The organism is Streptomyces sp. NPDC088116, assembly GCF_044741745.1.
In the GTDB taxonomy this organism is placed as follows: Bacteria; Actinomycetota; Actinomycetes; order Streptomycetales; family Streptomycetaceae; genus Streptomyces.
This window is the reverse complement of sequence record NZ_JBIUTF010000007.1, coordinates 57,672-113,816: the sequence shown is the minus strand read 5'-3', so window position 1 is coordinate 113,816 and position 56,145 is coordinate 57,672. Positions and strand designations below refer to the sequence as shown.

Here is a 56,145-nt window from a genome sequence, read left to right as displayed (position 1 = left end):
CCCCGAGCCCGCGGAAGCTAGGAGTGCCCCAGGTCCTCCGACTCGTCCGCCGCCCCCGTCAGCACCGACCCGCTGTCCCGCGGCGGCCTCAGCGGGAACGCGTCCGTCGCCATCGAGTCGTGCACCGGCTGCGGCGGGCGCGGTGGCTTCGGCATGACCGCCGCCTCCGAGTGGCCACCGCAGCCGTACGCCAGCGAGACGACATGGCCGTCAGCCGGGGAGAACTCGTTCGCGCAGACGCCGAAGGCCTGCCGCAGCGAGCCCGCCAGGGGCAGCAGGAAGCCGCATGAGACGCAGGGGGCGGGCGCCGCCTGGGCCATCGGGGTCTTCGGGCCGAAGGACTCTTCCCAGCGGTCGGCCGCCGCGTGCAGGCCGTACCGCGACAGGACCCGCGCCCGGCGCATGCCGAGTTCTTCGGCGACCGACGTGATCGTGCCGCGTGCGACCGCGATGTCCGCCGAGCCTGAAACGGAGTCCGGCGACTCGTCGGCGACCACGTCCACCGGCGACTCCGCGAGAGCCGCCGCCGGGGCCGCGCCCGGCTCCTCGTCCGTCCCGGCCTCCGCCAGCGCCGAGTCCGGCGGCGGCTCGTCCTCGCCGGTGTAGCCCGGCTCCAGCCGCAGATCCTCCGCCTCGGTGGGCAGCAGGTCGCCGGGCCCCATGTCACCGGGCCGCAGCCGCTCGCTCCAGGGCACCCATTCGGGCGCCCGCAGCGCGTCCGGGCCGGGCAGCAGGACCGTCTCGTCCAGCGTGACGTTCTTCGCGCGGGAAGCCCGCGCCACCGTCACCGCCCAGCGCCAGCCCCGGTAGCCGGGCTCTTTGCACTCGAAGTAATGGGTGACGACCCGGTCCCCGTCAGCCACCGCCGAGACATGTTCCCCGACGATCCCGGGGGCGGCCGCCTCTTCGGCGGCCGACCTCGCGAGGTCTACCGCCTCGGCGCACAGGCGGTCAGGGATTCGGCTTCGCGTCGTCGCAGCACTCACAGGTCTCGCTTCTCTCCTACGCCGTCTCACGGGTGCGCCGGCCGATTCGCGATGTACGAGCCGAGGGCGGAGCGGACCTGAGGGCCGCATCGACGTCCACGCCCGATCTCTCCTCGGGCACACCCAACCGTTATCCATTCTGCGGGATCACGAAGAGGCGCGCGGCCGAGAACAACCGCCGGTGGCGCGCTACGCACGCTACCCTCTCTGCCGCCCCCCGCCCACCTGCACGTCGCCTTTCCCGTACTTCGGGCCACACCGCAACCAGGCCGTAACCCTGCGAGAAGCCCCTGTGGGGAGGGGCAAGGAGCCGGTACGGAGCGGTCAGGGCCCGGCGGTGAGGGGCCAAGGTCACATTCGGGCCTCCGGGAAGACTTCCGGGCGCGTCCGGAAATTCAGCGGCGCCGACGGGCCGGGCCCCGGCCATGCGCCCCGCTCCGGGTCCTTCGTCCGTGCACCGGCACGGCCCTGTCATACGACGGATCGGTTCGCGGCGCCGCTCCCTGGGGCACTATGACGAGGTGGCAGCCGTAAGGTCGTCCGACTCCGCCGGCCCGCTCCGCAGGACCGGGCGGGCCATCCGTCATGTGCTGAGCCTCCCGTTCACCGGCACCGCCAAGGGCATCCGCAAGGCCACCCACGCGCACGGCGCGGGCGAATCGGGTCTCGGCAAACTGATCGAGCTGCACGCCGTGAACGGCGCGGGCGATGTCATGATCACCGTCGCGCTCGCCTCGACCGTGTTCTTCTCCGTACCGACGGACGAGGCACGCGGTCGCGTCGCGCTCTACCTCGCCGTCACGATGGCCCCCTTCGCCCTGCTCGCGCCGGTCATCGGCCCGCTCCTCGACCGTCTGCCGCACGGCCGCCGCGCCGCCATGGCCGGTGCCATGCTGGTCCGCGCGGTGCTCGCCATCGCCATCTCGGGCGCGGTGTCCACCGGCGGCCTGGAGCTGTATCCGGCGGCGCTCGGCGTGCTCGTCTCGTCGAAGGCGTACGGCGTGGTCCGCAGCGCGGTCGTGCCGCGTCTGCTGCCGCCGCGCTTCTCTCTCGTACGGGCCAACTCCCGGGTCACGCTCGCCGGGCTGGTCGCCACGGGCGTCGCGGCCCCGATCGGCGCGGGGCTGCACCAGATCGGCCCGCAGTGGCCGCTGTACGGGGCGTGCGTGATCTTCCTCGCCGGTACGTTCCTGGCCTTCACGCTGCCGCACACGGTGGATTCGGCCAAGGGCGAGCGCAAGGCGCATCTGGTCACGCACGGGGAGCAGCGGCCCGGTCTGCGTACGGTCGGCCCGTCGGTCCTGCACGGCCTCCAGGCGAACGCGGCGCATCGCGCGCTCTCCGGCTTCCTGACCTTCTTCCTCGCCTTCCTGCTGCGCGAGCACCCGCTCGCCGGCCAGAACGCGGCCGTCTCCCTCGGCATCGTGGCCGTCGCGGCCGGTACGGGCAACGCGCTGGGCACCGCCGTCGGCGCCTGGCTCAAGGCCCGGGGCCCCGAACTGATCATCGTCAGCGTGCTGGCCATCGCGCTCGGCACCGCGATCTTCGCCGCGCTGTTCTTCGGCGGCGTGATGATGGCCGCGCTGTGCGCGGTCGCCGGACTCACCCAGGCGCTGTCGAAGCTGTCCCTGGACGCGGTGATCCAGCGGGACGTCCCGGAGCAGGTCAGGTCGTCGGCCTTCGCGCGCTCGGAGACGGTGCTCCAGATGTCGTGGGTGGTGGGCGGCGCGATCGGGATCGCGCTGCCGCTCAACGGCGTGCTGGGCATGTCCACCGCCGCGTGCCTCCTCGCGCTCGGCGGACTGCTGGCGGGACGAGGGCTGCTGGGCGCGGCCCGACGCGGCACGGCGCACGCCCGCGTGGCGTGAGGCACGTGAGGCAGTGGCGCACGCCCGCGTGGCGTGAGGCGATACGGAAGCGTGCCCGCGCAAGGCGCACCACAAGGCGCACCGCACACAAGGCGCACGAAGACCGCAGCCGTCCGCGACCTCCCGAACCGCCCCTCACCCGCCCCTCACCCGCCCCGCCCGGCAGCCGCGCCGACGGCTCGCCGTACCCCCTCGCGGCGTGAGTGCGGGCGACCGATAGCCTTCGCCCCATGACCGTTGCGTTCTTCTCTGGTAGGGCCCGTCGGGTCGGCGTCGTCCTCGGTGCCACGTCCGCCGGACTCCTCGTCCTCGCCGCTTGTGACAAGCCGACGCCGCTCGCGACCGTGACGGTCGGCGACGAGTCGGTGAACACGCAGGCCACCTGCTACAACGACGGTAAGGCGATCAAGGAAGCCGATTATCAGCCCTGCCTGAACAAGAAGGCGGAGAAGAAGATCGAGATCTCCATGGACGACAAGGTCCGCTTCGGCGTGGACCCGGAGATCGCCGAGAAGGGCTGGACCCTCTTCATCAACGGCCAGCAGGCCGAGCAGGAGCCGTACAAGAAGACGTACCGGACCATCCCGGGCAGCGCCTTCTTCACCAGCCAGACCGGCCAGAGCACGAACGACACCCAGGTCAGCATCGTCGAGGCCAACGGCAAGAAGCTCACCGGTATCTGGCACTTCGAGTTCAAGAAGTCCTCCTGAGCTTCGAGAAGTCTTCCTGACCCACGGGGAGACATCCTGAACCGCCCGCGAGGGTCCGCACCGGGCCTTCCCGCAGTGAACTGAACCAACCCGGCGTCAACCCGGACGAGGTCCGAACGGCCGGGTGCCCCTGGGAGGCTCTCCGCCATGCGTGTGCTCGTAGTGACAGCGGTGGCAGCGGAGGCGAAGGCCGTCACCGAAGGCATCACCCGGTACGCCGCCAGCGGTACCCGGGAGCTGACCGGCGGTTACGAGGTGTCGGGCTTCGCGCAGTTCGTGCCCCGGCCCGGTTCCGTGCAGATACCGGTACTGGACGTCCTGGCGGGCGGGGTCGGCCCGACGGCGGCGGCGGTCGCCACGGCCACCGCACTGGCGGCCTCTCCGTACGACCCTCCGTACCACCTGGTCGTCTCGGCCGGTATCGCCGGCGGCTTCGAGCCCCACGCCCCGCTCGGCTCGCTCGTCGTGTCGGACGCGATCATCGCCGCCGATCTGGGCGCCGAGACCCCCGACGGCCATCTGCCGGTCGAGGAACTGGGTTTCGGCCGCAGCGTCCACCATCCGCCGGCGGCGCTGACGGCCCGTATGGCGGAGGTCCTGAACGCCGACCCGCTCACCTCGGCGGTCCGCGCGCCCGTCCTCACCCTCTCCACCGCGACCGGCACCGCCGCCCGCGCCGCCGAGCTGGCCGCGCGCCATCCGCGCGCCGCCGCCGAGGCGATGGAGGGATTCGGCGTCGCGGAGGCGGCCGCCGCCCACTCCGTACCGTGCGTCGAGATCCGCGCGATCTCCAACGCCGTCGGCCCGCGTGACCGCGGCTCCTGGCAGATCGGCCGGGCACTGGACTCGCTGCGGTACGCGTTCACGCTGCTCACCCCAGTCTTCGAGGAGCCGTCATGACCCCGCAACCGCTTCAGATCGCCTTCTCGCCCTGCCCGAACGACACGTTCGTCTTCGACGCCTTGGTGCACGGCCGGGTACCGGGCGCGCCCGGTCTGGATGTCACCTTCGCGGACATCGACATCACCAACGGCATGGCGGAGCGCGGGGAGTTCGACGTACTGAAGGTCTCGTACGCCGTGCTGCCCTGGGTCCTGGACGAGTACACCCTGCTGCCGTGCGGGGGCGCGCTCGGCCGCAGCTGCGGCCCGCTCGTGCTGTCGAAGGAGCCGGGCACCGACCTGACGGGGAAGACCGTCGCCGTGCCGAGCGAGCGTTCCACGGCGTATCTGCTCTTCCGGCTGTGGGCGGCGGATGTCGTCCCCGGCGGGGTGGGCGAGGTCGTCGTGCTGCCCTTCCACGAGATCATGCCCGCGGTACGGGACGGCAAGGTGGACGCCGGACTCGTCATCCACGAGGCGCGCTTCACTTATCAGAATTATGGATTGCACTGCCTCGCCGACATGGGCGAGCACTGGGAGGCCACGACGGGCCTGCCGATCCCGCTGGGCGCGATCATCGCGAAGCGCTCGCTGGGCACCGAGAAGCTCCAGCTGCTGGCGGAGTCGATCCGCAGGTCGGTCCGGATGGCCTGGGACGACCCGGAGACGTCACGCCCGTACGTCCTGGCGCACTCGCAGGAGATGGACCCGGCGGTGGCGGACCAGCACATCGGCCTGTACGTCAACGAGTTCACGGCGGACCTGGGCGACGACGGCTACGCGGCGGTCCGCGGGCTCCTCACACGCGCGGCGGCCGAGGGGCTGGTACCGCCCCTCGGCCAGCACGCGCTGCGTTTCGTCTGAGCGGAGCGCCTGCTGTCTCACGTCCAGGCAGAGCGCCTGTCCCACGCCCAGGCAGAGCGCCTGTCACAAGTCCAGGCAGAGCACGTCACACGCCCAACGAGCGTGCCTCACACGTCCAGTTGGTCCGCGACGGCCCGCAACAGGCCCGCGATCTTCGCGCCGTGCACCTTGTCGGGGTACCGTCCGCGCTCCAGCATCGGGGTGATGTTCTCCAGCAGCGTCGTCAAGTCCTGGACGATCGAGGCCAGTTCGTCGGGCTTACGGCGCTGGGACGCCGCGACCGAGGGCGTCGGGTCGAGGACCGTCACCGAGAGCGCCTGGTCGCCGCGTTGACCCGCGACGACGCCGAACTCCACGCGCTGGCCTGGCTTGAGCGCGTCGACTCCGGACGGGAGGACCGACGAGTGCACGAAGACGTCGCCGCCGTCGTCACGGGAGAGAAAGCCGAAGCCCTTCTCGCTGTTGAACCACTTGACCTTGCCGGTAGGCACGTCTGTCCTCGTCCTCGTACTCGTTGGGGGCGCTGGCGCGCACAGAAAACGGCTCTGGATAGCACTACAGCGGGTCGATCGACCCGCCATCTCCAAGGCTAATGGTCCAGGGGCTGGTGACAAGACGTTGCCGTACGGTTCCTGTCTGCTGCTGTCCGCAGGGAACTACCCTGGTGGCGTGACTGCTACTCCTGCACCCCGTGCGACGGACCGAGCGAACGACCGAGTGACCGACCGGGCGGCGGACCGCGCGAACGGCCCCGCGAACGGCCGCGCGGCCGATGAGGGCGGGCCCGGCGACGGGCTGGTCCGGATCGGCGCGATCGTCTTCATCGTCGGCGCCGTGGCCACTCTGGTCACCGTCGCCCCGCTGTTCCTGGGTACGGAACCGTTCCCTCCGATCGCGTACGGCGTCTGCATGCTGATGGGGGTGGGGTTCCTGATCGCGGGCGCGGGCGTCCTGCGGTCGATCTCCGCGCAGCGCAGGCAGGCCAAGTCGGCGGCTGCGACGGCCTCGTAGGGCTGCCACGGCCGCTCAAGGGCGCCACGGACGCGCAGGCCGATGGCCCGTCAGGCCGATGGGCCCGTCACGCCGACGGACCCGTCGCCGACACGTCCCGCCCGGCCGCGGCATAGCTCTCCAGCCAGGCCGGGAACGCCGTCAGGTCCGGCAGGAGCACATCCGCGCCGGCCGCGCGCAGTTCCTCCTCGTCGCACGGCCCCGTCGGTACGGCGACGGAGAGCGCCCGAGCCGCGTGCGCCCCGCGCACATCGCCGACGTGGTCGCCCACGTACACCGCCGCGCCGTACTCGCGCAGCGCCACGCCCTTCGCCTCGGCCCACAGCGAGCCGACGACCACGTCCGGCTCCATACCGAGGTGGCTCAGGTGGAGCTTGGCGTTCGGCTCGTGCTTGGCGGTGACCACCAGCACGCGGCCACCGAGCCGCTGGACGGCGGCGACGGCCTCGCGGGCGCCGGGCAGAGCGCGCGTGGGCGTGATCGCGAATGTGGGATATATCTCCCGGTAGCGGTCGGCCATGTCCGCGATCCGGTCCTCGGGGAACCAGTGCACCAGCTCCTGTTCGAGCGGCGGACCCAGCCGGCCGATCGCGAGATCGGCATCGATGGGGACGCCGGTCTCGGCGGAGAGCGCCCGGTAGGCGGCGTGGATCCCGGGCCGGGAGTCGATCAGGGTCATGTCGAGGTCGAAGCCGACCGTGGGCGCGGAGCGATCCGTGGGAGAAACCATGGGGCCATTGTGGCTGGACCGTCGCGGCTGCTGATGTCCGGAACCAGGCGCTTAAACTTAGCCAATCCTAACCACCCATGATCTCCCGCCTGATTGGTGCCGATGCCAGCCGCCGCCCCCACGACCCGTAGCACGAGAAGCACCCGAGGCCCGGGAAGCACCGGGAGTACGAGGAGCCCCAAGGGCGTCCTGATCGCCCGCCGGGCCGGCTGGGTGGTGGCCGGTGTCGTCGCCGTACTGCTCGCGGTGCTGCTGAGCCTCGCGGTCGGGGCGCGCGCCGTCGCTCCCTCCGCCGTCGTGGACGCGCTGCTGCGCGGCGGGGGCGGCGACGACGCGGAGGTCATCCGCGACCTGCGGGTGCCGCGCACGCTGATCGGCCTGATGGTCGGGGCCGCGCTCGCCCTCGCGGGCACCGCGCTCCAGGGCATCACCCGCAATCCGATCGCCGACCCCGGCATCCTCGGCATCAGCCAGGGCGCCTCCGTCGGTGTCGTCCTGTCCATCGCCTTCGCCGGGGTGCACACCCTCACCGGGTACGTCTGGTACGCCTTCGCCGGCGCGGGTCTCGCCTCGGTCGCGGTGTACGCGATCGCCGCGCGCGGGCGCGGCGGCGCGACCCCCGTCAAACTCGCCCTCGGCGGCGCCGCGATCAACGCGCTGCTGGTGTCGGTGACGATGGCGGTACTGACGACGGACGCGGCGACCATGGACGAGTTCCGCTTCTGGCAGGTCGGTTCGATCGCGGGCCGGGATGCCCAAGTGGCCGGTCAGATCTGGCCGTTCCTGCTGGCGGGCACCGTGCTGGTGGTCTGTGTGGCCCGTGGTCTGGACGCGCTGGCGCTCGGCGAGGACGTGGCTAAGGGGCTGGGCCAGAACATCGCGGCCGTACGGATCCTGGGCGGCCTCGGCGCGACCGTACTGACCGGGGTGGGCGTCGCGGCGGCCGGTCCGATCGCCTTCGTCGGCCTGGCCGTTCCGCACATCGCCCGCGCGATCGTCGGCTCCGACCACCGCTGGGTGCTGCCGATGGCCGCGCTGATCGGGCCGGTCATGCTGCTCGTCTCCGATGTCGTCGGCCGGATCGTCTTCCCGCCGGGCGAGATCCCGGCGGGTGTGATGACGGCGCTGATCGGGGTGCCGTTCCTGGTCACCCTCGTACGCCGGAAGGCGGTGCCGGCATGACGACGGCCATCGAGTCTCCCGACGGCGCACGGCCCGCGGGCCGTGTACGCCCCGCGGGCTACACCCGCGTACGGATCGGCGGCGGCACGTTCCTGCTGCACCGGCGGGCGGCCGTCGTGGCGGCCGCGCTCACCGTCCTGATGGCCGCCGTGTGTGTCGCCTATCTGAGCGTGGGCGAGGGTTTCGTACCCCCGTCCGAGGTCGTGCGGGTGCTGAGCGGGCAGCCGTCGCCGGACGAACTCGTCGTCGGCACACTGCGGTTGCCGCGCATGGTGGTCGGGCTGCTGGTGGGCCTGGCGTTCGGGGTCGCGGGCGCGCTGATCCAGACGGTCGCCCGCAACCCGCTCGCCAGCCCGGACATCATCGGCATCAGCCAGGGCGCGGGCGCGCTCACGGTCGGTGCGATGACGTTCGGCGTCACCTCGTTCGCCGTCCTGCCGTACCTGTCCGTCGCCGGCGGTGTGCTGGCGGCGGCGCTGGTGTACGTCTTCGCCTGGCGCGGCGGGCTGCACGCCACCCGCTTCGTCCTCATCGGCATCGGGTTCGCGATCGCGCTGCGGTCCGTCACCACGCTGTTCCTGACGAAGGGCGACTATCTCGTCGCGCAGCAGGCACAGGTGTGGATGACGGGTTCGCTCAACGGCCGCGGCTGGGACGAGGCCGCGCCGCTCGGCTGGCTGCTGGTGGCGCTGCTGCCCGCGGCGCTGTGGGCGGCGTACGCGCAGCGGACGGTCTCGATGGACGACGACACGGCGACCGCGCTGGGGGTACGGCTCGGGCGCGTACGGCTCGGTCTGGTGCTGCTCGGCGTGGTGCTGGCCTCCGTCGCGACGGGCGCGGCCGGGCCGGTGGACTTCGTGGCGCTGCTGGCGCCGCAGATCGCGCGGCGGATGACCCGTACCGCGCAGATCCCGCTGCTGTGCTCGGCGTTGCTGGGCGCGGTGATCGTCGTGTCCGCCGACCTGCTGGCGCGCAGGCTGCTGTCGCCGACGGAGCTGCCGGTGGGAGTGCTGACGGCGGCGGTGGGCGCCCCGTATCTGATCTGGCTGATCGTCCGCGGCCGTACCGGCCGTCCGGGACGTACCGCAGGAGGCAACGCATGAGCAGGCTCACCGCGCGGGAACTGACGCTCGCGTACGACGACCACACGGTCGTCCACGAACTGGATCTGGCCGTCCCCGACGGGCGGGTGACCGTGATCGTCGGCCCGAACGCCTGCGGCAAGTCGACGACCCTGCGTGCGCTGGGGCGGCTGCTCAGGCCGAAGGGCGGGTCGGTGCTGCTGGACGGCACCGAGCTGGCGAAAATCCCGACGAAGCGGATCGCGCGGTCGATCGGCCTGCTGCCGCAGTCGCCGGCCGCCCCGGAGGCGATCACGGTCGCCGACCTCGTCTCGCGCGGCCGCCAGCCGCACCAGCGCTGGTGGCAGCAGTGGTCGGACGAGGACGAGCGCGCGGTGACGGACGCGATGACCCGTACGGACGTGACCGCGCTCGCCGACCGGCCGGTGGACGAACTGTCGGGCGGCCAGCGCCAGCGCGTCTGGATCGCGATGGCACTGGCGCAGGAGACCGACCTGCTGCTCCTGGACGAACCGACGACCTTCCTGGACATCGCCCACCAGGTGGAGGTCCTGGACCTGGTCCGCCGCCTCAACCACGAACAGGGCCGTACGGTCGTGATCGTCCTCCACGACCTGAACCAGGCGGCGCGCTACGCGGACCACCTGGTGGCGATGGAGTCGGGCCGCATCGTGGCGGAGGGACATCCGTCGGAGGTGGTGACGGCGGAGCTGGTACGTGAGGTGTTCGGCCTGGAGTCGGTGGTGGTCCCGGACCCGGTGACGGGCTCGCCACTGGTGGTGCCGGGGGCGCCGTACCGGCCGGGGCAGTCGGAGGCGGAGTCGGAGTCGGTGGCACCGGCGGCCGGGGCGTCGGTGCCGGGGGCGCCGTACCGGCCGGAGGCGGCGGCACCGGCGGCCGGGGCGTCGGAGGCGGGGTCCGTGGACCGGCGGGCCGAGCCGTAGCCGTGGACCGACGGGCCGAGCCGTAGCCAGGGCCCCAGCCTCAGCCCAGCCGCGCACCGGCCGACAGCCGTCTCTCGTACCGGAATTCCCGTGGCGCGGGCATTCCGGTACGAGAGACGGTCCAAGGCGCCGGCCCCGTCACCCCGCTCGCCTGCGGCGCGCTCGCCACACCAGGTAGAGCGCCGAGGTCACCGCCGCCGTGCGGAGCACCACCGGCCAGAGCCCCGACAGGGCGTCCGCCATGCCGTCCTTGGGGATGGCCTCGCCCCAGCGGCCGTCCAGACGGCCCCACAGCCAGACCAGGCCACCGGCGGCCGAGACCCCGGGCAGCCCGAAGACCGCCCATTTCGACTCGGCCGCGGAGAGGGTGCGGGAGGCGTACGCGAGGAGCCAGCCGCCGCCCAGGGCCAGCCAGGAGCCGATGACGGCCCCGACGACGAGCAGCGCGGCGGCCAGCAGCAGGAACGGATTGGCCGACCCGCCCGGCGCGGCCTTCTCCTTCGCCGCGCCGCGGCGCGCGAGAGCGCGGCGCCACAGGGCGCGTCGCTTCTCGCCGCCCGTCGGGGCCTCTTCTTCGGCGGCCTCGACCGCCTCCGGCTTCTTCTCGGCGCCCTCCGGGTCGTCCGGATCGTCCTCCGGCGGCGGTTTCAGTATCGCGGGGATCTCCACCCCGCCCACGAACCCCCGGGCGCCCGTCGCCGTATCGCCCGCCATGCCCAGCGGGCCCGGTTCGATCCGCCACCAGTCGGGCTGGCCGCCGGAGCCGGTGGACGGGCCCAGTTCGTCCATCCCGGCCAGGTGGGGCGGCGAGGCGGCGGGCAGGGCGGGGAACGACGGCGACGCGGAGGCCTGCTCCGGGATCAGAGACCCGCCGGACGCGCCCGATCTGTCGGACCTGCCGGACCCGCCTGACTTGCCGGACTTGCCCGGCCACCCCCGGGCGACCTTGGGTTCCCTGGCCGCCTTGGGTTCCCTGGCCGCCTTGGGCTGCTTGGGCTCCCTGGGGCCCTTCATCCACCGCGTCCGCTGTTCCGGTACCCCCGGCCCCGGGGGCTCCGGCGCCACGGGGGCCTGCGGTGACGCCGTACCCGTACCCGTACCCGTACCCGCGCCCGCATCCGTATCCCTGTCCGGGTGCGCGTCCGCGCTCATGCCGCCCGCGCTCGTGCCCGTATCCCCGTCGCCCGACGAAGCCGCCTGGACCACCGCGTCCGGCGACCCCAGCCGTCCCAGAATGCGGCGCACCGACGCCGGGTTGTCGCCGCCGGACTTCCCGCGCTGTCTGTCGATCTCGTTCCGCAGCGACGAGACCAGCCGCATCCGGTCCCCGGACGGCAGATGTTGCTGCTGGGCCACATCACCGACACGGCTCAGATAGTCGTAAACGAGCTGGTCGCTCTCGATCCCCACACGGTCCTCCGCACCCACGCGTACTACGGCACCCGCAGGCGATGGTGTCGGAGTCATCCCCCTACGTCCAGTACGAAGAGGCTGTCGGGAGAAGGCCGCCGCCGACCCCAGGGCCGAGGAGCGCGGGCAGAGCGCCCCTCAGGGGCTAACGTGGAACGGATGGGGACCCGCGAAGCCTGAGCAGGAGGCGCACGTGCCAGAAGGAACCGGCGGTACGCCACCGCGCACGCTCGCGGAGGCTCTGCGTACCCAGGGGGACGAGTCACTCGCCGCCCTGCTGCGCGCCCGCCCCGATCTGCTCAACCCCGTACCGGGTGACCTCTCCCAGCTCGCGACCCGCGCGGGCACCCGCGCGTCGGTCGTACGGGCGCTGGAGCGGCTCGACCGGTTCACGCTCCAGACGGCGGAGGCGCTGGCCGTCGCGCCGGAGCCCGCGCCGTACGACACGCTCCGCGCGCTGCTGACCGGCGACGAGGGCGACGCGCGGATCGAGGCGGCGCTGCCCGGCGCGGTCCGTACGCTCCGCGACCAGGCGCTGATCTGGGGCGGCGACGACCGGCTGAGGCTGGTCCGTACCGCCCGTGAACTCCTCGCCCCCTCCTCCACCCACCCCTCGCCGACCGGCCTCGGGCCGACCGTCGCCGAGGCCACCTCCGGCATGTCACCGGGCCGCCTCCAGGAGATCCTGACCGCGGCCTGGCTGCCCTCCACGCACGATCCGGTCTCCGCCGTCGCCTCGCTCACCGCGCTCTTCACCGACCGCACGCGCATGGCGGCCCTGCTCGACACCGCGCCGATGGACGCGCTGGCGGTCCTGGACCGGCTGGTGTGGGGGCCGCCGTACGGAGAGGTCACGTCCAGCCCGACGCCGCCCGTGCAGTGGCTGCGCGATCGGGGGCTGCTGCTGCCCGCGACGACCCGCACGGTCGTGCTGCCGCGCGAGGCCGCGCTGCATCTGCGCGCCGGGCGCGCGCACCGTACGCCGGAGCCCGTGGCCCCCGCCGTCACGCCCCGCGCGGACGGCGCGGGCTCCGGGGCCGGACCGGGGTTCGGTTCAGGGTCCGGGTCGGGGTCCGGCTCGGGGTCCGGCTCCGGGGCCGCGGGCCGTCCACAGGTTGTGGACAGCGCGGCCGCGGGCCAGGCGTACACCGCGCTCGCCACCATCGAGGAGCTGGCCAAGGACTGGAACGAGGGCGGCCCGAACGTCCTGCGCGCCGGCGGTCTGTCCGTACGCGACCTCAAGCGCACCGCCACCGCCCTGGAGGTCACCGAGCCGGTGGCCGCCTTCTGGGTCGAACTTGCCTACGCGGCAGGCCTGTTGGCGGCGGACGGCGAGACGGACGAGCGGTACGCGCCGACGCCCGCGTACGACGACTGGCAGGAACTCCCGCCCCCGGAGCGCTGGGCCCGCCTCGCCACGGCATGGCTGGCCGCCACGCGTACGGCGGGCCTGGTCGGCAGCCAGGACAGCAAGGGCCGGACGCTCGCCGTGCTCGGCCCCGACCTGGACCGCGGCCAGGCGCCCGAGGTGCGGCGGCGGATCCTCGACCTGCTCGCCACCCTCCCCGAGGGCACGGCCCCCGACCCCGAGTCGCTGCTGGCGCGGCTGCGCTGGGAACGCCCGCTGCGCGGCGCGTCGGCCGCCGGCCGGTCCGACGACCTGCGCGCGCGGCTGGCGGCCTGGACCCTGAACGAGGCGGAGATGCTGGGCATCACGGGCCGGGGCGCACTCGCGTCGCACGCCCGCGCACTGCTGGCACCGGCCTCCGGCGCGTTCGCATCGGACTCGGGCGCGCCCGAGTCCGACATGCACGCCGGTACGAGCTACCCCGCGCCGCCCGCCACCGCGGCCGAACTCGCCGCCGCGGGCCGGCGCGCCGCCCACGCGCTCGCGCCGTTCCTCCCCGAGCCCCTCGACCACGTCCTCCTCCAGGCCGACCTGACGGCCGTGGCGCCCGGTCCGCTGCTGCGGCACCTCGCCGAACTGCTGTCCATCGCCGCCGACGTCGAGTCGAAGGGCGGGGCGACGGTCTACCGCTTCACGCCCGCGTCGGTACGCCGTGCGCTGGACGCCGGGCAGTCGGCGTCCGACCTGCACGACTTCCTCAAGAACCACAGCCGTACGCCCGTCCCCCAGCCGCTCGCCTACCTCATCGACGACGTGGCCCGTAAGCACGGCCACCTCAGAGTCGGCTCCGCCTCGGCGTACGTACGCTGCGACGACGAGGCCGTACTGGACGAGATCCTCGCCGACAAGCGGTCCCAGGGCATGCGTATGCGCCGCCTCGCCCCGACCGTCCTGGCCGCGCACGCCGACCCGGCGGCGCTGCTGGAGGGCTTGCGCGGCATGGGGTTCGCGCCGGCGGCCGAGTCCGCCGAGGGCGACGTCCTGATCACCCGCGCCCACGCCCACCGCACACCGCCCAGGACCGCGCCGGCCCCTGTTCCGGACGGTCCGCCCGTGCCGGACGGGACGCTGCTCGGCGCCGCGGTACGGGCGATCCGGGCGGGAGACATGGCAGCCACGGCCGTCCGTAAACCGGTCCCGGAACCGTCCTCCCCCGCCTCCCGCTCGGCCGCGTCCCGCCGCGCCTCGGCGGCGGAGGCGGCCACGGCCGCGGCTTCCAGGGACGGCGCGCTGCCCCGTACGACCTCCGCCGAGACCCTCGCGACGGTCCAGGCCGCCGCGATGACCGGCTCCGCGGTCTGGATCGGCTACGTCAACGCCGACGGCGCGGCCAGCCAGCGCGTCATCGCACCGGTCCGGGTCGAGGGCGGCTTCGTCACGGCGTACGACCACACGGCGGACGAGGTCCGCACGTACCCCTTGCACCGCATCACGGGCGTGGCCGAACTGGCCGACGACCCGGCGTAGTGGGTTGCCGCCGGTGGAGGCCCCGCGACGGGAACTCGGATGCGGGTGCCGCACGGTCGGTCTAGGCTGCGCCCGCGGAGAGGGCGAGGCGCCGTACCGGCCGTCAACGGATCGGAGGCGCACAGGGATACCGCCGCGTTCCGCATCCGTTTCCTGCCGGGCCAGGAGCCGAAGTCCGGCCGGAACAGGGCGCAATTCGACCTGACGAGCGCCTCCCGGCAGGACCAGCGCCAGACGGTGTCCAGGGCGCTGGAACTCGGCGGGAAACACATCGACGTGGGCCAACTCCCGGAAGAGAGGCATGTGGTGCTGGCCGACCCCAACACATCTGACCACCAGTTCTGACCATATCCGCACGTCAACGCCAACGGAGGAGCCCCGCACGGCACTTGGCCGAACGGGGCTGTTTGCTGTCCGGTCATTCGCGGCGCGCGCTACGGGGTCAGGCCACGTTCAGCGCACGAACTTGACCGAGACGAACTGGTCGATGGTGCGGGAGTCACCCGGGTGCATCGTCACGGCACTGCCAGAACAGTTCCGGTGGGAGTACAGCACAGCGTCACGGTTGGTGTTGTTCTCCGTCAGCCCGCCCGCTCTCCCCACCGTGTAGCACTGCTGGTCCTGAGGGTTGTTCAAGAAGGCCTGATGGTTTCCGGGCTTCGTGTGATAGCTGAATGACCCTTGTGCCGCCTGAGCGTTGAGCGGGAACCCGACACCGAGCATCACCGCGGCACCCGCCGCAACCAGTGCCCTGCCGACGATCTTCATGCGTACCCCTTCCGTCACGGCCAACCGTTACGACCCGTGACTTTCCGTGTTCTCCGTGTTTGATGCGGGGGCATGGCGCCGATCACCCGGACGGAGCACGCAGAAGCCCCGCACGGCACTTGGCCGAACGGGGCGCCCATCGGGGTCCGGAACGAGGGTCCAGCCGATACCCCGTGTTCCTTGGGCGGGGCGGGCATGTAGCCGTACGGGGGCGACCGCCACCACGCCACCGAAGCGGCATCTTGCGGATTGCCGCCATGGCGCCGGTGACGCGGTCTTTGTGCTCTGCGACTCGACCTGAGCGGCGAACGCCGACATGAGCACAGCATCTTGCGATGACGCTTCGCCCACTTCGCGAGTTCGTGCATGTGCGCCATGGACCGGATAGCGCGGTCGGAACGCCACCAGACCAACGCGTCAAAGTCATCGGGGCGCGCGAGCCATCCGCTGAGCTGCGGACCGAAGGGGCCGAACGCGGACTCGGACGCGCTCACGTCCAGGTGGACGGCTTCGCGGAGTGCGTCACCCCCGGCGAATTCGACCCCGAGTGCTGCCGCCGCTGTGTCGTCGGCTTCGCGCTGCCGCTCGGGACTGGTGGTCTCGTCGGTGAGCACGGAGAGCCGCACGCACCGGCCACCCCGCAGGGTCTTGGTGCCCTGGTGTGGAGGTGTCAGACGATGACGGGGATGGTCTCGGACGGGTTGGTGGACCAGTTGGTGACGATGGGCTTGTCGACGGTGGCGGTGTCGGGGAGTTCGAGCTCGGCGGGGTTGGGGTCGTCCTCGGTGGTGGCGATGATGACGTTCCCGAACTCGGTGCCGCCATCGCTGTTGGTGGTCTTGGGGTTGATACCGGTGTATGCGACGGCGGAGCCGCTGAGCTTGATGGGGTCTTCGCCACCCTGTCCGACGGGGGAGGCGACGCCGTCGGCGCCGGAGCCGAAGGACACGCTCGGGGTGTTCACGTCCAGGTAGCAGGTGATACCGGACTTGGCCTTGGCGGTGACGCGGTAGTGGCCGCCGGCCTGGGACTCGTAGGTGACCGTGAAGTCCAGGTCGTTGGTGCCGCAGGACTGCCCGTAGCCGCTCTTCCCGCCGTCTTCGGAGCCGGCGGCCTTGCCGGTGGAGCTGCCGGCGTCGGAGCCGCTGGAACCGGAACCGCCGGTGGACGAGTTGCCGGCGGAGGAGCCTTCGCCGGAGGAACTGTCGCTGGAGGAGCCCTCGTTGGAGGAGCTGTCGCTGCCGGCGGAGGCGGCGGAGGTGGCCGCGGAGCTGCCGGTGGCCGCGGCGTCCTCGGGGCCGCAGGCGGTGGCGGTGGCGGCGAGGGCCGTCACGGCCGCGGCGGCCAGTACGAGACGGGCGGAACGGTTGGCGAGACGCGAGCGCATCATGATCTCCAGCGGCTGTCGGTTGCGGTGTTTCCTGCTGACACCGATGACACTAGGGCCGATTCGATCCTGAAATGATCCTATGAATGTCTTGGTTCTGTCTCAGCAATTTCGGTTCCAAAAGACGGCGTTGAATCGCACCAATCCCAGCTCAGGGGGCATGTCCGGGACCGGAACACACTCCCCGCGCCGCTGAACTGGTCGGTCTCTTGGAAGTGCTGCTGGACGACGAACCGGGCGCCGAAGACGGTGGCCGACGGCCCTCGCCCGGGGCCTCGCGGGTCACCGGCGGGAGGGGGCCGGGGGTGCAGGAGGTGCGTGTCCGGACACTGAAGCGTGATGTGTGGCGCACACCGGCCCGCACCCAGATACGAGACCCGCACGCGCCGTAAATCATGCCGTCCGGACATGCGCCTCCGGAGGCCCCGGCACCCGCACCCACCACACACCGCGCCGTCAGGGATTCAGCGACGCAGCCAAGCCGGCCGGTACTCCCCACCCAGCCGCGCAAAACGCCCGGCCGCCTTCGCCTTCGGCGTGGGCTTGGTCAACGACTTCGGCTTGGCCTTCGGCTTCGACTGCGGCTTCGACTGCGGCTTCGCCTTGGCCTTCGACGTCCGCTTCGGCTGCGCCCGGGACACCGGCTGCGCCTTCGCCTTCGGCTCCGGCGCGGCCCGTCCGGGCTCCGCGCCCGGCCCCCGCTCCGCCAGCGCGTGGAAGCGCCGCCCGATGATCCGCCCCAGCAGCACATACGCGATCAGCGCGCCGCTCGTGTTCAGGATCACGTCGTCCACATCGAAGGCACGCCCCTCGACCATCGCGCCCTGGGCCAGCTCCACCATCGCCATCACCAGCGCGGTCAGCAGCACGACCCGCACCATGCGCATCCTGCGCGGTACGAGCACGGGCAGGATCAGCCCGAACGGCGTTCCCATCAACACGTTGCCGCCGGCCTGCTTGCACGCGGCGAGGAAGCTGTAGTCCTCCGCGTACTGCCGCAGCGAACGCCCCGGCGTGAGGTTGGCCCCCGCGATCCCCGCGGAGGCCGGGGACGGTGTCAGGGTCAGTCCGGCCAGCACCGCCGAGAAGGCCGTCAGGGCGACGAAGGCCGCCGTCAATATGAGGATCCGCAGGACGGTCCGGCGCCATGGGACACCCGCCGGAGCCTGCTCGCGCCGCTCGGAACTTTGCGTTTCAGCCGTCATAGAACGCAGGTGCCCCGACCCCGCCCGGATACGCCGCAGAAGACGAACACGGGGCGACTTCGCCGTCGCGAGCCGGGACACGGCCTCGTACGGCGGACCGGAGCGGCCCCGCACAACGGACCGCACAACGGGCCGCACAACGGGCCGCACAACGCGCCAGGGCACGGCCTCACGGGCGGCTCGGAGAATCCCTTCTCCGAGCCGTCGCGCGATAGGCGACCATAGAAGGCGGCGCGCGTTCCCGGCGCGCCTGCCGGGACACCCTTCCGGCGTCGAGCACGGGCATGCCGCCGTGCCGTGACAGGTGAGGTTCCTGTCACGCGACGACCCTATTCCTGGAGGAATGTGTGTCCTGCCTGATCGTCCAGAGCGACAAGACGTTGCTGCTCGAAGTCGACCACGAGCAGGCCGACGCCTGCCGTCGCGCCATCGCGCCGTTCGCCGAGCTGGAGCGCGCCCCCGAGCACATCCACACCTACCGGCTCACCCCGCTCGGCCTGTGGAACGCCCGCGCCGCCGGGCACGACGCCGAGCAGGTGGTCGACGCGCTCGTGGAGTTCTCGCGGTATCCCGTGCCGCACGCCCTGCTCGTGGATGTCGCCGAGACGATGGCCCGTTACGGCCGGCTCACCCTCTCCAAGCACCCCGTCCACGGGCTCGTGCTGACCTGCACCGACCGTCCCGTCCTGGAGGAGATCCTCCGTTCCAAGAAGGTCCAGCCGCTGGTCGGGGCGCGGATCGACCCGGACACCGTCGCCGTGCACCCCTCCGAGCGGGGCCAGATCAAGCAGACGCTGCTCAAGCTGGGCTGGCCCGCCGAGGACCTCGCGGGGTACGTGGACGGCGAGGCGCACGCCATCGAGCTGGACGAGGCCGACTGGTCGCTGCGCCCATACCAGAAGCAGGCCGTCGAGGGGTTCTGGCACGGGGGGTCGGGCGTGGTCGTGCTGCCCTGTGGGGCGGGAAAGACGCTGGTCGGGGCCGGTGCGATGGCGCAGGCCAAGGCGACGACGCTGATCCTGGTGACCAATACGGTCTCGGCCCGCCAGTGGAAGCACGAGCTGGTGAAGCGTACGTCGCTGACCGAGGAGGAGATCGGCGAGTACAGCGGTACGCGCAAGGAGATCCGCCCGGTCACCATCGCCACGTACCAGGTGCTGACGACCCGCCGTAAGGGCATCTATCCGCACCTGGAGCTGTTCGACTCCCGCGACTGGGGCCTGGTCATCTACGACGAGGTGCATCTGCTGCCCGCGCCCGTCTTCAAGTTCACCGCCGATCTCCAGGCCCGGCGCCGGCTCGGGCTGACGGCGACGCTCGTACGGGAGGACGGTCGCGAGTCGGACGTCTTCTCGCTGATCGGGCCGAAGCGGTTCGACGCGCCGTGGAAGGAGATCGAGGCACAGGGCTACATCGCCCCGGCGGACTGTGTCGAGGTACGGGTCAACCTCACCGACAGCGAGCGTCTCGCGTACGCGACGGCCGAGGCGGAGGAGAAGTACCGCTTCTGCGCGACGACGGCGACCAAGCGGAAGGTGACGGAGGCGCTGGTACGGAAGCACCAGGGCCAGCAGACCCTGGTCATCGGCCAGTACATCGACCAGCTCGACGAACTCGGCGAACATCTGGACGCCCCGGTCATCAAGGGCGAGACGAGCAACGCGCAGCGCGAGAAGCTCTTCGACGCGTTCCGGCAGGGCGAGATCTCGGTGCTGGTCGTCTCGAAGGTCGCGAACTTCTCGATCGACCTGCCCGAGGCGACGGTCGCGATCCAGGTCTCGGGTACGTTCGGCTCCCGCCAGGAGGAGGCCCAGCGGCTGGGCCGGGTGCTGCGCCCGAAGGCGGACGGCCACGAGGCGCGCTTCTACTCGGTCGTCGCCCGCGACACCATCGACCAGGACTTCGCTGCGCACCGGCAGCGGTTCCTGGCGGAGCAGGGGTACGCGTACCGGATCGTGGACGCGGACGAACTGCTGGCGGACAGCTCCGAGGGCTGACGCGTCAGTCGGCGGACAGCTCCGACAGCTGAGGCCGAAGCCGGCGGGCGGCCAGGGCCTGTCCGGCGGTTGACGCCTCGGCCGGTGGGCGGCTGCCGCCCGTCCCCGCCCCTGCCGTCGTTCCCGCGCGTGTGCGCCACGCGGTGACGGCCAGCAGCCCCACCGCGGCCAGCGCGTACGGCGAAGCCAACGGCTGCTGCCACCAGGCCAGTCGCAGCTCCAGCGCGCCCCCGTGCGGTACGGCCCAGAAGCTGCGCGCCGTCCAGACCACCCCGACCGTGACGGCCGTACGGAACCTGGCCTCCGCGATCAGTACCGCCAGCAGCGGTACGCACCACACCCAGTGGTGCGACCAGCTGACCGGCGAGACGAGCAGCGCGGTCAGCGCGGCGGCCAGCACGCCCCAGGGCTCCGATCCGGCCCGTACGAAGGCCCTGCGGGCGGCCCACAGCCCGCAGACGGCCGTGACCAGGGCGGCGACGGCCCACACCGCGCCCGGGTCCGGGGTGTGCAGGACGCGTGCGAACAGCCCGCGCAGTGACTGGTTGTCGACGATCCACGTCTCACCGGCCCGGCCGGCCTCGAAGACGCGGCGCGTCCAGAACTCGCCGCTGGCCGCCGGGAGTACGAGCGCCCCGAGCAGCACGGTGCCGGTGAGGGAGGCGAGGGCGGTCAGCCCGGACCGTACGCGGCCGGTCAGCAGCAGGTACCCGATGAAGACGGCCGGGGTCAGCGTGACGCCTGCCGCGATACCGAGGGCGAAGCCCTTGCCGAGCGCGTGCTCGGGACGCGACAGGTCCCACAGGACGAGGCAGGCGAGGGCGAGGGTGACCTGCCCGAAGAGGACGGTCTGGAAGACGGGTTCGAGCCAGAGCCCGAAGGCGACGGCGACGGCGACGGCCACGGGGGCCAGGAGCGGCACGGGCCCGGCGAATGGTCCAGGGGGTCGTTCGGTCGGCCGTCCAGGCGACCGCCGTGCGTTCCGCTCGGCGGGCAGTCCGGCGAATCGCTGTGAGAGCCGTACGAACAGGGCCAGCAGCGCGGCGTTCCCGGCGACGAGGACCACCTTGAGAGCGCCGACGGGCAGCCAGGTGGTCGGTACGAAGAGGATGGCGGCGAACGGCGGGTGGGCGGCGGGCAGTTGGCGCCCGGTGACGGTGAACCCGTAGACGTCGGTTCCGTCGACGACGGCCGCGCCTTCCGCCCGGTAGACGAGCGCGTCGGCCGCTGGGATGCCCCGGGCGACGCAGAGGACGGCGAGGGCGGCGAGCGACAGGGCGAGTACACCCGCTGCGGTCAGTGAGCGGGGAGTCACGGTCCGGTAGGTCACGGCCGCGACCCTAGTGGATCGGGAAATCGGCGGATCGGGGATACGGCTCGGTGTGGCTGGGACGGACCGGCCCGAAGGGCCGCTCAGAGGTTCAGTGGCGCTTGATGCCCGCCTCCTCGCCGTACTCCCCGAGGACGGCGACGCTGAACGCGGCCGTGAAGAACACCGTGAGCGCGCGCAGCGCGTTGCCGACGGAGTGGGCGGAGGCGGCGGAGTGGGATGCGGAGCCCATGGCGGACGCGCCCGTACGGTGCGCGTCGTGCGGGGCGTGGGCCGGGGTGAAGGTCGCTGTGGTCATGTGTCCAGGATCGTTTCCGTACCTTGTGGGCACATCGCCCTGCGGTGTGAACCCGCTGTGAGCCGTCGTACATCTCGCGGCTCATGGCCGTCCCCTGGAAGGAGGAGGCGTCAGGGAGAGGCAGGGGGAGGCAGGGGAGAAGAGGGACGACGGCGAGGACGGCGAGGACGGCGAGGACGGCGAAACTCATTCGCCTGTTCATCACCTACTGGCTACAATCTCCCACCTTGCCCGCCTCCCTGGACGAGTCATTCCGAAGTCCTGCGGAGCGCCGCCGTCCGGACGGAAACCGGACGGCCGACCGTCATGACCTGATCCACGCCGCCCGGACACCGCCGCCCGTCGCCCGACGGGGTGCGGCCCGTCGGCCTGTGTACAGCCAGTCCCGGAGGCAACACCGTGCCCGCGCACGCCCCTGAACCCGACACGACGACCGCCCCGACCACCACGGCCGACGGCACCGACCCCGATCCGCTCGCGCGCGAGCGCGCCCACCTCGGCGCTTCCCGCTCCGCCCTGCGCGCCATGCGCGAGGACGTCCAGGCGCTCGACATCCGCGATGTCACCGCGAACTGGGTCAACGCCGCCGTACTGGAGGCCCAGATCGAGGAGCGTGTGAAGGCGCTCGCCGATCTCTCCCACACCCCGCTCTTCTTCGGCCGCCTCGACTACCTGCACCGTGTGGGCGGCGCGGAGGCCGAGGGCGCCGAGGGCGAGCGCTTCTACATCGGCCGGCGCCATGTCCATGACGCCGATGGCGATCCCATGGTCATCGACTGGCGCGCGCCCGTCTCGCAGCCGTTCTACCGGGCCTCGAAGTCGGATCCGCTGGACGTCGGCCTGCGCAGGCGCTTCGGCTACACGGCCGGTGACCTCACCGCGTACGAGGACGAGCACCTCTCCGACCCCGCCGAGGCCGAGCGGTCCAGCAAGCTGCTCCAGGCCGAGATCGAACGCCCTCGCGTCGGCCCCATGCGGGACATCGTCGCGACGATCCAGCCCGAGCAGGACGAGATCGTACGGAGCGACCTCGGCGGGACGGTCTGCGTGCAGGGCGGTCCCGGCACCGGTAAGACCGCCGTCGGCCTGCACCGGGTCGCGTATCTGCTGTACGCGCACCGCGACCGGCTGGCGCGTACCGGCACCCTGGTCATCGGACCGAACGCGTCCTTCCTCCACTACATCGAGCAAGTCCTGCCGACCCTGGGTGAGTTGGAGGTCAAGCAGTCCACGGTGGACGACCTCGTCGCCTCGGTGGAGGTGCGGGGGACGGACCCCGTGCCCGCCGCCGTCATCAAGGGCGACGCCCGTATGGCGGAGGTGCTGCGGCGGGCCGTGCGGGCGCATGTGACGCTGCCGACCGAGCCGGTGGTGGTCGTACGGGGCTCGCGCCGCTGGCGGGTTCCGGCGTACGAACTCGAAGAGATGGTCCGGCAGTTGCTGGCGCGGGACATGCGCTACGGCGCCGCGCGCGAGGCCCTGCCGCAGCGCATCGCGCACGCCGTCCTGGTACGGATGGAGGAGGCCGGCGAGGCGCCCGACGACCGGGTGCAGGACGCGGTGGCGCGCAACGCGGCGGTGAAGGCGGCCGTGAAGTCCGTGTGGCCGCCGGTCGATCCGGCGAAACTGGTGCTGCGGCTGCTCTCCGACGCGGAGTTCCTGGCCACGCACGCGGAGGGCCTGCTGACGCCCGACGAGCAGGCGACGATCCTGTGGGCGAAGCCGGCCCGGAGCGTGAGATCGGTGAAATGGTCGCCGGCGGACGCGGTTCTGATCGACGAGGCGGGTGATCTGGTCGCCCGTACGCACTCCCTGGGGCATGTGGTGCTCGACGAGGCCCAGGACCTGTCCCCCATGCAGTACCGCGCGGTCGGCCGCCGCTGCTCGACCGGTTCGGCGACGGTGCTGGGCGACCTGGCGCAGGGGACGACGCCCTGGGCGACGTCGAGTTGGGCTCAGGCGCTGCGGCACCTGGGGAAGTCGGACGCGCTGGTGGAGGAGTTGACGGCGGGCTTCCGCGTGCCGCGCGAGGTGATCGCGTACGCGTCGAGGCTACTGCCGTCGATCTCTCCGGGGCTGGCGGAGGTGGCGTCGGTACGGGAGTCGCCGGGCTCGCTGGAGGTACGGGAAACAGTCTCCCCGGACGGAACCGCCGCGCTGGACGATGCGGTGGTGGCGGCGTGCGCGGAATCCCTGGCGCACGAGGGCTCGATCGGCCTGATCGCGGCGGACGCCAGGATCCCGGCCCTGGCGCAGGCGCTGACGGCGGCGGGGATGCCGCACCTCTCCCCCGGCCAGGAGACGACGGCCGCGTCCCGGCTGACGCTGGTCCCCGCGTCGCTGGCGAAGGGCTTGGAGTACGACTACGTGGTCCTGGACGAACCGGCGGCGGTGGTGTCCGGCGAACCGGACGAACGGACGGGCCTTCGGCGCCTGTACGTGGCCCTCACCCGGGCGGTCTCGGGTCTGATCGTGCTGCACTCGGCGCCGCTGCCGCGGGCGTTGGGGGACGACGCCACCGCGGACCCGCTCGGCTGAGCCTTCGGCGCGCACCCCTACAACGCGCCTCCCAACGCGCCTCCGGCTTCCGAGGGCGGGTGCGGGGTCCAGTCGGCGGCGTGGGCTGCCGCGAAGTCGGCGAAGGACCGTGGCGGGCGGCCGGTGACCTCTTCGACCGTAGGGGTGACGCGGTCCTCGGCCCCCTCCGCGATGGCCCGGTCCAGGCCGGCCAGCAGCGCCGCGAACTCCGCGGGGATGCCGACGGCGAGGCGGTCGCGCATCTGCTCGTAGGTGAGCGGCCGGTGGCGCACGGGCCTGCCGGTGACGTGGCCGACCGTGGCGGCGACCTCGGCGTAACTCAGCGCCTGCGGGCCGGTGATCACCAGGTCGGTGTTGGGCGCCGTCTCGTCGGTGAGGGCGTGTACGGCGACGGCGGCGATGTCGTCCGCGTCGATGAACCCCACGCGGCCTTCGTCGGTCGCGGTCATGATGACGTCGTCGCGCCGGATGGTGTCCGCGTGCTGCCGGGGGCCGGTGAAGTTCTGCATGAACCACGACGGCCGCAGCACCGCCCACTCGCCGGGCATTCCGGCGAGGGCTTCGTGCACCTGGCCGACGGCGGGTCCCCCGGCGGGGATCGCCGAGCTGCTCAGGAGAACCACCCGCCGCACACCGGTCGCACGGGCCCGCGCCAGGAAGGGCAGCATGACGGCGGCGGGGTCGGTGGCACCGATCGGCGGTACGAGGTAGATCCGGTCCGTGCCGCGCAGGGCGCCGTCGAAGGTGGCCGGGTCGTCCCAGTCGAAGCGCACGGGCCGGACGGCGTTCTGCGCGCTGTCCCGTAGGCCGTCGTCCTGCGCGCTGTCCCGTAGGCCGTCGTCCTGTGCGGTGGCGGGGTGACGCGTGGCGGTCTCGGCACGGTGGCGGGTGGCGGCCTTGACGGTGTGTCCGAGCGCGGCGAGCCGGGCCGCGACGCGACTGCCGGTGTTGCCCGTGGCTCCGGTGACCAGAACGGTGGCCTTGTGGTCGGTCATCTTCCCTTTCCCTCTCCCCTGCTCCGACTGATCCGCTTTCACGTTCACGCCGTGGACGACGATTTGGCCTCGTCCACGGAGGCCGGGACCCCGAGCGGATTCCAGTAGTCGCGGTAGTGCGTGATGCGTCCGTCCTTGACCGTCACCACGGCGATGTACGACATCTCGTACGGCGCGTCCGTGGCCACGATCCGGCCCGTGGTGCGCATCTCGGCCACGATCGTCTCCGGGTTGTCGGTGCGGTGGATCTCCAGGTACGGGACCTGCTGGAGGTCGACGTGATCGGGGTAGTCCGCCATGTAGTCGGCGATCGCCGCCCTGCCCTCCACCCTCCGGGGGAAGCCCCTCGGGGCGAAGGGGAACTCGATGACCCCGTTGTCGTCCCACAGGGCGACCCAGCCGTCGATGTCCTTGTCCACCAGCAGCCGCATTCCGTGGCGGTACAGGTCCGCCGGTGCCAGACGTTCTTCGGTCGTCGTCATCAGGGTGCTCCGTGTCTCGGCGGTTCCAGGCCCTACAATGTGGACCGTCGGTCCGTTTGAATATATGGACCGGCGGTCCACTTCGCAACAGCGCCGGTGAGTGATCCATGACCAGGGAGAGCCCATGACCGAGCACAGGGAGCGCAAGGAGCGCAAGGAGCGCGCGGAGCCCAAGGAACGCAAGGAGCGCGCTGACGCGCTGCGCAACCGCGAGGCCGTCCTGACGGCTGCCGACGATCTCTTCGCCCGCGGTGACAGCCCCCGGAGCGTCTCCATGGACGACATCGCGGCGGCGGCCGGCGTCGGCAAGGGCACGCTCTTCCGCCGGTTCGGCGACCGCACCGGCCTGATCCGCGCGGTCTTCGAGACCCGGATCGAGCCCCTGCGCCGGGCCATCGAGACCGGACCGGAACCGCTCGGCCCGGACACCCCGCCGCGGAGGCGCGTACCGGCCCTGCTCGACGCCGTACTGCGCTTCAAGCTCGACAACCGCCACCTCTCCCTGGCCCTGGAGGAGGCGGGCAGCGGCAGCCCGTACCAGGCGGCGCACTACGCGTGGTGGCACGGCACCCTGCGGGACACACTGGGCCGCGTACCGGGCCTGGCCGACAGCGACTTCACCGCGCACGCCCTGCTGGCCGCCACCCGCGCGGACCTCGTGGAACACCTCACCGACCCCGGCCTCGGGGGCATGACGCCCGAGGACATGAGGGCGCGGCTGGCGGATTTCGCGGCCAGGGTCCTGGGCGGGGAGCCGGCCTGACTCAGGCGTCGAGCGCCTCGCGCCACTCCCGTACCGCCCCCACCGAAACCGCCCCTTCCCAGCCCCTCACCCTGGCCGCGCCCCCGATGTGGAACCCGTCCACCCCTGCCGCCAGCAGCCTCGGCAGGTGGTCCAGCCGGAGGCCACCGCCGACGAGCATCCGCGGCCCGTAGCCCGCCTCGCCCTGGTCGGCCGCCGCCGCTTCCCTCAGCAGCGTCGGCATGCCGTCGTCCACGCCCGCCGCCGATCCCGCCGTGAGGTACGTGTCCAGCCCCGGCAGGTCCGCGAGCCGCTTGCGCAGTGCGCCCCGGTCGGCCGCGCGGTCGATCGCCCGGTGGAAGGTCCACCGGCAGCCGTCCAGCTCCGCGATCAGCCGTTCCACCGTCACCAGGTCCGGCGTCCCGTCCGCGTCGAGGAAACCGAACACGAACTCGTCCGCGCCCTCGGCCCGCATCCCCCGCGCCGCGCCCACCAGGGCGTCCACCCCGCCGGACCCGTCCACCGTGAATCCGTCCGACAGCCGCAGCATCACTCGCAGCGGAATGTCCACGGCGGTACGGATCTTCGCGAAGGTCTCGCGGGACGGGGTCAGTCCGTCCGCCGCCATGTCGGTGACCAGCTCAAGACGGTCAGCGCCACCACTGCGGGCGGCGATCGCGTCCTCCGCGTCGAGAGCGATCACCTCCAGGACTGCACGCTTGCTCATGGGACCTCATTCATCGAGTACAGGTCTAGTCCAATATTCAAGCCTACGGGGACACCGCGAGCCCGGCAATGAGGCACCGCGCCGCCCCCACCCGCACCCCTCCAGGAGCCACGACCACCCTTGCCCTAGATACCCATGGGGGGTATACATGAAGTCCAGGCAATACCCCTAGGGGGTAGGATGACGCATACGTCGATACCCTCGATGACGATGAGAAGGAGCCGTCAGCCATGAGCCCCTCCGGGACCACCGGCGCTCACGCCGACTCGCACACCGGCGCGCACACCGGCTCACCAGCCGCCGAGGTCGAGCTCGTCATCGGCGGCATGACCTGCGCCTCCTGCGCGGCCCGCATCGAGAAGAAGCTCAACCGCATGGACGGGGTCGAGGCCACCGTCAACTACGCCACCGAGAAGGCCAAGGTCAGCTATCGCGGCGCGGACGTCGCCGTACAGGACCTCATCGCCACCGTCGAAGCCACCGGCTACACCGCCCAGGAGCCCGCTCCCCGGCACCCGGAACCCGACGACCGGGACGCGGAGGAGACAGAAACCGCAGGGGCCGCCGAGGACGCGGAGGACGCCGAACTCCGGCCTCTGCGCCAGCGGCTCACCACCGCCGTCATCCTCTCCGTACCGGTCATCGCGATGGCCATGATCCCGGCCCTCCAGTTCGACAACTGGCAGTGGCTGTCCCTGACCCTCGCCGCGCCCGTCGTCACGTACGCCGGCTGGCCGTTCCACCGCGCCGCCTGGGTCAACGCCCGCCACGGCGCGGCGACGATGGACACCCTGATCTCGGTCGGCACGTCGGCCGCGTTCCTCTGGTCGCTCTGGGCGCTGTTCTTCGGTACGGCGGGCATGACCGGCATGGTCCACCCGTTCGAGCTGACCATCGCGCGCACCGACGGCTCCGGGAACATCTACCTCGAAGCCGCCGCCGGAGTCACGGCCTTCATCCTGGCCGGCCGCTACTTCGAGGCCCGCTCCAAGCGCAAGGCCGGAGCCGCCCTCCGCACGCTGCTGGAGCTGGGCGCCAAGCACGTCACCGTCCTGCGCGACGGCCGCGAGGTCACCGTGCCCACCTCGCGGTTGCGGGTCGGGGACACCTTCCTCGTACGGCCCGGCGAGAAGATCGCCACCGACGGCACCGTCATCGAGGGCTCCTCCGCCATCGACGCCTCGATGCTCACCGGCGAGTCCGTCCCGGTGGAGGTCTCCGTCGGCGACCCGGTCACCGGTGCCACGCTCAACGCGGGCGGCCGGATCGTCGTCGAGGCCACCCGTATCGGCTCGGACACCCAACTCGCCCGCATGGCCCGCATGGTCGAGGACGCCCAGAACGGAAAGGCCGCGGCCCAGCGCCTCGCCGACCGGATCTCCGCCGTGTTCGTACCGGTGGTGATCGTCCTCGCGCTCGGCACGCTCGGCGTCTGGCTCGCCATCGGCGCGGACCTGACCGCCGCCTTCACCGCCGCCGTGGCCGTGCTGATCATCGCCTGCCCGTGCGCCCTCGGCCTGGCCACCCCGACCGCCCTCATGGTCGGCACCGGACGCGGCGCCCAACTCGGCATCCTGATCAAGGGGCCCGAGGTGCTGGAGTCCACCCGCCGTGCGGACACGATCGTCCTCGACAAGACCGGCACGGTCACCACCGGCCGCATGACACTCCTGTCCACGCACAGCTCCGCGGGAACGGAGGAGACCGAGGTACTGCGGCTGGCGGGCGCCCTGGAGCACGCCTCCGAGCACCCGATCGCCCGCGCCGTCGCGGAAGGCGCCGCCGAGCGCGTCGGCACGCTGCCGGTCCCCGAGGACTTCGCGAACGTCCCCGGCCTCGGCGTCCAGGGCGTGGTCGAGGGCCACGCCGTCCTCGTGGGCCGGGCCAAGCTGCTCGCGCAGTGGGAGATCCGTCTCCCGGAGGCGCTGGAGCGCAAGAAGACGGAGGCGGAGGCAGCGGGCCGTACGGCGATCGCCGTGGCCTGGGACGGCGAGGCGCGGGCCGTCCTCGAAGTCGCCGACGCGGTGAAGGAGACCAGCCCGGAGGCCATCCGGCGGCTGCGCGCCCTCGGGATGACCCCGATCCTGCTCACCGGCGACAACAGGACCGTCGCCGAAGCCGTCGCCGCCGAGGTCGGGATCGATGCCGGCCAGGTCATCGCGGAGGTCATGCCCCAGGACAAGGTCGACGTCATCAAGAAGCTCCAGGCCGAGGGCCGGTCCGTCGCCATGGTCGGCGACGGCGTCAACGACGCCGCCGCCCTCGCCCAGGCCGACCTGGGTCTCGCCATGGGCACCGGCACCGACGCCGCCATCGAGGCGGGTGACCTGACACTCGTACGGGGCGACCTGCGCGCCGCCGCCGACGCCATCCGCCTCGCCCGCCGCACCCTCGGCACGATCAAGGGCAACCTCTTCTGGGCCTTCGGCTACAACGTCGCCGCCCTGCCCCTCGCGGCGGCGGGGTTCCTCAGCCCGATGATCGCGGGCGCGGCGATGGCGTTCTCGTCGGTCTTCGTCGTCGGCAACTCGCTGCGGCTGCGCGGCTTCAAGGCTTCCTAGGCCCTGTCCGTGCCATCACCGAGCGTTTTCAGCGTTGCCTCTCCAGGGTGAGGACAGCTTTGGCGACCAAAGTGACGTGACGAGCGAGCAGCTCGCGCTGCTCATCGATGGCGCCGCGGCCCGCACCCGGGTCCTCGACGCCGATGCCTTCCCCACCGCCGCCGCCATCACCGCCGTCCTCATCGACAACGCTCTCCCCGCCACTGCGGGCCACGACCGCTGACGGGAGGAAGTGTCGAGTCGACCTGGCACTCCGGCCGGGCCGAACTCGTTGCCGGCCCAGCACGCCGCCGTAGCGGCTGAACAGCCTCCGCGTTCTGCCGGACAGCTCAATGGCGCCGGGGGCTTGTCCGTTGCGGACTCACCCTCGCCCTGCCACCGGCACCCGATCGGTGGCCACGCCGAAAAGGCTCACTGTTCCCCTACAACAGAATCACTAACAAAATCACCAGAGAATTGAAGAGGGGTTCTGGACTTAACGATGACCTCTCCAGCAGGTGGTCGGATTTGCGATCCGATTCTTTGCTCGTAGGCGGCGGGCGCGAGCAAGGGTGACCAGCGATACGGCGCGAATGTCGCGCTATCTACAGGAGCCTCCCCCGGGGAAATATCCCTTTTGGGATCAAGTGACGGCCGACGCATGCCATGGGCATGACTCTCTTGACAGCCTTTGAATCGCACGCGTAACTTTGACGAACTTGCCTCAGGCGCTGTTTTGCCGCTCCTGCTCCACGCGCAGTTCTTCGCTCGCTGTTACGTGCACTGGTCTCATTTCGTGGTCGTCCGGGGGGGAATTCCCATTGACCGAGTGGCAAACGCATCGAGCTGAGACCGCTCTCATGCACCCAGGTTTACTTCGTTGATTTCGGCAGGAATGAGGGGATTCCAATGAAATTAGCTCTGATTTCAGGGGACGGACTCCCGGTGAGTGGCCTGCTCACCATCTTCAGGAACGTGCTGGAGGCAGAGTTCCCGAACAACACCCTGGCGCTTCCGGTCGTCGCGGACCTCGGCTTCTCCTGGCGGCCCGACAAGAAGAACTTCTTCCCTCGGGGATGCGAGGACGGCGGGTATCCCGAATGGATGTCCGTCAGCACTGTCGTTCCCCTGGACTTGGCGAGGGACGAACTTGAAGACGCGCTCACCACGGTACGTGGTGCCGTGGCTCGCGCGGACAGCCTGGACGAAAGTGAATCCGCGGATGTCTGGCGCCTCGTGGAGTCGATCGCCAAGCCCTACGAGGACTACTTCACCGAATGGTTCGAGGAGCATGACGTCGACTGGGTCTGCGCCGTCAACATGACGCTCTCCGACGCCGTTCCGGTGACGCTGGCCCTGCACAGGGCAGCGGCCCGGCGGTGGCCGGCCGGTGCCCGGGGCGGTGTGCTCTTCTGGGACCACGATCTCTTCGGCAGCTACGCGGTCTTCGAAGAGGGGACCCGCGTGTACCCGCCGGAACCGAATCAGTTCACCCCGCTGCCGGGATCCGGCCCTTGCCACCGATGGGCGGTCGTGTCACCAGGACTGGCGCTGGAAGCCGCCGAGTATCCGACCGAGCTGAGCGCCATGACAGTGCCGAACGTGCTTCCGGCATTGGGATCCTGGGAGCTGGAAGGACGACACGAGGCCTTCTGTGAACAACGAGGGCTGTCCTCGGACAGACCGCTGTTGCTCGTTCCTGTGCGCGTCTTCCAGGTCAAAGGCGTCGAGATATCCGTCCGTATGTTCGCGGAGATCAAGAGGATCTGCGAGACGCGGAGTCTTCCCGTTCCGCAGCTACTCGTCTTCGGCAGCCTGGACGAGGACCCGCCGTACGCCGAAGAGGTTGTTCATACCGCCCGGCAGATGAATGTGCAGGACGATGTCGTCTTTCTGGACGGGGTACCTCTGTCGAGTCATCAGGACGCAGGGCTCCGATGGCACCTCGACGAGGTCGATCTGCTGCGGCTGTGCCGGGCCGGCGGCGGAGCCGTGCTCTTCACCCCGAACACAACCGATGTCGAGAGCGTCGGTCTCGGGCCGGCCCTCGCGGCCATTTCGGAAGTTCCTTGCGCCGTCACCGACTACGCCTGCTTCGAGGACATCTATGGCGCACGGAGCGGCTGCGTCAGGATCACGAACACCGAGGAACTGACAACCGCCGCCGAAAGGCTGGTGGATCTGATGGTTCGTAATTCCGAAGGTGACCCTCTGGTACGGGAAATGATGAAGCGGGACAAGGAACAGGTCCTGCGCTCATTCGACCCGCAGCCATGGAGGCAACTCCTGCGGGAGATCATCCACACCGCAGCACCGCATTGAAGGTCACTGCGAGCCGCAAAAAGGACAGTACGACACAGGAGACGAGAGTGGAAAACGTCAGGGGAATTCAGAAGCCGCACAGCGGATTACGGGAGATGACACTCACCGGGCAGGCGGCCCTGGAATGCGGGACACTGCTGGACGATCTGTCCGGCAAGTTCGAGACGGCTGACGATCCGGTGTTTCTGAGGCAGGCCGCCCACCATGCCTCGAATCTCCCCGCCGAAGTGCTCGACGCTGTGGACGACTTGAAGTACTCCGAGTCGGTCGCGGCTCTGGTGATCCGCAACGGCCCAGTGGGGGAGGCGGAACTCCCGACGCCCCGCCACTGGAAGGAGCGTGATCCGAGGGCGACCGTTCGCCAGGACATATGGCTGGCGTTGACCACGTCCAGACTGGGCGACCCCATAGCCTGGTCCAGCCTCCAGGACGGACGGCTGTTCAACGACGTGTTGCCGATAGCCGGACAGGAGCACCGGCAGACAGGCCACAGCAGTGAAGCGGACCTGGAACTGCATGTCGAGGACTGCTTCAGCGACGACCGGTGCGACGCACTGGCCCTGCTCTGTCTGAGGAACCACGACAAGGTCACCAACACGATCGTGACGGCTACGGACCTGGACTTCTCACGTCTGGATCTCGATGTGCTCTTCTCACCGCGCTTCCTGATCAAGCCCGACTCCGAGCATCTGCGGAGGACGGGCGGTGAGTCGGAGGTGGCGAGTGAGGCGAGTCCCCTGCTCTTCGGATCACGCCAATCGCCCTATCTGCGCATCGACGTCCCGTACACCGAGGCTTTGCCCGGAGATGCACAGGCCAAGGCGGAACTCGATGCGTTCTGCGCGCAACTCGCCGAGCGGGCCACCGTCTTGTGCCTCGCGGAAGGCGATCTGCTGCTGGTGGACAACTTCCGCGCACTGCACGGTCGCGGGACGTTCCAGGCCCGCTACGACGGGACTGATCGCTGGATGCGCAAGCTGACGGTCGTACGGGATCTACGTCGCAGCCGCCGCTTCCGCAGTGGTGCGGAAGGCCGAGTGATCAGCCTCTTCGACGAATCGACGCCGCAGCCGGCGCCATCGCACTGACGCCGAACCGCTTCGAGCGGACCCCTGGGGCTCCCGGGCCCCAGGGGTCCGGGGGCCCGGAGCCCAGGAGTTCGGGGGCCTGCGGGGTCTGCGGGGTCTGCGGGGTCCTGAACGCGCTCGCTATCGTCGTCGTATGACCGCCCCCGACCTGCGCAGCCGGTTCGCCGCGACGCTGCACGCGCTCCTCCGCGACGCCGAATCCCCGTCCGCGGATCCGTCACCGTCCGCCGACCCGTACCCGTACGCCGACAACCTCCTCGCCCGCTGGGCCGAGCCGCAGCGGCGCTACCACACCACCGATCACCTGACCGCCGTCCTGGACCACATCGACACCCTCGCCGAGTACGCCGACGACCCCGAACTCGTACGCCTCGCCGCCTGGTTCCACGACGCCGTCTACCGCCCCGACCGCTCCGAGAACGAGGAACGCTCCGCCCGCCTCGCCGAACGCGCCCTGGCCGAGGCGGGTCTGAGCGACGACGGTACGCGCGAGGTCGCCCGGCTCGTCCGCCTCACCACCACCCACGCCGCCGAGCCCGGCGACCGCAACGGCGCCGTGCTCTGCGACGCCGACCTGGCGATCCTGGCCTCGGCCCCCGACGCGTACGCCGCCTACACGGCCGCCGTACGCGAGGAGTACGGCTTCGTCCCCGACGAAGCGTTCCGTACGGGCCGAGCGGCCGTGCTGGAACAACTGCTGGCCCTGCCAAGCCTGTTCCGTACCCCGTACGGCACCCAGCGGTGGGAGGCGCCCGCGCGCCGGAATCTCGCGTCCGAACTCGCCCTGCTCACCGGCTGATCGCCGTGCCGACCAGTCCGTTCACCAGGAATTCGGCCATCGGCACCGGCGTTGACATCTGACATGCCCGACTCCGCCGATCGACGCCCACCCGCGCCCGCCGACGCCGTCCCCGCACCCATACTCACGCCACCCGCACGCGCGTCCGTACCCGCTCCCGCACGCGCGTCCGTACCCGCTCCCGCACGCGCGTCCGTACCCGCTCCCGCACCCGCCCGTATGCCGGTGGCCGTCTACGTCCTGGGTCTCTCGGTCTTCGCGCTCGGTACGAGTGAGTTCATGCTCTCCGGCCTGCTGCCGCCCCTCGCCGACGACATGAACGTGTCCATCCCCACCGCCGGACTCCTCATCTCCGCCTTCGCGATCGGCATGGTGATCGGCGCCCCGCTGCTCGCCGTGGCGACCCTGCGCCTGCCCCGCCGTACCACCCTGATCGCGCTGATCGCGGTCTTCGGCCTCGGCCAGGTCGCGGGCGCGCTCGCCCCGACGTACGAGGTGCTCTTCGCGTCCCGTGTGATCAGCGCGCTCGCCTGCGCCGGTTTCTGGGCGATCGGCGCGGCCGTCGCGATGGCCATGGTTCCGCTGGGCACCCGTGCCCGCGCCATGGCGGTGATGCTCGGCGGACTCTCCATCGCGAATGTACTCGGCGTCCCGGCCGGTGCCTTCCTCGGCGAACACTTCGGCTGGCGCTCCGCGTTCTGGGCCGTCGCGGTGGCCTCCGCCATCGCACTGGGCGGCGTACTGACACTGATCCCGCGCATCCCGCTGCCCGACGAGAAGCCGCGGCTCACACGGGAGTTGACCATCTTCCGCGACCGTCAGGTCTGGCTCGCCGTCGCCGTCACCGCACTGGCCGCGGGCGGTGTCTTCTGCGCGTTCTCCTACCTCGCCCCGCTGCTCACCGACGTGGCCGGGCTGGACGACGGCTGGGTCCCGACCGTGCTCGGGCTGTTCGGCCTCGGCGCGCTGATCGGTACGGCGATCGGCGGCCGGTACGCGGACGCGCATCTCTTCGGCGTCCTGATCAGTGGCATCACCGCGTCGACGGTCCTGCTCGTCGTCCTGGCGCTCACCGCGTCGAACCAGCTCGCCGTCGTCACGGTGACCTTCCTCCTCGGCGTCTCCGCCTTCTACACGGGCCCGGCCCTCAACGCCCGTATCTTCAACATCGCCTCCGCCGCCCCCACTCTCGCCGGAGCCACCACCACCGCCGCCTTCAACCTGGGCAACACGGGCGGCCCCTGGCTCGGCGGCGCCGTGATCGACGCGGACTTCGGCTTCGCGTCGACGGCCTGGGCGGGGGCTGCGATGACGGCCCTCGCGATCGCCCTGACGACACTGTCACTGCGCTTCCACCGCAGGGCGGCCGCCAGCAAGATCGTCACCAGCTCGGCACCGGCATCGGCATCGGCATCGGCGCCGTCCAACCGCCCCGAATGCCCGCTGCCCAACGCCTGAAGGACTGCCCCGAAACTGAGGACCTCGAGGAGACCCGCGTGTCCAGGACAGTGATCGACCTCGACGAGACGATGGTGGCCGAGGCCATGCGTATCTTCGGAGCCGGCACAAAGGCTGAAGCCGTGCGGCTCGCCAGGGAGGACGCCGTCAAGCCGCACCTGCGGCAGGAGGGCTTCGACGCCATGGACGCAGGCGAGTTCGACTTCAGCGAGATCATCGAGAGCACCGGTCCCCGGAACCACCCGATCACTTCGGGTCCGTAGGACGGTCAGGGCGGTCAGGGCGGTCAGGCCGTACGGAGAAGGCCGTATCGCCCGCCACCGCCACGATCGCGTCCTTGATCAGCACCACGCTCGGTGTGTTTCCCGCTATGTCCCGCAGGCCGGTCGGCGCGGCCGTGTGCCACTGTTCCGCCCCGGTCTCGCGGTTCAGCGCCAGCAGGCGGCCGAAGCGGTTGGTGAAGTAGACGCTGTTGTACGTCGCCGACACCACCGGTGGCGACAGGCTCTCCGTTTCCGTCGCCTTGCGCCACAGCTGTTCGCCGTCGTCCGGCGCCACCGCGGTGACCGTTCCGTTCTCCGCCGCGAAGTAGACGACGCCGTCCGCCAGGGTGGCCGTGCCGCTCGGCGTTCCCGCCAGCGGCACCTTCTTGACGGCGCCGCTCTTCGGATCCACCCGCAGCAGTTCCGTGTACGGCGGCGTGCCCGAGGAATCCGCCGCCTCCTCCGGGTTCTGCGTGGCGGCGAACAGGAGCCGGCCGTCCACGACACCGAGCGGTTCCGCCATCGAGGGCAGCTTCGCGAGGTCGCGCCGCGTGCCGTCGGACGGGTCGAGCCCCAGCAGGGTGAGCGAGCCCGTACCGGTGCCGTCCCCCGACTCGCACAGTCCGTACGGGACATCACCCAGCACCCGCGGGAGGCAGGAACTTCCGTCCGACGCCGTCGCCGGGGACCTCCACAGTTCCTCGCCCGACGTTCCGTAGGCCACGAACTCGCTCTGGGAGGCCGACAGCGTCAGCACGCCACCGCTGAACAGGTGCGCGGGAGCGTCGTCCTCGCTGATGCTGTGCCTCCACCGCTCCTTCCCGGTGTCGGCGTCCAGAGCCACGATCTGGTTGTTCCTGTTTCCGGCGACCGCGTCGTCCGGCTGCTCGTAGACGTGGACGAGCCCGTCCCGGACGCCGAGGGGCCGTACCTCCTGCGGATTGGTGCCGGCCCGCCACAGGACGCGGCCGGAGGCGGCGTCGATCTTGGCGACGGTGAAGCCCGTACCGGCGCAGTACAGGGCGTCCGACTCCGGGAGACACCCGGACTCCGCGTAGAAGAGCGGGGTGATGTCCCCGGCGCGATGGGTCAGGCTCGTGCGCCAGGGCTGCCAGCCGGCCGGCAGCGCGGCGGGGCGCGCGTCGTCCGCGGTCCCGGACCCGGCGGGTGGCGCCGGGGTGGCGCCCCAGTAGGACGCGAGGTTCACGGCCAAGACGCTCAGCCCGGTGACGGCCAGGGCCGCGGTGACGCTGATGAGGATCCGCCGCACCCGACGTCCGCGACCGGTCCGGACCTCGGCCTTCCCGTCGCCCGTTCCCCGGGTGGCTGTCCCGTCGCCCGTTCCCCGGGTGGCTGTCCCGTCGTCCGTTCCCCGGGAGTCCTGGGCGTGGGGGCCGCCCTGCGTGTGGGGGCCGCCCTGCGTGGGGCCGTCCCAGAGGCCGGGGCGGGGCCGGGGGCCCTGGCGGCGGGACTCCGCGAGGGCCGCAGCCCCCGGCGGGAGCGGCTCGGCGGTGTCCGGCAGCGTACGGAGCAGGTCCCGTAGCTCCGCGAGGTCGGGCCGGGCGGCCGGTTCCTTCTCCAGACAGCGTTCGGCGATGCTCCGGAGGGGGTGCGGGACGTCGTCCAGGACCGGGGGCTCGTACATCACCTGATAGCCCGTCAGATACGGGCTGGCCCCGTCGAACGGCCGGTTGCCCGTCGCCGCGTACACCAGCAGCGAGCCGAGCGAGAACACGTCCGAGGCGGCGGTGACGTCCCTCGGCGCGGTGAACTGCTCCGGCGACATGAACGGCGGGGTGCCGATCACCCGTCCGGTGATGGTGAGCGTCTGGTTGTCGGTCGCGCGCGAGATGCCGAAGTCGATGACGCGCGGCCCGTCCTCGGCCAGCAGTACGTTGCTGGGCTTCAGGTCCCGGTGCACCACGCCCGCCTGGTGGATGTCCCGCAGCGCCTCGACCAGCCCCAGCCCCAGTGTGCGCAGCTCCGGACCCGCCAGCGGGCCGTCAGCCTTGACGACTTCGGTCAGGGTGCGGCCGGGCACGTACAGCGTCGCCATCCATGGCTGCTCGGCCTCCGTGTCGGCGTCCACCACGGGGGCGGTGAACGCCCCGCTCACCCTGCGGGCCGCCGCGACCTCCTGCCGGAAGCGCGTACGGAACTCCTCGTCCATCGCGAACTGCGGGTGCACGACCTTCACCGCGACCTGCCGCCCGGAGGCGGACCGGGCCAGGTGGACGACTCCCATGCCGCCACTGCCCAGCCGGTCGACCAGTTCGTAGCCGCCGATGGATACCGACGACATGGACGTGGACTCCGGATCGCCGGACTGCGACATCGCCGGTCACCCTCCCCGATTCCCTCGCGCCTGGCATGGCCATTTCCGGCAATCAGACTAGCCGGGGGTCGAACGAGGGATCGAACAGTGTCCTGTGGGTGGCGTGGCTCGGGGTCCCGTAGGTGATGGGACCCGGGTCCCGTAGGTGGTGAGGCTCCGGGTCCCGTAGGTGGTGAGGCTCCGGGTCCCGTAGGTGGTGAGGCTCCGGGTCTCGTAGGTGATGAGGCTCCGGCGGCCGGCCGATGGCTGACCGCCGCCGCCTCCACCTATGCCTATGCCTACGCCTACGCCTCGGGCGCGTAGAACACGTACGTGGCGGAGTACTCCACGCTCACCTGCCCCGCATCCGTGGCACAGGCCCCGGCGGGGGCGAGTCCGCCGCGCGTCTCCAGGCGCTGGATGTACGACACGTCCGCGAAGAGACCGGCACCCCGGTGGGTGGTGGCCTTCAGGAGCAGCTGCGGGATCGCGCCGTCACGCGGCACGTTCGCGACGGCGGCGGCGTTGACGGCGCTGCCGTCGTCCGTGGACACCCACACCGGCCCGCGCGAGTGGAGCGCGACAGCACGACGTGCCGGGTCGCCCTGCTTCCAGAGCGTGGCCGCCGGCTCCAGCAGGGTCCAGGCGCCGTCCGTGCACGTGTAGGTCTGCACACCTCGGGCATCGAGCACGGCCGTGCGTTCGTTGCCGGCCGGAACCGCCAGCTCCGGCGGTACGTCGCGAAGCTTCCCGGGCTTGCCCGGTATCGCGGCGTGCGCGGACGCGGCGGACGTTCCCTCACTCGCTCCCGCTCCGCCCGCACCCGCCAGCAGAGTCGCGCCGGTCAGGGCGAGACAACCGGCGGCAACGGTCACGCGCTTGGCAAATCTCTTCACCGAGGTCTCCAAATGCCTTGCTGGAACGCGGAGTTCAGGACGAATCCGCTGGCATGACCTTACGATCAGGAGTCGGCGGGGCGGTCACCGTCCGTGGCCCTGAGGGGTACGTCACACGGCGCGGGCCGAGCACGAGTTACGCAAAGAAGCACGGGCTACGCAAAGAAGCACGAGCCTCCCACCGAAGCGCGGGCCGAACGCGGCCACGGCAAAGAAGCACGCGCCTCACGCCACAGGCCGCCCCTTCGGCCGCCGCAGCCCCGCGCCCGTAAGCCTCCGTACAAGCTCCTTGGAGCCGATCCTCACCGCGCCCGCGCGTACCGCGTCCTCGTAGCGGTGCTCCGGTACGTCGTAGTGGTCCCGCTCGAACGCGCCCGGCGGGCAGCCGATGGACGCGGCGAACGCGTGCAGCTCGCTGAACGAGACATCGCTGACCAGGTGCGACCACATACGGCCATGGCCCGGCCAGGTCGGCGGGTCGATGTAGACCGTCACGACGCGCCCACCCCGCCGCCCGGCGCCAGCTCGCCGACCGCCGCGACCACCACGCCCGCCTTCCCGCAGACCCAGTGCGGATCGGGCCCCAGCTCCGGTTCCACGTCCAGCGCGTGCGGCTCGCCCTCGGCGCAGACCGGGCAGAGCGGCCAGCGCCCGTACCGCTCCAGCAGCGCGTCCTGGACGTCCTGCGCGACCAGCCCCGCCACATAGGACGCGCCCTCGGGCCACTGCTCCACCCACCAGCGCCGGTGCGTCACCGACTCCTCGACCAGGGACACGACCTCCGGGTCGGCGACATCGCCCGCGACCAGGTCGGTGAGGACCAGCGCGCGGGCGGCGTGCAGCACCTGCTCCAAGGGGTTCACATCCACGTTCTCGGGGTCCTTGTCAGAGTCTGTGCCGGGGGGCAGGTCAGGGGCTGCGTCAGGGTCCTTGTCGGGGTCCATGTCGGGGTCCATCACTCAATTGTCCCAGGGGGTTGACGCGTCCCAAATCCTGAAAATATCTTTCAGAGGTGACCCAAGACGTGAAGGAAAGTTTCAGCGAGGGGGCGCCGCCCGCCCCCGCCGCCCTCTCTGCCAAGGTGCGGACACTCGCCCCGACCATGACCCGTTCCATGCAGCTCGTCGCCGAGGCGGTGGCCGGGGACCCGGCCGGCTGCGCCGCCCTCACCGTCACCGGTCTCGCCGAGCTGACCGGCACGAGCGAGGCCACCGTGGTCCGCACCGCCCGCCTCCTCGGCTACCCCGGCTACCGCGACCTGCGCCTCGCCCTCGCCGGACTCGCGGCACAGCAGCAGTCCGGCCGCGCGCCCGCAGTCACGGCCGACATAGCGGTCGACGACCCCATCGCGGACGTCGTGGCGAAGCTCGCGTACGACGAACAGCAGACCCTCTCCGACACCGCCGCCGCCCTCGACACCGTCCAGCTCGGCGCCGTCGTCACGGCCGCCGCCGGTGCCCGCCGTATCGACATCTACGGCGTCGGCGCCTCCTCCCTCGTCGGAATGGACCTCGCCCAGAAGCTGCTGCGCATCGGCCTGATCGCGCACGCCCACTCCGACCCGCATCTCGCCGTCACCAACGCCGTCCAGCTCCGCCCCGGCGACCTCGCCATCGCGATCACCCACTCCGGCTCCACCGGCGATGTCATCGAACCGCTCCGGGTCGCCTTCGATCGCGGCGCGACGACGGTCGCGATCACCGGCCGGCCGGACGGCCCCGTGTCGCAGTACGCCGACCATGTGCTGACGACCTCCACCGCCCGCGAGAGCGAGCTGCGCCCGGCCGCCATGTCCAGCCGTACGAGTCAACTCCTCGTCGTGGACTGCCTGTTCATAGGCGTGGCGCAGCGTACGTACGAGACGGCCGCCCCGGCCCTCTCCGCGTCGTACGAGGCGCTCGCGCACCGCCACAGCCCGCGCCACACGCGCTGATCCGGCAGCCGGTCCTCCCGTACCGAGACTCCAACGGCACCACCGGCACCCGCACCCGCTCACCCGGAAGAAAGAGCCGCTTCCCATGACCTCCGCCTCCGACACCCCCTCCCCGTACGGCGAACTCCGCGCCCAGCTCGACACCCTCACCACCGAGGCCTTCCGCCCCGAACTCGCCGAGATCGACCAGCTGCCCACCCTGGACATCGCCCGGATCATGAACGGCGAGGACAGCACCGTCCCCGCCGCCGTCGCCGCCCAGCTCCCCCGTATCGCCGCCGCCATCGACGCCACCGCCGAACGCGCGGCACGCGGCGGCCGGCTGATCTACGCGGGCGCCGGTACGGCCGGACGGCTCGGCGTCCTCGACGCCAGCGAGTGCCCGCCCACCTTCAACACCGACCCGGCCCAGGTCGTCGGCCTGATCGCGGGCGGCCCCGGCGCCATGGTGACCTCCGTCGAAGGCGCCGAGGACTCCAAGGAGCTGGCCGCCGCCGACCTGGACGCCATAAAAATCACCCCGGACGACACGGTCGTCGGCATCTCCGCCTCCGGCCGTACCCCGTACGCCATCGGCGCCGTCGAGCACGCCCGGGACATCGGCGCGCTCACCGTCGGCCTCTCCTGCAACGCGGGCAGCGCGCTGGCCGCCGCCGCCGAGCACGGCATCGAGGTCGTCGTCGGCCCCGAGCTGCTCACCGGCTCCACCCGCCTCAAGGCAGGTACGGCACAGAAGCTCGTCCTCAACATGCTCTCGACGATCACCATGATCCGGCTCGGCAAGACGTACGGAAACCTGATGGTCGACGTCCGCGCGTCCAACGAGAAGCTGCGCGCCCGCTCCCGCCGGATCGTCGCGCTCGCCACCGGCGCCTCGGACGAGGAGATCGAGACGGCCCTGGCCGCCACCGACGGCGAGGTGAAGAACGCCATTCTCACCATCCTCGGCGGCGTCGACGGCCCCACGGCCGACGCGCTCCTCACCGAATCCGAGGGCCACCTGCGCGAAGCACTGCGGTCCGCCCGTACGGCGACAACAACAGCCACGACCACAGCAACCGACTGACACCCTCCCCCCTCGCACAGCAAGGCACCGTGCACCATGGCAACAGAAGACAAGAACCGCGCCACGGCCGAAGCGCTCCTCCCGCTCGTCGGGGGCGCCGGGAACATCGAGTCCGTCGCCCACTGCATGACCCGGCTCCGCCTGGGCCTGTGCGACCGTTCCCTCGTACGGCACGAGGAAGTGAAGGCGCTGCCCGCCGTGCTGGGCGTGGTGGAGGACGGCACGACGTATCAGGTCGTGCTCGGCCCGGGTACGGTCGCGAGGGTCACGCCGGAGTTCGAGCGACTGGTGGAGGAGGGCCGTACGGGGGCGGAGGCGCCGACACCGACACCCCCTCCGGTCTCGTCCCCCACCCCCTCCACCGCCGACCAACTGGCCGCGCAGGGCGCCGAGATCAAGGCGGCCCGGAAGGCCAGGAACGCCACCCCGTTCAAGCTTTTCCTCCGCCGGATCGCCAACATCTTCGTGCCGCTGATCCCCGCCCTCATCGGCTGCGGCATCATCGCGGGCCTCAACGGCCTTCTGGCGAACCTCGGTTGGCTCCCCGCCGTCGTCCCCGCCCTCAGCGCCCTCGCCTCCGGCTTCATGTCGCTGATCGCCGTCTTCGTCGGCTACAACACGGCGAAGGAGTTCGGCGGTACGCCCATTCTGGGCGGCGCGGTCGCCGCGATCATCGTCTTCCCGGGCGTCGCGAACATCGACGCGTTCGGCCAGAAACTCGCCCCGGGCCAGGGCGGCGTGCTCGGCGCGCTGGGTGCGGCAGTGCTCGCCGTGTACGTGGAGAAGACCTGCCGCAGATGGGTCCCGGAGGCCCTGGACGTACTGGTCACCCCGACACTCACCGTGCTCGTCTCCGGGCTCGTCACGCTCTTCGGCCTGATGTACGTGGCCGGTGAGGTCTCCACGGCCATCGGCGACTTCTCCACCTGGCTGCTGGCGAACGGCGGTTCCGGCGCGGGCTTCGTCCTGGGCGGGCTCTTCCTCCCGCTGGTGATGCTGGGCCTGCACCAGGCGCTGATCCCCATCCATACGACCCTGATCGAGCAGCAGGGCTACACCGTGCTCCTCCCCATCCTCGCCATGGCGGGCGCGGGCCAGGTCGGCGCGGCGATGGCCGTCTACGTACGCCTCCCCCGCAACGGCTCAATCCGCCGCACCATCAGGTCCGCCCTCCCCGCCGGTCTCCTGGGCGTCGGCGAACCGCTGATCTACGGAGTCTCGCTCCCGCTCGGCCGCCCGTTCATCACGGCCTGCGTGGGCGGCGCGTTCGGCGGCGGCTTCGTCGGCCTGTTCAACCAGCTGGGCGACGCGGTGGGTTCGACGGCGATCGGCCCGTCCGGATGGGCGCTGTTCCCGCTGCTGGCCGGCAACAAGGGCCTGGGCACGATGGTCGCGGTGTACGGGGCCGGCCTGCTGGTCGGCTACGCGGTGGGCTTCGTCGGGACGTACTACTTCGGCTTCACGAAGACGATGCTGAGGGAACTGAACGTAGAGACGGAGACCCGGATGTCGGCGCCGGAACCGGAACCGGAGCCGGAATCGGCCCCTGCCCCGGACGCGGACCCACAGCGGCATCCACACTCTCACCCGCACCCGCACTCGCACCCGGACTCACAGCCCTCGAAGGCCTGAAAGCTGCCCGGTACGCGTGCGGACTCGTACCGACGACCCGCTTGAAGCGGTCCCGGAAGGCGGTCGGCGAACCGAATCCCACCTGCGAGGCGATGCGGTCGACCGGGTGGCCGGTGACCTCCAGCAGGTACTGCGCCCGGCGGACCCGGGCCCGGTGCAGCCACTGCAACGGCGTGGTGCCGGTCTGCTCACGAAAGCGCCGGTTGAGCGTCCGGGTGCTGGTCGCGGCATGCTCGGCGATGTCCTTCAGGGTGAGTTCGCGCCACGCGTTGTCCTCCATCCAGCGCAGCAGGTCCTCCATCGTGGCTCCGGCGGGCACCGGAGGCTGGTCGTGGACGATGAACTGCGCCTGGCCCCCCTCGCGTTCCAATGGCATGACCGACAGCCGGGCGGCATCGGCCGCGACAGCGGAACCGTAGTCCTTACGGATCATGTGCAGGCACAGATCCAGCGAGGCGGCGGCCCCGGCCGAGGTGAGGAACTGTCCGTTGTCCACGTACAGCACCTCCGGATCGACGTCGATCCCGGGATACCGGGCCGCCAGCAGCGGGGCGGCGATCCAGTGGGTCGTGGCCCGCAGCCCGTCGAGAAGCCCGGTGGCCGCGAGGACGAAGGCCCCGGCACACACGGAAGCGATACGGGTCCCTTTCGCCGCCGCCGCACACAGGGCGTCGCGTACGTCGCCGGGCAGCGGCGCCGTGGGAACGGACGTGCCGGGCAGGATGATCGTGTCGGCTTCGGCGAGCGCCTCAAGGCCGTACAGAGCCCGGATCATGAACGGTCCCGCGTCGATCTCCCCGGCGACCGGCGCACAGACCCGCACCCGGTACGCGTCACGCCCGTCCGGCAGCCGGGTACGCGAGAAGACCTCGATCGGGGCGGACAGGTCGAACGGGATGACCTGGTCAAGAGCGAGTACGACCACGTTGTGCATGGCGCCAGGCTAAGCGCTCGCCGCGAATGGCCGGAATCCGTTGGCAGCTGTCGATAGTGCCACTTCTGCATGCGTGATCGGCGTCTTAGCGTGGGCGGGTGCCTCCCCCGGGCCTCTTCCCCTTCCGACTCTTCATTCCGTACGAGGGAGCGACCCACCCCGTGACAAAGTTCCTGCTCGCCCTTCATGTTCTGGCCGCGATCGTCGCCGTCGGACCGGTCACCGTGGCCGCCAGCATGTTCCCGCCCGGCGCCAGACGGGCGATGGCCGCGCCCGGTGATCCCCAAGCCCTTTCCGCCGTACGCCTGTTGCACCGCATCTGCCGTGTCTACGCAGGCGTGGGCCTGGCCGTCATCGTCTTCGGGTTCGCCACGGCGGCCAGCATGGGCGTCCTGACCGATGCCTGGCTCATCACCTCGATCGCCCTGACCGTGGCGGCGGCAGCAGTGCTGATCGTGCTCGTACTGCCCGGTCAGGAGACCATCCTGGCGGACCTGGAAGCGGCTGCGGAGACGGCTCCGGCCACGGTGACAGCCCCGGTGACAGCCCCGGCCACGGACCTGGTGACCGAACCCACGCAGAAGCCGAAGGTCACCGCCCAGCTGGCCATGTACACCGGCATCTTCAACCTCCTGTGGGCCACCGTCACCGTCCTGATGATCATCCGCCCCGGCTCCACCACAGGCGCGTAACCCACCGGGAACGTCGTCGGCCTGCCCCTCCCAGGGCCTCACCTCACGGCGAGGCGGGCAGGCCGACGACGGCACTCACGGCAATCGCCGCTCGTGGTTCAGTTCCGTCACCCGCGCCCGCAGTACGTCTCCGGGCCGGGCCGGGGAGACGGACTCCGAGGGACAGTCCCACTCCACCCCGCCACCAGGTGGCCGCAGTTGAACGCAGACGCCGTCCTGGCTCATGACCCGCCCCACGCGGCCGGTCCGGGAGTCGACGGCGTACGAACCGGGCTCGAACACCACCCCACTCCCGCCGGCGCCCGCGTCCTCACACCCGTCCACACTCCCGTTCGCGCTCCCGTTTGTACTCATCGCCGCGTCCCTTCCAGTACGGCACTGAGGCGCAGCGCGGTCTCGACGGTGCAGCGGCCGAGTTCGACCAGCGGCCTCGGCTCATTCCCCGCACATGAGACAGGGTCGATCCGCAGCGACGGCAGGGTGACCCCCACCGCCGCCAGCCCGTCCCGCAACTCCGCCACCGCGTCCTCGGCCGCCCGCACCTTCCCGGCTGCCACGCGCTGCCGCTCCTTCATTTCGTTCCTCACCATCGATGCCGCTCTCTACTCTGAGTATTGGCTTTCACCACACAGAGTGGTCAACCGTCGCTAGCCTGAACAGTGACGGCTGCCCAACATCGCCATGTGTCCCATCGGGAGCGCTCTATGCCTGGACCGAAGCCACTCGACCCGTCATCCTCCCCACGCGCCATGCTCGGGGCCGAACTCAGACACCAGCGCAACGAAGCGGACATGTCCCAAGAGGAGCTGGGCGCACCGCTGTTCGTCAGCGGATCGTTCATCGGCCAGTTGGAGGGAGGCGTGCGCCGGATCCAGCCGGAGTACGCGATCTACTTCGACCAGGTCTTCAAGACGGACGGCTACTTCCTGCGGAACTGCACGGCACTGAAGAAGTCGAAGTACCCGGATCACTTCGCCGAGGCGGCGGAGGCCGAGGCGGTGGCGACGGTGATCAAGCAGTACGCGCCGCTGCTGATTCCGGGCTTGTTGCAGACGGAGGCGTACGCGCGGGCGGTTTTTCGCGCGGGATTGCCGACGGCGACGGAGGAGGTCATAGAGGAACTGCTGGCGGCACGGCTGGATCGAGCCAAGCTGCTGAAGGATCCAACAGAGCCCATGGTTTGGACGGTGCTGGACGAGGCGGTACTGCGTCGACGGGTGGGCGGACCTGAGGTGATGGCGGAGGCGCTGCGACATGTGGCGGGGCTGATCCGACGGCACAGGATCATCGTGCAGGTACTGCCGTTTGAGGCAGGCGCGCACGCTGCGATGGCTGGCGCCCTGAAGCTAATGACCTTCGAGGACGCGCCCCCACTGGCTTATCTCGAAGGGCTGGGATCGGGCCAGTTGCTGGACGATCCGGCATCCGTCGCCCAGCACGAACTGGCCTACGATTTGCTGGGGGCCACTGCACTGTCACCTGACGCATCCTTGGCCCTGATTGAATCAGTGGCGGAGGATTACACCCATGAAGAGCAGCAGCCATGAGTACGACCTGAGCGCCGCGTCCTGGCACAAGTCCAGCTACAGCGACGCCAGCGGCGGCGACTGCCTCGAAGTGGCACGGGACTTCCCCGGCGCCGCCACGTGGCGCAAGTCGACGTACAGCGGCGGAGACGGCGGCGACTGCCTGGAAGTAGCCCAGGACTTCCCCGGCGCCGCGACCTGGCGCAAGTCAACGCACAGCGACGCCAGCGGCGGCAACTGCCTCGAAGTAGCCGACGGCCTCACCGGCATCGTCCCCGTCCGCGACTCCAAGACCCCCCACGCCCCGGGCCTCGTTTTCCAGGCCGCGACCTGGTCCGCCTTCGTCACCGACATCAAGACCACCGGCCAGCGCCGGCTGGTGTGACCGGCGCGGTCGCCGGGGTCAGACGGACCGTTGCGCGAGGGCTTCCAGCAAGGTGACCGCCTCGGCCGCGCGCTCGTACGGGATGAAGAGGTGATCGTGGTGGAAGCCCGCCACGACGTTGCAACTCAGCCCTGCGGCGGCGAGTTCCTGGGCGACAGCGGCAGTGAGCCCGACCGCGTCCAGGGCGGAATGGACGCGCAGCGTGATCCAGCCCGCCACGTACTCGTACGCGAGTCCCGCCGCGTCGGCATCCTCAAGCCGTACGACCAGAGTCAGGCCCTCCTGCTCGGCGACCGTGACCACGGGCGTGAGACCGGGCGGGATGCCCGCCTCCGCGACGGTGAACACATACCGGCCCGGCCTCAACTCCGGGCTCATGCCGCTCAGTAGTTTCCGCAGGTCAGCCTCACCGCTCATACCGACCGATCCTATGTGCCGCAGGACGCCCCGGGAGGCTTCCCCCGGACGGATGCCCAGCTGCCGGAAGCCCCCTTGACTTCCGATAGTTGAGTATCGGTTGAGTCAGCAAGCGAAGCGGCCGGTTCGGCATGTGGCGGCCCACCGTCCCCGCCGGGCGTCCTGGTTCAGCTCTCGCGCTTGCGCCCCATCTCGGGGGCGGGATACGGCAAAGGGCTGGCCGAGGCCGGGGAAAGCCCGTCGAGCGCCAGCGTCACATAGCGCCGCCAGCCGTCCTGGCCGGGCTCCATGGTCCACAGCACGCTGACGAGCATGATCACGATCCTTCGTACGTCCTCCGGTACGAGGTCCTCCCGGATCACCCCGGTCCGCTGGCCGCGCTGAACCAGGGGGGCCAGGGCGTCGAAGAAGTGGTGGCCCAGCTCGGCCGTCAGCACCCCCGCCCCCCTCGCGGCGGTCAGTACGCTGTGCGCACCGGCGGCGGAGGACAGTGCGGCCTCGATCGCCAGGGCCAGACCACGGCGCGGGTCGTCGTCCAGCAGGGCCCGGCCGAGAGCGGGCTGGACCTGTTCCGCGAACTGCTGTTCCAGCACGGCCCGCAGCAGAGTCCCCTTGTCGGGGAAGCGGCGGTACAGCGTCGCGATCCCCACTCCGGCCCGCCGGGCCACCTCATCCAGCAGGGCATCGGGCCCCCGCTCGGCGTAGACCTCGCGCGCGGCCCTGATGATCTTCTCCGAATTGCGCACGGCATCGGCGCGCAGCGGCCTGGGGGAATCGGTAGTCACAGCGTAGACACTACCAAGCAGTATCGATAGTTGCCTATCACTTCACGCTGGACTACGGTCGGAATCAGTTGACCTTCGCAAAGGAGTGGCGCAAATGAAGACCGTGGTGATCACTGGATGTTCGGCGGGCGTGGGCCGTGCCACGGCCCTTCTCCTGGACCGCGTGGGCTGGCAGGTCTTCGCCATCGTCCGCAGACAGAAGGACGCCTACGACCTGGAATCCGCCGCGATCGGTCCGCTGAAGGCCGTCCTGGCCGACGTCACGGATCGCGAACAGCTCTTCGCCGCAGCAGCCGCCATCAGCAAGGAGTGCGGCGAACACGGTCTCGACGGGCTCATCTGCAACGCCGGTGCGGGCGGTGCGGGGCCACTGGAGTTCGCGCCGGTCGATGAGCTGACGAAGCCCATCGACAGCAGCCTCTACGGCAGCATCTTCTCCGCGCAGGCCTTCCTTCCCCTGCTGCGCAAGGCGAAGGGCCGCATCATCAACGTGACCTCGGGTTCGAACCTGCTGAACATGCCGTTGGCGAGCACCTATCCCGCCGCGAAGTACGCGCTTGAACTCATTTCCCGTCAACTCCAGGCAGAGGTAAGGCAGTTCGGGGTCTCGGTGATCGTGGTCGATCCCGGTCGCGTCAAGTCGCGCATGACGATGTCGGCGAAAGAACAGAATGACCAGGCCCGCGCCAAACTGCCGCCGGAGGCGATCGAGCTGTACGGGGACATGCTGGGCAAGCTCGACCGGCTGGTGGGCTCGGTCGTGGGGTCGGGGAAGGACCCGGAGATCGTGGCCCAGGCGTATCTCACGGCGCTGACCGACCGTAAACCCAAGGCGTTCTACAACGTGGGCACGGACACGAAAGTACTGCGGGTCATCGGCCGTTGGGCACCCCGCTGGGTCCTGGACACGATGACCACCCGCATCTTGGAACGCGGAGGCAAGGACAACACCAGCGACTCAGCCACCCGCCGATGAACCCGTCGATGAACCCGCCGACGAGCCCGCCGACGAGCCCGCCGACAAATCCGCCGATGAGTCCGTCGATGAGCCCGCCGATGACATCGCCGGACCGCGTTCGCCCGTCTTCAGGAGTCCGAGGGCGACGCCGAAGAGGACCAGCGCGGCTCCCGCGATCTGGTTGACGGTGGCGGAGCCCGCACCGGTCACGGACAGAGCCAGAAGAGAGGCGAGCGGGACGAGCCCGTTGAAGAGCCCGGCCCGACTGGCGTCGAGCCGCTCGACGGCTCCGTACCACATCAGGAAGACGACGGTGGTCACGCCGACGGCGAGAAAGGTCAGCGCCGACAGTTCAACGGCGGTAGGCCGCCGCAGCACGGGCGTCCCGGTGACCGCCCACACGATCAGGGCGACGAGAAAGAGCATGGCCGACGCGAGTCCGCACGCGTAGGTCGTCACGGTCAGCGAGCCCAGCTCCTTGGTGGCCGGCGCACCGAGCAGCGTGACCGCGCAGACCCCGGCCAGGGCCAGGCACGACCACACGAACCCTCGCGCACTCCACTGCACCGCGCCGCCGGTGGACAGCTGCGCCACGGCCGAACCGCAGGCCACACACAGGGCCCCGCCCATCAGACTCCGGGACGGGCGCGTCCGGGCGAGCAGCGACCTGACCAGCACGATGATCAAGGGCGCGGCGCCCAGGGCAACGCCGACATTGCCCGGTGACGTCATCGAGGTGGCACAGACGAGCACGATGCCGTACCCGGCCATTCCCGTCGCGGCCAGAAGGAAGATCCGTACCATCTGGACCGGCGTCGGCCGGACGAACCTGTGCTTGCGCATCCGGGCCCAGACCAGCAGGAACACGGTCGCCAGCGCGTAGCGCGCGGCCTGCCCGCCGATGAGCGGAAAGCCGTGAAGCCGGTCGGCGGCGGCGACGGACCCGCCGACCAGACATACCACCCCAAGAGCCAGCGCGGCCCCGGAACGCTCTCGCGCATCGGACATCATGCCGCCAGGCTGGCAGCCCCCTACCGTAAGCAGAAGTACGGTATTACTAACCGCGCGGTAAGGGGAACTGATGATTGAGGCGCGGCGGCTCGCCCTGTTCCGCGAGGTCGCCCGTCGCGGGAGCTTCGCCCAGGCGGCACAGGCCCTGCGACTGACCCCCTCGGCGGTCTCCCAGCAGATGGCCGCCCTCGAACGCACCACCCGGATGCCCCTCTTCGAGCGCAGCACCCGAGGCGTCACGCTCACCGCCGCAGGCCAGTCCCTGCTGCGCACCGCCGACACCATCCACGGTGAACTGCACCGGGCCGAGAGGGCCCTCGCCCAACTGCGGGACGAGGGCCCGCCGTCGGTGACCGTCGCCACCTTCCCCAGTGCGGGCACGCTCCTGCTCGCGCCCGCACTGGCCGCGCTGGACCGCCGTAACGGCCCCCACGTCGACACGACGGTGATCGAAGCCGAGCCCGGCCAGGCACTCGCCGCGCTGCGCGACGGCCGCGCCGATGTGGCCCTCGTCTACCACTTCCACAGCGGACAACCACCCCAGGACTGGGACGACGACGCGGGCCGCCGCACCTACCACCCGCTTCTGAAGGACGAGTTGCGCCTGGTCGTGCCCGCCGGTCACGCACTCGCCGCGCGCTCCTCGGCACGTATCGAGGACGTGGCCGACGAACCGTGGATCCAGGGCTGGGACCTGCCGGGAAACGCGGTCGACGCACTCGCCTCCACGCAGGGCGTCACACCCAAAGTGGTCTGCCGCTCAAGCGACTTCCGCTTCATGCAGGCACTCGTCGCGGCGGGCGTCGGCATCGCTTTCATCCCCTCCCTCGCCGTCGAGGACCGGGCCGACACCCGCGCCCTCACCGTCACTCCCACCGCGAAGAGATACATCGGCGCCTGTACCGGACCCGGCACACCGGCCGCACCTCCCGTGCGTGCCCTGCTCGAAGCCCTGCGGGAGCGGGCGGAAGCCCTGCGTACGACCTGATCCGTGCCGACGTTCCCCCGCCACGCTCCTGCCGCGCCCCCACCACGCCCCCTCCGCGCCGCCCGCTCAGACCTCCGTACGCTCCACCGGGATCCACAACTCCGCTTCCGCCTCCGCCCCGTCGGGCGACAGTCGCGTACGCAGGATCTCGGGCCCCGGCCGGCTCCGGTACGGGTTCGAAGGGAACCACTGCGTGAACACGTCCCGCCACAGGTACTGGAGCGCCTGCGGGAACGGCCCGGAGTTCTCGAACACCGCCCAGGTCCCCGCCCGAACGGTCAGCGCGTCCAGGTCCTCGGGAACCTCGGCGTCGGTCACCACGGCGTGGTAGTAGTCGAGTTCGGTTCCCTCGGCCCGGCTCGGGTCGAGGTTGTCGCTCACGGCGACGATCCCCTCCGGTTCCTGGTCGGACAGCGCGGTGATACGCCGTAGCGTGCCCTTGTCGATGCTCCGGATGAAGTCGGCGATCGCCGGATTCATCCCCTCATGGACCAGAGGCACCCGGACCTTCTTGCCGACCACCCGGAACCGGTCCTTCTCCACAACCCGGTATCGCATGCTGCTGCTCCCTTCGATGATGAGGCGGAAGGACATACGCGGCTGGGAGTGCAGAGCCGCACCGGTCCGCCTGGCCTCGCCGGGACCGACGCCGTGCATGGCGCGGAACGCGCGCGCGAACGCCTCCCCCGAGGTGTAGCCGTACCGCACCGCGATCTCCAGCAGCGTCCGCTCCCCCGCGAGCACCTCGGCCCCCGCCACGGTCAGCCGCCTGCGCCGGATGTACTCCGACAGCGAGATCCCCGCCAGCGCGGAGAACATCCGCCGGAAGTGGTACTCCGACGTCACCGCGATCCGCGCCAGCTCGGACACCTCGATGTGCTCGCCGAGATGCGAATCGACGTACTCCAGGGCCTGGTTCAGCCGCTCCAGCACTCCTGCCTCCTTCCCTTCTTGACCACCACGTTAGGAAGGGAGCAGTGTGCCGCACCCGACATCCTGTGCCCGTTGCGGTCGGGTGTCTCTCGTACGGATCGTCGGGTGTCTCTCGTACGGAAATGCCCAGGAGACGGGCAATCCGGTACGGGAGGGTTGTCAGGCAGAGCCTCGCCCCTGGCGCCCCTGGCGCAGCGTACGGACGCACCAGCCGATCACCAGGGCATTCACCAGGGCTCCGAGAACGACGGAAAGGATGACCATGGCCAGGCCTTCCGGCAGCACCAGCAGAACCAGGCTGACCGGTGCCGTGGCGAGCAGCGGAATCACCCCGGCGAAGGACGCGTCGTCACCGGCGCTCGCGGTGAGCGCCCAGATGAGCAGGCCGGCGCAGACGACGAGGTAGGCGAGTGCGACGACGTTGGTGAGCGACGAACGCACGATGTGCAGGGGGGAGTTGCTGGTCTTGGGCATGGGGTTGTGCTCCTTGGATGTGGTGGGCGTGTTCATGGGTGGGCGTGTTCATGGGTGGGCGTCCCGGTCGGGCGGCGAGTTGCCGCCACGGCGTGCCGGTGGACCCGCCGTCGGCTGCGGACAGCGGACAGCGGGGAGTTCAGGGGCTACGGCTATACGGAGGGCGGGTTCGGGCGGGTGATGCCGAGGTCGTAGGCGAGGATCGTCGCCTGGACCCGGTCGCGCAGCCCGAGCTTGCGCAGCAAGGCGTTGACATGGGACTTGACGGTGCCGACGGTGATGCCGAGTTCCTCGGCGATCTCCGTGTTGTTGAGTCCCGAGGCGATCAGCGCGAGGACGAAGTTCTCGCGCGCGGTCAGCCGGTCCAGGATTCCCGCCTCGGCGGCGGCCCGGTGCCGGGTGTGCGGTCCGGCGGCGTAGTGGCCGATGAGCCGACGGGTCGCGGAGGGCGCGAGCACGCTCTCGCCGGCCGCCACGACCCGGATGCTGTGCAGGAGTTCGGCGGCCTGGACGTCCTTGAGCAGGAAGCCGGAGGCACCGGCGCGCAGCGCGTCGAAGACGTAGGCGTCGAGGTCGAAGGTCGTCAGCACCAGCACGCGGGGGCCGCCCTCGCGGCCGGTGAGGATGCGGGTGGCGGCTATGCCGTCCAGCTCGGGCATCCGTACGTCCATGACGATCACGTCGGGTGCGAGTTCTCCGGCCATCCGGACCGCGGTGGCGCCGTCGCCCGCCTCGCCCACCACTGTCAGGTCCGGTTCGGCGTCGATGACGGCCGCGAAGCCCGCTCGGACGACACTCTGGTCGTCGACGACCATCACCGTGACGGGCATCGGGGTCCCTCCTCGTCTCCCCGTTCCGGGGCGGCTGCCCCGTGACCTGAGGTGTGGTTGTTCAGGTTCGGATTCTTCACCACGGGCCCTGCCTCTTCCACAGACGCCGCGGGCCCCAGCGGCAGGCGCAGGAGTGTGGTGCCCGGCTGCGGGATGGACAGGCTGCCGCCGAGTGCGACCGCGTGCGCCGTCAGCCGCTCCCGTACATCCGGCCGGGTGGCACGAGGTGCGCCGGTGGCGGTGAGGCTCAGGACGCCGTCGTCCGCGTCGAGCACGAGCGAGGCGGGGCCGTCGTCACCGGCCGTCAGGAGGGTCTCGGCGGCGCGGTAGGCGGCGAGGTCCACCGCGGCCGGCAGCCGCCGCGGAACCCTGGCGGTACGCCGTACCTCGACCTCGCGGCCACCGGCCCGGCACTGGCGGGCGAGCAGGTCGAGGGCTTCGAGCGTGGGCTGCGGGCGCAGTTCGGCGGACGGCTCGCCGTCCCGTACCGCGTCGAGCAGGGCGCGCATCGCGGCCAGCGCGCCTCGGGCCCGGTCCGCCGTCTCCGCGAGGCGGCCCGCCTCGGCCGCTTCGACCACGTCGGCGGTGCGGGCGAGGACGGTGGTCTCCAGTCCGGTGGTGATACGGCGGCGTTCGGCCCAGGCGTCCCGGACGGCCTCCTCGGTCCAGGTGGCGATGCGGTCGTCGTCCGCGTCCCGGGCGGCCCGCTCGCGGTGGCCGTAGCGGTCGCCCGACCACCAGGCGGCACCGGCCGCCAGCCCCGCCCCGGCGCTCGCGATGCCGACGACCGCCAGCGCACCCTCGGCCGGGCCACGGCCGGAGAGGAGTACCGCGACGGTCGCGGCTGCCGCGTGTACGACGGCGGCGCCCACGGGCACGGCCAGGCGGGCCCGCGCCGTGCGGCCCGACGGTGCGCGGGACGCGAGCATGACCAGCGCCGCGCAGGTGGCGACCATGCTCATCAGGGGCGGCAGGCCGACGGGCCCCGCGTATCCGCTCACGGCCATCGCGGCCGGCCAGAGCGCGGCCGGCACGGCCAGGGCGGCCGGCACGGCGCGCGGCGCGCGGCGCAGCCACAGCAGCGCGACCGCCTGCGCCGTGGCGAGCAGCGCGAACAGCACGCCGGGCGAGATCCCCGTACCGCTGGACGCCTCGTCCGCCCGTATGACCAGGATCGGCAGCAGCGGTTGCAGGCACAGTCCGGCGGCGGCGGTGAACTGCGCGATCCGGTACGACCTCGCCACCGCCGGGCGCGGCGGCCCCGCCACCCGTCCCGGCAGCACCGCGCGCACCTCCCAGCCCCCGTCGGGCGTCGGCCCGCTGCTGAGCGTGCCGCCCGCCTCGCGCGCCCGCCCGCGCAGGAAGGTCTGGCCGCGCCCGCCGCCCAGGCCCGCGCCGGGCGCGGCAGCGTCGGCGGGCGGGTTCACGGGCCCGTTCCGCACGATGACCTCCGTGCCGGAGTCGTCGTGGGTGCAGCGCACGGTGGTGGGGGCGCCGGAGGCGTGGCGTACGGCGTTGGTGAGGGCTTCGCGGACGATCCCGTACACCGTCTCGTCGGCGGAGCCGCCCGGCAGCCCGTGGATGTCACTGGTCACGGGCTGTCCCAGGCTGCGGAAGCCGTTGACCAGCGCGTCCAGGCGCTCCCGTGGGTCCGGGCCGTCCTCCACCGTGGGCTGTGGGGTCCGTACGGCACTCAGCGCCTGGCCCACCTCGAGGCCGGTGTCGGCGGCGAACACCAGTGCCTCCTGGGCCAGTTCGGGTCGGCGCTCGCGCAGCCCGAGGGCCGCTTCGCAGCTGACCACGACGGCGGTGAGGTGATGGGCGCTGACATCGTGCAACTCCCGTTCCATGCGCCGGCGTTCGGCCGCGGGGAGCTTGTCGCGCTCCGACTCCGCCCGGCGCATCCGCCGTTCGGCGATGTCCCGCGCGGTCCGGACGCGGCGCAGGTGCCGTCCCGCGCCGAAAGCGGCGGCGTAGAGGAGGGCGGTGAGGAGAAGATCGAGGCCGTCGCGCTGGCCGAGCCCGTGCAGCGTGATGCCGTGCAGTGCCTGCCAGACCTCGAGCGTCACCACGCACAGCAACGCGGTCGTGACATCGCGCCGGGCGGCCACGGAGAGGAGGGCGAGAGCCACACCTCCGGTGCCAAGAACCGCCACGGCACCGACGGGCAGCGGCCCCGCGCCGAGTGCGCAGGCCACGACGACCACGAGGAGGGCGAGCACCGGGCGCGCCCGCCGGGCCGCCAGCGCGACGGTCACCAGCCCGCCCATCAGGGCGGCGGCGAGAAGCTGGGCGGCGGACGGCTCGATGCCACGCAGCAGTGCCGCGCCGGGCCAGACCGCGGCCTGGGCGGCGAGCAGGAGGACCGGGAAAATCCGGTCATCGGTTCGTTCCATGATGTGACGAGGCTACGGTCGCCGGTCCCGGGCGGGCCTCCGGCGGGAGGGTGATTGCCGCCTCTAACCATGGGTGGAGACGGCCCGGCGGCGGCCACCCCGGGGAGGGCCGGAGACACCGGGACCCGCGCCTCGGGCCGCGTGCCCCGGCTTGTGCCGCCCCGGCCCGTGCCGCCCCGGGCATCGGTCGCCCCGGCCTGTGCCGCCTCGGGCATCGGTCGCCCGACACTCGTTAGAGGTATCTCCGAGGGTGTCGCGTTCCCTCTATACCGCGCGTGGAAAGCCTCTTCGCGTCGTGAGCCTGTCCGACGTGTTGCTACGCACCTGACTCCATGAACGCCCATAGCCGAACCGGCCGTTGCCCAACCAGCAGGTCAACCAACAGGACAACCAACAGGTCACCCAGTCGGTCAACCAACAGGTCAACCTGCAAGGCAATCAGCAGGACACCTGGCAGAACTCCAGCAGGACATCCCGAAAGGCACTGAGCATG

At 71.2% G+C, this 56,145-nt stretch carries 53 protein-coding genes and 4 pseudogenes (1 of these 57 cut by a window edge); 30 read left to right on the top strand and 27 right to left on the bottom strand.

The annotated features are described in order from the left end of the window. Positions 1-17 precede the first annotated feature (17 nt). A complete protein-coding gene (locus tag ACIOJD_RS26815; RefSeq protein ID WP_401918197.1) occupies positions 18-986 on the bottom strand; it encodes a DUF3027 domain-containing protein in 969 nt (322 codons plus the stop codon). 521 nt (positions 987-1,507) lie between these two features. Here ACIOJD_RS26815 and ACIOJD_RS26810 point away from each other — a divergent pair. From ACIOJD_RS26810 to ACIOJD_RS26795, 4 genes are all read left to right on the top strand, one after another. Then, positions 1,508-2,854 carry an MFS transporter gene (locus ACIOJD_RS26810; protein ID WP_401918196.1) on the top strand — a complete coding sequence of 449 codons (1,347 nt, stop codon included), beginning with the start codon at positions 1,508-1,510 and terminating at the stop codon, positions 2,852-2,854. Between the two features lie 230 nt (positions 2,855-3,084). Next, entirely contained in the window at positions 3,085-3,564 is a 480-nt protein-coding gene (locus ACIOJD_RS26805) for a DUF2771 domain-containing protein (protein ID WP_401918194.1), read from the top strand. A gap of 147 nt (positions 3,565-3,711) precedes the next feature. Further along, positions 3,712-4,464 (top strand): futalosine hydrolase, encoded by a 753-nt coding sequence (locus ACIOJD_RS26800; RefSeq protein WP_401918193.1) that lies wholly within the window; start codon positions 3,712-3,714, stop codon positions 4,462-4,464. Beyond that, the gene (locus ACIOJD_RS26795; RefSeq protein ID WP_401918191.1) at positions 4,461-5,309 is read left to right on the top strand and encodes a 1,4-dihydroxy-6-naphthoate synthase; all 849 of its coding nucleotides are present in this window, start codon (positions 4,461-4,463) and stop codon (positions 5,307-5,309) included. The genes ACIOJD_RS26800 and ACIOJD_RS26795 overlap by 4 nt, the downstream gene beginning before the upstream one ends. A gap of 107 nt (positions 5,310-5,416) precedes the next feature. Here ACIOJD_RS26795 and ACIOJD_RS26790 read toward each other — a convergent pair whose 3' ends face one another. Beyond that, positions 5,417-5,800, bottom strand: coding sequence for a cold-shock protein (locus ACIOJD_RS26790; RefSeq protein ID WP_401884676.1), 384 nt, complete (start codon positions 5,798-5,800; stop codon positions 5,417-5,419). Between the two features lie 304 nt (positions 5,801-6,104). Between ACIOJD_RS26790 and ACIOJD_RS26785 the strand changes: the two genes are divergently transcribed. Then, on the top strand, positions 6,105-6,320 hold the full coding sequence (locus ACIOJD_RS26785; RefSeq protein ID WP_401918829.1) for a hypothetical protein: 216 nt from the start codon (positions 6,105-6,107) through the stop codon (positions 6,318-6,320). A gap of 67 nt (positions 6,321-6,387) precedes the next feature. Here the strand turns inward: ACIOJD_RS26785 and ACIOJD_RS26780 are convergent, their stop codons facing one another. Continuing rightward, positions 6,388-7,050 carry an HAD family hydrolase gene (locus ACIOJD_RS26780; protein WP_401918190.1) on the bottom strand — a complete coding sequence of 221 codons (663 nt, stop codon included), beginning with the start codon at positions 7,048-7,050 and terminating at the stop codon, positions 6,388-6,390. A 102-nt stretch (positions 7,051-7,152) separates the two neighbouring features. Here ACIOJD_RS26780 and ACIOJD_RS26775 point away from each other — a divergent pair, with 102 nt between their 5' ends. The 3 genes from ACIOJD_RS26775 to ACIOJD_RS26765 are packed head-to-tail and all read left to right on the top strand — an operon-like array spanning position 7,153 to position 10,258. Then, the gene (locus ACIOJD_RS26775; RefSeq protein WP_401918188.1) at positions 7,153-8,232 is read left to right on the top strand and encodes a FecCD family ABC transporter permease; all 1,080 of its coding nucleotides are present in this window, start codon (positions 7,153-7,155) and stop codon (positions 8,230-8,232) included. Beyond that, the gene (locus ACIOJD_RS26770; RefSeq protein WP_401918186.1) at positions 8,229-9,335 is read left to right on the top strand and encodes a FecCD family ABC transporter permease; all 1,107 of its coding nucleotides are present in this window, start codon (positions 8,229-8,231) and stop codon (positions 9,333-9,335) included. Before ACIOJD_RS26775 ends, ACIOJD_RS26770 begins: the two co-directional genes overlap by 4 nt. Further along, the gene (locus tag ACIOJD_RS26765; RefSeq protein ID WP_401918184.1) at positions 9,332-10,258 is read left to right on the top strand and encodes an ABC transporter ATP-binding protein; all 927 of its coding nucleotides are present in this window, start codon (positions 9,332-9,334) and stop codon (positions 10,256-10,258) included. Before ACIOJD_RS26770 ends, ACIOJD_RS26765 begins: the two co-directional genes overlap by 4 nt. Before the next feature lie 138 nt (positions 10,259-10,396). Here ACIOJD_RS26765 and ACIOJD_RS26760 read toward each other — a convergent pair whose 3' ends face one another. Then, positions 10,397-11,668 carry a hypothetical protein gene (locus tag ACIOJD_RS26760; protein WP_401918182.1) on the bottom strand — a complete coding sequence of 424 codons (1,272 nt, stop codon included), beginning with the start codon at positions 11,666-11,668 and terminating at the stop codon, positions 10,397-10,399. A 193-nt stretch (positions 11,669-11,861) separates the two neighbouring features. Between ACIOJD_RS26760 and ACIOJD_RS26755 the strand changes: the two genes are divergently transcribed. Together ACIOJD_RS26755 and ACIOJD_RS26750 are read left to right on the top strand one after the other, a co-directional pair. Then, complete coding sequence (locus ACIOJD_RS26755; protein ID WP_401918181.1) at positions 11,862-14,543, top strand: helicase C-terminal domain-containing protein; 2,682 nt, start codon at positions 11,862-11,864, stop codon at positions 14,541-14,543. A gap of 126 nt (positions 14,544-14,669) precedes the next feature. After that, positions 14,670-14,876: pseudogene (locus tag ACIOJD_RS26750) on the top strand (VOC family protein); the annotation flags it as partial. A 120-nt stretch (positions 14,877-14,996) separates the two neighbouring features. On the opposite strand, the gene ACIOJD_RS26745 reads toward ACIOJD_RS26750, so the two are convergent. The 4 genes and pseudogenes from ACIOJD_RS26745 to ACIOJD_RS26730 form a co-directional block, all read right to left on the bottom strand. Continuing rightward, the gene (locus ACIOJD_RS26745) at positions 14,997-15,311 is read right to left on the bottom strand and encodes a hypothetical protein (RefSeq protein ID WP_401918179.1); all 315 of its coding nucleotides are present in this window, start codon (positions 15,309-15,311) and stop codon (positions 14,997-14,999) included. A 138-nt stretch (positions 15,312-15,449) separates the two neighbouring features. Then, positions 15,450-15,985, bottom strand: a pseudogene (locus ACIOJD_RS26740) (recombinase family protein); the annotation flags it as partial. Next, complete coding sequence (locus tag ACIOJD_RS26735) at positions 15,982-16,698, bottom strand: hypothetical protein (protein ID WP_401918827.1); 717 nt, start codon at positions 16,696-16,698, stop codon at positions 15,982-15,984. The gene ACIOJD_RS26735 and the pseudogene ACIOJD_RS26740, both read right to left, overlap by 4 nt. Before the next feature lie 464 nt (positions 16,699-17,162). Next, positions 17,163-17,903 carry a VanZ family protein gene (locus ACIOJD_RS26730; protein ID WP_401918177.1) on the bottom strand — a complete coding sequence of 247 codons (741 nt, stop codon included), beginning with the start codon at positions 17,901-17,903 and terminating at the stop codon, positions 17,163-17,165. A gap of 347 nt (positions 17,904-18,250) precedes the next feature. Here ACIOJD_RS26730 and ACIOJD_RS26725 point away from each other — a divergent pair, with 347 nt between their 5' ends. Beyond that, positions 18,251-19,900: a DNA repair helicase XPB gene (locus tag ACIOJD_RS26725; protein ID WP_401918176.1), complete on the top strand. Its 1,650-nt coding sequence runs from the start codon at positions 18,251-18,253 to the stop codon at positions 19,898-19,900. A gap of 4 nt (positions 19,901-19,904) precedes the next feature. Here ACIOJD_RS26725 and ACIOJD_RS26720 read toward each other — a convergent pair whose 3' ends face one another. Then, positions 19,905-21,230 (bottom strand): glycosyltransferase 87 family protein, encoded by a 1,326-nt coding sequence (locus tag ACIOJD_RS26720; protein WP_401918175.1) that lies wholly within the window; start codon positions 21,228-21,230, stop codon positions 19,905-19,907. 91 nt (positions 21,231-21,321) lie between these two features. After that, positions 21,322-21,528 carry a hypothetical protein gene (locus ACIOJD_RS26715; protein WP_401918173.1) on the bottom strand — a complete coding sequence of 69 codons (207 nt, stop codon included), beginning with the start codon at positions 21,526-21,528 and terminating at the stop codon, positions 21,322-21,324. A gap of 399 nt (positions 21,529-21,927) precedes the next feature. Between ACIOJD_RS26715 and ACIOJD_RS26710 the strand changes: the two genes are divergently transcribed. Beyond that, positions 21,928-24,066: a HelD family protein gene (locus tag ACIOJD_RS26710; protein WP_401918171.1), complete on the top strand. Its 2,139-nt coding sequence runs from the start codon at positions 21,928-21,930 to the stop codon at positions 24,064-24,066. A 17-nt stretch (positions 24,067-24,083) separates the two neighbouring features. Here ACIOJD_RS26710 and ACIOJD_RS26705 read toward each other — a convergent pair whose 3' ends face one another. Both ACIOJD_RS26705 and ACIOJD_RS26700 read right to left on the bottom strand, forming a co-directional pair. Beyond that, positions 24,084-25,061 (bottom strand): NmrA family NAD(P)-binding protein, encoded by a 978-nt coding sequence (locus ACIOJD_RS26705; protein WP_401918170.1) that lies wholly within the window; start codon positions 25,059-25,061, stop codon positions 24,084-24,086. Positions 25,062-25,105: 44 nt separating this feature from the next. Beyond that, complete coding sequence (locus tag ACIOJD_RS26700; protein WP_401918169.1) at positions 25,106-25,543, bottom strand: nuclear transport factor 2 family protein; 438 nt, start codon at positions 25,541-25,543, stop codon at positions 25,106-25,108. A gap of 124 nt (positions 25,544-25,667) precedes the next feature. On the opposite strand from ACIOJD_RS26700, the gene ACIOJD_RS26695 reads away from it, so the two are divergent. Next, complete coding sequence (locus ACIOJD_RS26695; RefSeq protein WP_401918167.1) at positions 25,668-26,306, top strand: TetR family transcriptional regulator; 639 nt, start codon at positions 25,668-25,670, stop codon at positions 26,304-26,306. Between the two features lies 1 nt (position 26,307). Here ACIOJD_RS26695 and ACIOJD_RS26690 read toward each other — a convergent pair whose 3' ends face one another. Then, a complete protein-coding gene (locus ACIOJD_RS26690; RefSeq protein WP_401918166.1) occupies positions 26,308-27,012 on the bottom strand; it encodes a copper homeostasis protein CutC in 705 nt (234 codons plus the stop codon). Between the two features lie 326 nt (positions 27,013-27,338). Here ACIOJD_RS26690 and ACIOJD_RS26685 point away from each other — a divergent pair, with 326 nt between their 5' ends. The 7 genes from ACIOJD_RS26685 (at position 27,339) to ACIOJD_RS26655 (ending at position 35,482) form a co-directional block, all read left to right on the top strand. Further along, positions 27,339-29,573 carry a heavy metal translocating P-type ATPase gene (locus ACIOJD_RS26685; protein WP_401918825.1) on the top strand — a complete coding sequence of 745 codons (2,235 nt, stop codon included), beginning with the start codon at positions 27,339-27,341 and terminating at the stop codon, positions 29,571-29,573. A 76-nt stretch (positions 29,574-29,649) separates the two neighbouring features. After that, positions 29,650-29,796, top strand: coding sequence for a hypothetical protein (locus ACIOJD_RS26680; RefSeq protein ID WP_401918164.1), 147 nt, complete (start codon positions 29,650-29,652; stop codon positions 29,794-29,796). A gap of 731 nt (positions 29,797-30,527) precedes the next feature. Next, positions 30,528-31,874, top strand: coding sequence for a hypothetical protein (locus ACIOJD_RS26675; protein ID WP_401918163.1), 1,347 nt, complete (start codon positions 30,528-30,530; stop codon positions 31,872-31,874). A 47-nt stretch (positions 31,875-31,921) separates the two neighbouring features. Further along, positions 31,922-32,962, top strand: a complete 1,041-nt coding sequence (locus ACIOJD_RS26670; protein ID WP_401918161.1) for a TauD/TfdA family dioxygenase — start codon at positions 31,922-31,924, stop codon at positions 32,960-32,962. 133 nt (positions 32,963-33,095) lie between these two features. Next, entirely contained in the window at positions 33,096-33,761 is a 666-nt protein-coding gene (locus tag ACIOJD_RS26665; protein WP_401918159.1) for a hypothetical protein, read from the top strand. 219 nt (positions 33,762-33,980) lie between these two features. Next, positions 33,981-35,219 (top strand): Cmx/CmrA family chloramphenicol efflux MFS transporter, encoded by a 1,239-nt coding sequence (locus ACIOJD_RS26660; protein WP_401918824.1) that lies wholly within the window; start codon positions 33,981-33,983, stop codon positions 35,217-35,219. 38 nt (positions 35,220-35,257) lie between these two features. Beyond that, the gene (locus ACIOJD_RS26655) at positions 35,258-35,482 is read left to right on the top strand and encodes a type II toxin-antitoxin system VapB family antitoxin (RefSeq protein ID WP_401918157.1); all 225 of its coding nucleotides are present in this window, start codon (positions 35,258-35,260) and stop codon (positions 35,480-35,482) included. Here ACIOJD_RS26655 and ACIOJD_RS26650 read toward each other — a convergent pair. The 4 genes from ACIOJD_RS26650 to ACIOJD_RS26635 all read right to left on the bottom strand — a co-directional run bounded on the left by ACIOJD_RS26650 (position 35,466) and on the right by ACIOJD_RS26635 (position 39,561). Continuing rightward, positions 35,466-37,817: a PQQ-binding-like beta-propeller repeat protein gene (locus ACIOJD_RS26650; RefSeq protein ID WP_401918155.1), complete on the bottom strand. Its 2,352-nt coding sequence runs from the start codon at positions 37,815-37,817 to the stop codon at positions 35,466-35,468. The two genes, ACIOJD_RS26655 and ACIOJD_RS26650, sit on opposite strands and share 17 nt — an antisense overlap. A 284-nt stretch (positions 37,818-38,101) precedes the next feature. After that, positions 38,102-38,692, bottom strand: coding sequence for a DUF3455 domain-containing protein (locus ACIOJD_RS26645; RefSeq protein ID WP_401918153.1), 591 nt, complete (start codon positions 38,690-38,692; stop codon positions 38,102-38,104). Between the two features lie 225 nt (positions 38,693-38,917). Continuing rightward, positions 38,918-39,187 carry a DUF4031 domain-containing protein gene (locus ACIOJD_RS26640; protein ID WP_401918152.1) on the bottom strand — a complete coding sequence of 90 codons (270 nt, stop codon included), beginning with the start codon at positions 39,185-39,187 and terminating at the stop codon, positions 38,918-38,920. After that, positions 39,184-39,561, bottom strand: coding sequence for a hypothetical protein (locus tag ACIOJD_RS26635; RefSeq protein ID WP_401918822.1), 378 nt, complete (start codon positions 39,559-39,561; stop codon positions 39,184-39,186). The genes ACIOJD_RS26640 and ACIOJD_RS26635 overlap by 4 nt, the downstream gene beginning before the upstream one ends. 143 nt (positions 39,562-39,704) lie before the next feature. Here ACIOJD_RS26635 and ACIOJD_RS26630 point away from each other — a divergent pair, with 143 nt between their 5' ends. The 3 genes from ACIOJD_RS26630 to ACIOJD_RS26620 all read left to right on the top strand — a co-directional run bounded on the left by ACIOJD_RS26630 (position 39,705) and on the right by ACIOJD_RS26620 (position 43,323). After that, on the top strand, positions 39,705-40,625 hold the full coding sequence (locus tag ACIOJD_RS26630; RefSeq protein WP_401918151.1) for a MurR/RpiR family transcriptional regulator: 921 nt from the start codon (positions 39,705-39,707) through the stop codon (positions 40,623-40,625). 85 nt (positions 40,626-40,710) lie between these two features. After that, positions 40,711-41,691, top strand: a complete 981-nt coding sequence (murQ, locus tag ACIOJD_RS26625) for an N-acetylmuramic acid 6-phosphate etherase (RefSeq protein WP_401918150.1) — start codon at positions 40,711-40,713, stop codon at positions 41,689-41,691. Between the two features lie 36 nt (positions 41,692-41,727). Beyond that, entirely contained in the window at positions 41,728-43,323 is a 1,596-nt protein-coding gene (locus ACIOJD_RS26620) for a PTS transporter subunit EIIC (RefSeq protein ID WP_401918149.1), read from the top strand. A 16-nt stretch (positions 43,324-43,339) separates the two neighbouring features. On the opposite strand, the pseudogene ACIOJD_RS26615 reads toward ACIOJD_RS26620, so the two are convergent. Beyond that, positions 43,340-44,257, bottom strand: a pseudogene (locus tag ACIOJD_RS26615) (GlxA family transcriptional regulator); the annotation flags it as partial. A gap of 161 nt (positions 44,258-44,418) precedes the next feature. Here ACIOJD_RS26615 and ACIOJD_RS26610 point away from each other — a divergent pair. Further along, the gene (locus ACIOJD_RS26610) at positions 44,419-44,949 is read left to right on the top strand and encodes a protease (RefSeq protein ID WP_401918147.1); all 531 of its coding nucleotides are present in this window, start codon (positions 44,419-44,421) and stop codon (positions 44,947-44,949) included. Positions 44,950-45,024: 75 nt separating this feature from the next. Here the strand turns inward: ACIOJD_RS26610 and ACIOJD_RS26605 are convergent, their stop codons facing one another. Together ACIOJD_RS26605 and ACIOJD_RS26600 are read right to left on the bottom strand one after the other, a co-directional pair. Further along, complete coding sequence (locus tag ACIOJD_RS26605) at positions 45,025-45,303, bottom strand: hypothetical protein (protein ID WP_401918146.1); 279 nt, start codon at positions 45,301-45,303, stop codon at positions 45,025-45,027. After that, complete coding sequence (locus ACIOJD_RS26600) at positions 45,300-45,539, bottom strand: hypothetical protein (RefSeq protein ID WP_401918144.1); 240 nt, start codon at positions 45,537-45,539, stop codon at positions 45,300-45,302. Before ACIOJD_RS26600 ends, ACIOJD_RS26605 begins: the two co-directional genes overlap by 4 nt. 114 nt (positions 45,540-45,653) lie before the next feature. On the opposite strand from ACIOJD_RS26600, the gene ACIOJD_RS26595 reads away from it, so the two are divergent. Further along, positions 45,654-46,496, top strand: coding sequence for a helix-turn-helix domain-containing protein (locus tag ACIOJD_RS26595; protein WP_401884710.1), 843 nt, complete (start codon positions 45,654-45,656; stop codon positions 46,494-46,496). Then, a complete protein-coding gene (locus ACIOJD_RS26590; protein WP_401918142.1) occupies positions 46,477-46,860 on the top strand; it encodes a DUF397 domain-containing protein in 384 nt (127 codons plus the stop codon). The genes ACIOJD_RS26595 and ACIOJD_RS26590 overlap by 20 nt, the downstream gene beginning before the upstream one ends. 18 nt (positions 46,861-46,878) lie before the next feature. Here the strand turns inward: ACIOJD_RS26590 and ACIOJD_RS26585 are convergent, their stop codons facing one another. Then, the gene (locus ACIOJD_RS26585) at positions 46,879-47,277 is read right to left on the bottom strand and encodes an ACT domain-containing protein (protein WP_401918141.1); all 399 of its coding nucleotides are present in this window, start codon (positions 47,275-47,277) and stop codon (positions 46,879-46,881) included. A 167-nt stretch (positions 47,278-47,444) separates the two neighbouring features. Then, entirely contained in the window at positions 47,445-48,062 is a 618-nt protein-coding gene (locus ACIOJD_RS26580; RefSeq protein WP_401918139.1) for a TetR/AcrR family transcriptional regulator, read from the bottom strand. Between the two features lie 94 nt (positions 48,063-48,156). Between ACIOJD_RS26580 and ACIOJD_RS26575 the strand changes: the two genes are divergently transcribed. Beyond that, positions 48,157-49,038: an SDR family NAD(P)-dependent oxidoreductase gene (locus tag ACIOJD_RS26575; RefSeq protein WP_401918137.1), complete on the top strand. Its 882-nt coding sequence runs from the start codon at positions 48,157-48,159 to the stop codon at positions 49,036-49,038. On the opposite strand, the gene ACIOJD_RS26570 is transcribed toward ACIOJD_RS26575, so the two are convergent. Beyond that, the gene (locus tag ACIOJD_RS26570; protein WP_401918135.1) at positions 49,021-50,031 is read right to left on the bottom strand and encodes a DMT family transporter; all 1,011 of its coding nucleotides are present in this window, start codon (positions 50,029-50,031) and stop codon (positions 49,021-49,023) included. The two genes, ACIOJD_RS26575 and ACIOJD_RS26570, sit on opposite strands and share 18 nt — an antisense overlap. A 70-nt stretch (positions 50,032-50,101) precedes the next feature. On the opposite strand from ACIOJD_RS26570, the gene ACIOJD_RS26565 reads away from it, so the two are divergent. Continuing rightward, positions 50,102-51,019, top strand: coding sequence for a LysR family transcriptional regulator (locus tag ACIOJD_RS26565; RefSeq protein ID WP_401918133.1), 918 nt, complete (start codon positions 50,102-50,104; stop codon positions 51,017-51,019). Between the two features lie 66 nt (positions 51,020-51,085). Here the strand turns inward: ACIOJD_RS26565 and ACIOJD_RS26560 are convergent, their stop codons facing one another. From ACIOJD_RS26560 to ACIOJD_RS26545, 4 genes are all read right to left on the bottom strand, one after another. Beyond that, a complete protein-coding gene (locus tag ACIOJD_RS26560) occupies positions 51,086-51,952 on the bottom strand; it encodes a GyrI-like domain-containing protein (RefSeq protein ID WP_401918131.1) in 867 nt (288 codons plus the stop codon). A 159-nt stretch (positions 51,953-52,111) separates the two neighbouring features. Then, entirely contained in the window at positions 52,112-52,426 is a 315-nt protein-coding gene (locus ACIOJD_RS26555; RefSeq protein ID WP_401918129.1) for an SCO4225 family membrane protein, read from the bottom strand. Positions 52,427-52,578: 152 nt separating this feature from the next. Further along, positions 52,579-53,256, bottom strand: a complete 678-nt coding sequence (locus tag ACIOJD_RS26550; protein WP_401918127.1) for a response regulator — start codon at positions 53,254-53,256, stop codon at positions 52,579-52,581. After that, entirely contained in the window at positions 53,241-55,652 is a 2,412-nt protein-coding gene (locus ACIOJD_RS26545) for a histidine kinase (protein ID WP_401918125.1), read from the bottom strand. The genes ACIOJD_RS26550 and ACIOJD_RS26545 overlap by 16 nt, the downstream gene beginning before the upstream one ends. A 342-nt stretch (positions 55,653-55,994) precedes the next feature. Here ACIOJD_RS26545 and ACIOJD_RS26540 point away from each other — a divergent pair. Next, positions 55,995-56,057 (top strand): annotated as a pseudogene (locus ACIOJD_RS26540) (hypothetical protein); the annotation flags it as partial. 85 nt (positions 56,058-56,142) lie between these two features. After that, a protein-coding gene (locus tag ACIOJD_RS26535) for a cytochrome P450 (RefSeq protein WP_401918820.1) crosses the window boundary here: on the top strand, positions 56,143-56,145 show its start. The gene runs 1,233 nt beyond the window's last position; 3 of the gene's 1,236 nt are visible here — the first part of the coding sequence; it begins with the start codon at positions 56,143-56,145; its stop codon lies beyond the right edge, outside the window.

Coding starts and splice junctions, on each gene's coding strand:
- ACIOJD_RS26780 (WP_401918190.1), bottom strand. CDS start 7,050: ATGGTTTCTCCCACGGATCGCTCCGCGCCCACGGTCGGCTTCGACCTC.
- ACIOJD_RS26595 (WP_401884710.1), top strand. CDS start 45,654: ATGCCTGGACCGAAGCCACTCGACCCGTCATCCTCCCCACGCGCCATG.
- ACIOJD_RS26745 (WP_401918179.1), bottom strand. CDS start 15,311: ATGAAGATCGTCGGCAGGGCACTGGTTGCGGCGGGTGCCGCGGTGATG.
- ACIOJD_RS26620 (WP_401918149.1), top strand. CDS start 41,728: ATGGCAACAGAAGACAAGAACCGCGCCACGGCCGAAGCGCTCCTCCCG.
- ACIOJD_RS26685 (WP_401918825.1), top strand. CDS start 27,339: ATGACCTGCGCCTCCTGCGCGGCCCGCATCGAGAAGAAGCTCAACCGC.
- ACIOJD_RS26550 (WP_401918127.1), bottom strand. CDS start 53,256: ATGCCCGTCACGGTGATGGTCGTCGACGACCAGAGTGTCGTCCGAGCG.
- ACIOJD_RS26715 (WP_401918173.1), bottom strand. CDS start 21,528: ATGACCACAGCGACCTTCACCCCGGCCCACGCCCCGCACGACGCGCAC.
- ACIOJD_RS26585 (WP_401918141.1), bottom strand. CDS start 47,277: ATGAGCGGTGAGGCTGACCTGCGGAAACTACTGAGCGGCATGAGCCCG.
- ACIOJD_RS26565 (WP_401918133.1), top strand. CDS start 50,102: ATGATTGAGGCGCGGCGGCTCGCCCTGTTCCGCGAGGTCGCCCGTCGC.
- ACIOJD_RS26695 (WP_401918167.1), top strand. CDS start 25,668: ATGACCGAGCACAGGGAGCGCAAGGAGCGCAAGGAGCGCGCGGAGCCC.
- ACIOJD_RS26805 (WP_401918194.1), top strand. CDS start 3,085: ATGACCGTTGCGTTCTTCTCTGGTAGGGCCCGTCGGGTCGGCGTCGTC.
- ACIOJD_RS26570 (WP_401918135.1), bottom strand. CDS start 50,031: ATGATGTCCGATGCGCGAGAGCGTTCCGGGGCCGCGCTGGCTCTTGGG.
- ACIOJD_RS26575 (WP_401918137.1), top strand. CDS start 48,157: ATGAAGACCGTGGTGATCACTGGATGTTCGGCGGGCGTGGGCCGTGCC.
- ACIOJD_RS26700 (WP_401918169.1), bottom strand. CDS start 25,543: ATGACGACGACCGAAGAACGTCTGGCACCGGCGGACCTGTACCGCCAC.
- ACIOJD_RS26775 (WP_401918188.1), top strand. CDS start 7,153: ATGCCAGCCGCCGCCCCCACGACCCGTAGCACGAGAAGCACCCGAGGC.
- ACIOJD_RS26690 (WP_401918166.1), bottom strand. CDS start 27,012: ATGAGCAAGCGTGCAGTCCTGGAGGTGATCGCTCTCGACGCGGAGGAC.
- ACIOJD_RS26730 (WP_401918177.1), bottom strand. CDS start 17,903: ATGACGGCTGAAACGCAAAGTTCCGAGCGGCGCGAGCAGGCTCCGGCG.
- ACIOJD_RS26605 (WP_401918146.1), bottom strand. CDS start 45,303: ATGAGTACAAACGGGAGCGCGAACGGGAGTGTGGACGGGTGTGAGGAC.
- ACIOJD_RS26600 (WP_401918144.1), bottom strand. CDS start 45,539: ATGGTGAGGAACGAAATGAAGGAGCGGCAGCGCGTGGCAGCCGGGAAG.
- ACIOJD_RS26665 (WP_401918159.1), top strand. CDS start 33,096: ATGACCGCCCCCGACCTGCGCAGCCGGTTCGCCGCGACGCTGCACGCG.
- ACIOJD_RS26590 (WP_401918142.1), top strand. CDS start 46,477: ATGAAGAGCAGCAGCCATGAGTACGACCTGAGCGCCGCGTCCTGGCAC.
- murQ (WP_401918150.1), top strand. CDS start 40,711: ATGACCTCCGCCTCCGACACCCCCTCCCCGTACGGCGAACTCCGCGCC.
- ACIOJD_RS26555 (WP_401918129.1), bottom strand. CDS start 52,426: ATGCCCAAGACCAGCAACTCCCCCCTGCACATCGTGCGTTCGTCGCTC.
- ACIOJD_RS26765 (WP_401918184.1), top strand. CDS start 9,332: ATGAGCAGGCTCACCGCGCGGGAACTGACGCTCGCGTACGACGACCAC.
- ACIOJD_RS26705 (WP_401918170.1), bottom strand. CDS start 25,061: ATGACCGACCACAAGGCCACCGTTCTGGTCACCGGAGCCACGGGCAAC.
- ACIOJD_RS26650 (WP_401918155.1), bottom strand. CDS start 37,817: ATGTCGCAGTCCGGCGATCCGGAGTCCACGTCCATGTCGTCGGTATCC.
- ACIOJD_RS26735 (WP_401918827.1), bottom strand. CDS start 16,698: ATGCGCTCGCGTCTCGCCAACCGTTCCGCCCGTCTCGTACTGGCCGCC.
- ACIOJD_RS26545 (WP_401918125.1), bottom strand. CDS start 55,652: ATGGAACGAACCGATGACCGGATTTTCCCGGTCCTCCTGCTCGCCGCC.
- ACIOJD_RS26800 (WP_401918193.1), top strand. CDS start 3,712: ATGCGTGTGCTCGTAGTGACAGCGGTGGCAGCGGAGGCGAAGGCCGTC.
- ACIOJD_RS26795 (WP_401918191.1), top strand. CDS start 4,461: ATGACCCCGCAACCGCTTCAGATCGCCTTCTCGCCCTGCCCGAACGAC.
- ACIOJD_RS26660 (WP_401918824.1), top strand. CDS start 33,981: ATGCCGGTGGCCGTCTACGTCCTGGGTCTCTCGGTCTTCGCGCTCGGT.
- ACIOJD_RS26770 (WP_401918186.1), top strand. CDS start 8,229: ATGACGACGGCCATCGAGTCTCCCGACGGCGCACGGCCCGCGGGCCGT.